A 53,550-nucleotide genomic window follows, 5' to 3' on the forward strand; every position below is an offset into this window, starting at 1 on the left:
CCGGCACGAAACCCAGCGCGCCGAGCAGCAGCAGGAGCACGGCCAACCCCGAGGCGACCCGGCGTACCGGCGCCCGCCCGTCGGCCGGGTTGCGCCGCGCCCGGGAGTGCGCCATCGAATTCGTCACGCCGGCCTCCTCGCCACCGCGGAAGCGCCGGTTTCCCGCGGCCGGCGGGGGCAAACGCCGGCCCGGCCGCGCGGGACGGCCGGGCCGGTGGACGTGCTCGCGGGGGATCAGGCGGGCTGCAGCGGCTTCGTCGCGCCCGCCCGGACCCGGTCGTACAGCTCCACGTACCGCTGTGCCATCCGGGCCGGGGTGAACCGCCGGGCCGCCTCCCGCCGGCACTCGGCCGGCTCCAGCCCGTCGGAGGCGAGCACCAGATCACCCAGCTCCCGCTCGTCGCCGGTGAGCAGGCCGGTGCGGCCGTGCTCGATCAGCTCCGGCAGGCAGCCGCGGGAGGTGGCCACCACCGGCGTACCGAGTGACAGCGACTCGACCACCGCCGTGCCACCCGGCTCCTCCCAGCGCAGCGGGAACAGCGACGCCCGCGCCGAGGCGACCAGGTCGTCGCGCTCCCGGCCGGCGACCGTGCCGACCCAGCGCACCCGGTCGCCGTCCACGTGCGGCGCGACGTGGTCGTAGAAGAAACGCACGTCCGGGTTCTGCCGGGCCTCGTCGCCGGCCGCGGCCAGATCCTCCGGGCGGTGGTACGGGCCGACCGGCCCGGCCAGGACCAGCCGGAAGCCGGTCTCCTGCGCCAGCCGGGCGCCCAGGTCCTGCCCCTTGCCCGGGTTGATCCGGCCGAGGATCACCACATGGTCGCCCTTCGCCACCGGCGCGTGCCGGTCCGCGTCCACGGCGAGCGGGGTGGACAGGTGCACGTGTCCCACCGAGTGCGCGCGCAGCGCCTCCGGCGCGCGGGCCAGCTGCGAGGCGGACACGCCGTTGACCCGTACCCGTTCGCCGCCGTCGAGGTTGCCGTACAGCTCCGGGTGCTTGGCGAGGTCCCAGTGCAGCGTGTGCAGCACCGGCGGGGCGTCCGGGCCCATCGCGGCGAGCGTGGCCAGACCGACCGCCTCCACGTGGTCGTGCACCAGGTCGATGTCGTCGCGGGCGTGCAGCGCCCGCACCACCTCGGACAGGTGCGCCTGGGAGACGCCGCAGACCTGGTTGTACGGCCGCTGCAAGGCGTGGAACTGGCCGTCCGGGAAGACCGCGATCCGCTCGTCCACCGGCAGCGTGCTGCTCTCCACCGAGGCCAGCACCACCCGCATGCCCAGCCGGCGCAGCTCCGGCACCAGCGTGGCGATCACGTTCTCGATCCCGCCGTAGCCGGGCGGCGGCACGGACAGCCACGGCCCGGCGTTCATCAGCACGGTGAGCGTCATGCGCTGTCCTCTCCGGTGTTCTTGCTGTTCATGCGGCCGCCACCCGGCGGCGGGGAAGGCGGTTGCGCATCTGCGCCAGCGGCGGGCGTTCCTGCACCGACACGTCGTTCACGACGATCTCGCGGTCCAGATTGGGCAGCGCCTCGGAGCCGCCCCGGCGGAACTGGGTCAGCAGCGCGGTCGGCGCCACCCCCGGCGCCGCCCACCCGCGCCGTTGCAGCCGCGACCAGGCGGTCAGCATGATCTGCGCGGACATCCGGCCCAGCGCGGCGGTGTCCTGGTGCCGGTGCTTGCGCTCACCCAGGTCCACCTGGGCCAGCGCGTCCAGCCCGACCAGCTCCAGCAGGTCGATCAGCATGGCCGTCTCGACGCCGTACCCGGTGACGAACGGCACCCGCTCCAGCACCTCGCGGCGGCCGGCGTACTCGCCCGCGAGCGGCTGCACGAAACCGGCCAGCTCCGGCCAGAACAGGTTCAGCAGCGGCCGGGCCATCAGCTCCGTCACCCGCCCGCCGCCGTCGGGCTCCACACTTGTCGCACCGACAAGCGGCCGGTGGTAGAACCCCTTCACGAACTCCACGCTCGGGTCCGTCAGCAGCGGCCCGAGCAGCCCGGTCACGAAGTGCGGCCGGAACTCGCGCAGGTCGGCGTCGACGAACGCGACCACGTCCCCCTCGGCGGCGGCCAGCCCGGCCCAGAGCGCGTCGCCCTTGCCGGCCAGCCGGGGCAGCCCGCGCGTCATCGCGTCCTGGCTTACCACCTCGGCGCCGGCCGCGCGCGCCACCTGCGCGGTCCGGTCGGTGGACCGGGAGTCCACCACGATCAGCTCGTCGACGAGCGGCACGCGGTCCATCAGGTGTTCCCGGACGGTCGACACGATCGCGCCGACGGTCGCCTCCTCGTTGCGGGCCGGCAGCACCACGCTGACCCGGCTCGCGCCCTTGGCCCGGACCAGTCGTCGCGCCGGCCAGTCGGCGGCGGTGCTGGTGCGATACGTGGCCCACGCCTCCACCACAGGTGAGACGGTCGAATCTGATTCCCGCACGGGCACCCCCCATTAGTGGTGGAATCGCGAACCATGGTTTTCCCAATCCCGCATCTGCGCTAACCGGATCTTGCCCAACAACCTGATCACCAGGTGCGTACCGGGCGGTTCCGGGCAGATGAACGTTGCGTTGCGCCCCCCGGCGGCGTTTCGCGCGCGGCCGCCGGGGGGAGTGGTGACCGAAGTCTTCCAGTCGTGGCGAGAGGGTTGGTCGGATGCGTACCTGCCGGGTGGGACTAGTCGGAGCCGGTGGGGTGGCGCAACGCCACGCCCGGGTGCTCACGGGCTTCGAGGACGTGGAGCTGCTCGGTGTGACGGACGTCGCGCCGGACGCGGCGGGGGCGCTCGCCGGCACGTACGGCGGGCGGGTGTTCCGCGACGTGGACGAGCTGCTCGCGGCCGGCCCGGACGCGGTGTACGTGTGCGTGCCGCCGTTCGCGCATGGCCCGGTCGAGGAGGCGGTGGTCGCCGCCGGCGTGCCGATGTTCGTGGAGAAGCCGGTGGCGATCGACCTGGAGACCGCCGAGCGGGTCGCCGCGCTCGTGGAGCAGCGCGGGCTGCTCACCGGCGTCGGCCACCACTGGCGCTACCTGCACGTGGTGGAGGAGGCCCGGCGGCTGCTCGCCGGCCGTCCGGTGCGGATGGTCAACGGCGCCTGGCTGGACAAGGTGCCGCCGGTGGCGTGGTGGGCGCGGCGGGACCGCTCCGGCGGCCCGGTCGTCGAGCAGGCCGCGCACGTGCTGGACCTGGTCCGGCTGCTGGCCGGTGAGGCGGTCGAGGTGACCGCGTACGGCGACGGCACCCCGCCGCCGGTCGACGGCGCCGACATCGACTCGGTGACCGCGGCCACGCTGCGGTTCGGCTCCGGCGCGGTCGGCACGCTCGCCGCGTCCTGCGTGCTGGGCTGGAAGCACCGGGCCGGCGTGGAGATCCTCGCCGACGGGCTGGCGATGTGGCTGGCCGAGGACGGCCTGACCGTGCGTGACGCCGACGGCGAGCGGCACGTGTCCGCCGACCCGGACGCCGCGCGGGTCGCCGTCGACCGGGCGTTCGTCGATGCCGTGTGCGGCCTCGGCGACGACGTGCGGGTGCCGTACGCCGAGGCGCTGCGCACCCACCGGCTGGCCCTCGCGGTGGCCGAGTCGGCGCGTGCCGGGCGGCCGGTGGCGCTGCCGACCGGCCCGGCGGCCCGGCTCACCGCGGCGGTCGCGGACGCGGGGGTGAGCGTCGATGCGTGACCGGGTGGTGGTGGTCGGCGGTCCCGGCCGGGTGGAGCTGGCCGAACTGGACGCGCCGGAGCTGCGCGAGGGCACGTTCCGGGTGGAGACGCTCTACAGCGGTGTCTCCGCCGGCACCGAACTGAGCTTCGTCAAGGGCACCAACCCGTACCTGCACGTCACCTGGGACGCCGCGCTCGGGCTGTTCCGCCCCGGGGAGGCGAGCACGCCGTACCCGGTGACCCGGCTCGGCTACATGCAGGTCGGACGCGTGGTGGCCAGCCGTACCCCGGCCGTCGCGGTGGGCGAGGTCGGCGCCATGACGTACGGGCACCGCAGCGGCTGGGTGGCCGACCCGCTCACCGAACGGTTCGTGCCGCTGCCCGACGACCTGGATCCGCTGCTCGGCGTGTACGTCGCGCACATGGGCCCGATCTGCGCCAACGGGCTGCTGCACGCCGCCGCCGACCTGTGCGGCACCGACGTGCGCACGCTCGGTGACGGCGTACGCGGACGCCGGGTGGCGGTGGTCGGCGGCGGCGTGGTGGCGCTGCTGACCGCGCTGTTCGCCCGCCGGCACGGCGCCGCCTCGGTGGTGGTGGTCGACCCGACACCGGCCCGGCGGCAGGTCGCCGAGGCGCTCGGTCTGGACACGCTCGACCCGGACGCGGACGACCCGGCGGTGGTGCTCAAGACGCGGTGGAACCACGCGGCCGGGGACCGGGGTGCCGACGTGGTCTTCCAGTGCCGGGGGCAGGACTGGGCGTTGCAGCTCGCGCTGCGCCTGCTGCGCCCGCAGGGCACGGTGATCGACCTGGCGTTCTACCAGGCCGGTGCGGACGCGGTCCGGCTCGGCGAGGAGTTCCACCACAACGGGCTGTCGCTGCGCTGCGCGCAGATCGGCCGGGTGCCGCGCGGGCTGGCCCCCACCTGGGACCGGGAGCGGCTGTCGGCGGAGACGGTGGAGCTGCTGCGCCAGTACGGCGACGTGATCCGCAAGCACCTGATCTCGGCGGTGGTCCCCCTGGACGAGGCCCCCACCCTGCTGACCGACCTCGCCGACCGCCGCCGCACCGAACTCCAGGTGGTCCTCACCCCCTGACCCCCTCCCAGGGCGTCGATCATGAGGTTGACGGCGACAAAACGGACACGACATGCTGTCAACCTCATGATCGACGGAAGCGGGCGGACGGTGGGCGGGAGACGCGCGGTGGGCGGGGGTCACAATCGGCTCCGGTTCGCGTACCGTTGCCGCTCATGGGTGTGTCGCAACGGTTGAAGACCAGGTTCCGCCGGTTCCTCCAGCGCCCGGGGACGACAGTCGACCTGGCGCCGCTGGAGAAGCTGCTGCCGGCGATCGAGGCGCGCGAGGCGGACCTGGAGCAGCTCTCCGACGCCGAGCTGACCGAGGCCGCCGGCCGGGCCACGGGGTACGAGGAGATCTGCGCGATCGGCCGCGAGGCGGCCCGGCGCGGGCTCGACCAGCGCCCCTACGACGTACAGCTGCTCGGCGCGATGGCGCTGCTGTCCGGCAAGGTCGCCGAGATGGCCACCGGTGAGGGCAAGACGCTCACCGCCACGGTCGCCGCGTACGGCCACGTGCGGCTGGGCAACGGCCCGGTGCACGTGCTCACCGTCAACGACTACCTGGCCCGCCGCGACGCCGAGTGGATGACGCCCGTCTACGACCTGCTCGGCCTGACCGTCGGCTGGGTCAACGAGGCGTCCACGCCCGACGAGCGGCGTGCCGCGTACGGCTGCGACGTCACCTACGTTTCGGTCAGCGAGGCCGGCTTCGACTTCCTGCGCGACCAGCTCGTCACCGACCTGGCCGACCGGGTGCAGCCGGCGCTGAAGACCGCGATCGTGGACGAGGCCGACTCGATCCTGATCGACGAGGCCCGGGTGCCGATGGTGCTGGCCGGCGCGGTTGGCGGCGAGCAGGATCCGGTGCACGCGGCCGCCGCGCTGGTGCGCGGCCTGCGCAAGGGCAAGCACTACACGATCGCCGAGGACGGCCGCAGCGTCGCCTTCACCTCGGTCGGCCTGGCCACCGTCGAGGCCAAGCTCGGTGGCATCGACCTGTACGACGAGGAGCACGTCGGGCAGCTCTCCGCGGTGAACGTGGCGCTGCACGCGCACGCCCTGCTGCACCGCGACGTGGACTACATCGTCCGGGACGACTCGGTCGAGCTGATCGACGAGATGCGCGGCCGGGTCGCGCAGCGCCGCCGCTGGCCGGACGGGCTGCAGGCCGCGGTCGAGGCGAAGGAGGGCCTGGACGCCACCGCCGAGGGCGAGGTGCTGGGCACGATCACCGTGCAGGCGTACATCGCGCTCTACCCGACGGTCTGCGGCATGACCGCGACCGCGGTGCTCGTCGGCGACCAGCTCCGCGAGTTCTTCGGCCTCGAGGTCGCGGTGATCCCGCCGAACACCCCCTGCGTCCGCGAGGACGAGCCGGACCGGATCTACGCCACCCGCGCCGAGAAGGAGGAGGCGCTGGTCGACGAGATCACGCGCTGCCACGAGGCGGGGCGGCCGGTGCTGGTCGGCACGCTCGACGTCAAGGAGTCCGAGGGGCTGGCCGCCGCGCTCAACGCCGCCGGCGTGTCGTGCGTGGTGCTCAACGCCAAGAACGACGACGAGGAGGCCGGCATCATCGCGGAGGCCGGCGCGTACGGCGCGGTGACGGTCTCCACCCAGATGGCCGGCCGGGGCGTCGACATCCGGCTGGGCGGCAGCGACCAGGCCGACCGGGACCGGGTGGCGGAGCTGGGCGGCCTGTACGTGATCGGCAGCGGCCGGCACGACAGCCGCCGGGTCGACGACCAGCTCCGCGGCCGGGCCGGCCGGCAGGGCGACCCGGGCGGGTCGGTGTTCTTCGTCAGCCTGGAGGACGACCTGGTGGTCCGGCACGCCGGCGACACCGTGCCGGCCTCGCCCCGGATGAACGCCGACGGTCTGGTCACCGACCCGCAGGTCGACTACGCGGTGGAGCACGCCCAGCGGGTCGCCGAGGGCGTCAACCACGAGATCCACCGCAACACGTGGCGCTACAGCCAGGTGATCGAGCAGCAGCGCAAGGCGCTGGCCGAGCGCCGGGAGCGGCTGCTGACCAGCGACATCGCCGCGCTGATGCTGCTGGAGCGGGTGCCGGAGAAGGCCGGCGACATGGACGAGGACCTGCTCGCCGACGTGGCCCGCAAGATCGCCCTCTACCACCTGGACCGGCTCTGGGCCGACCACCTGGCCGAGCTGTCCGAGGTACGCGAGGGCGTGCACCTGCGGGCGCTGGGCCGGCTCGACCCGCTCGACGAGTTCCACCGCAGCGCGGTGCCGGCGTTCAACGCGCTGGTGCCCGAGATCGAGACGCGGACCGTGGCCACGTTCGAGGAGACCGAGTTCGACGAGGGCTGGGAGCCGGACTCGTCGAAGCTGGTGCGCCCGACCGCCACCTGGACCTACCTCGTGCACGACAACCCGTTCGGCTCGGAGCTGGACCGGCTGATCGCCTCGGTGGGTCGGCGGCTCATCTCCGGGTCGCGCTGACCCGCGCCGAAGGCCCCTTCCGGTGCGACCGGGAGGGGCCTTTTTGCGCGGTTTCGCCTGCGGTCTGCGAGGGTAGTAGGCCGGGGCCCGGCCACAGGAGGGACGGACATGGGACAGGCAACGGTGCCGGACGGGGAGACCGCGCGGACGCACGCGGGGACGGTGGAGGCCCCGGCCCGGTGAACCTCGACACGCGCCAACCCATGATCGACAACCTCGGTGTGCTGGAGACGGCCGCGCTGCTGCGCGAGCTGACCGCCGGCCTGATCGGTGCGGCCGGGTTCGACGAGGCGCTTGACCGCCTGGTCCGGATCGCCCGCGACGCCGTGCCGGGCGTGGACTGCTGCGGCTTCACCGCGCTGCGCGCCGGTGAGCCCGCCGGGGTGGCCGCCTCCGACCCGGACCGGGCCGAGCTGGACGACCTGCGGCACGGCCCGGACACACCGGCGATGACGGCGATCCGCCGCCGGGAGATGATCATCGCGGGCGGGTTGCCCGACGAGACGCGCTGGCCGGCCTGGAGCGAGCGGGCCCGCGCGCTGGGCGTGCACGGGGTGATCTCCGCCCCGGTCGACGTGGACGAGCAGGTGATCGGCGCGATCAACCTGTACGCGGAGGCGCCCGACGCGCTCACCCCCCGGCACCAGCTCACCGCGATGCTGCTCGCCGAGCACGCCGGTCTGCTGCTGGCCGCCGCGCGTGACCGCGAGCGGGCCGCCTCCCGGGCCGGTGAGATCGACGACTCGCTGCTGGCCGAGGGCGTGGTCGGGCAGGCCGTCGGCGTGATCATGACGCAGCGTGGCTGTCCCGCCCCGGAGGCCCTGCGGGTGCTGCGCAGCGCCGCGTCCTCGCTGGACATCCCGCTGCGCGAGGTGGCCGAGAGGCTCGTGCTGACCGTCTCCCGGCCCCGGGACAACTGAGCGACAGTCGTTTCACCCCGCGGCACCTCGGGTAGCACTCTGGACTGGTGAGCTGCGCCGACCTGGGGAGGAAGCGATGCAGAGCCGACTGCGGGTGCAGGGGCATCCCATTCAACCGATGCTTGTCACGTTCCCGTTCGGCCTGTTCGTCTGCGCCGCGGTCTTCGACCTGGCCGACGTGGCCGGCGGCCCGGCGTTCCTCGGCGAGGTGGGCTACTGGACCGCCGTGGCCGCGCTCGTCGCCGCCGGGCTCACCACAGTCGCCGGCCTGGTCGACCTGTGGGACGTCCGCGCCGGGCGCACCAGCCGGACCGTGCTGACGTTCAACCTGGTCAACGCCGTCATGGCGGCGCTCTTCCTGCTGTCCTGCCTGATCCGGGCGAACGCGCCGCAGCGGGGCGCGAACGGCGCCCTGCTCGCCGCCGAACTCGTTGCGCTCGCCGTCGGCGCGGTCGGGGTGGCCCTGGGCGCGCGGCTGATGCAGCAGTTCGACCGGGCCGCCGAGCCGAGCGGCTTCGAGACGTTCGGCGACGTGCCCGCCGGGTCCACAGTCGAGATCGCCCGCCCGCGCCCGTTCTGACCCCTGCGGAAATGCGTTGCCGCAGCCACCGCCGGGCGGCAGGCTCACGGGCATGGTCGGCACGTTCGAGGAACTGGTAGCCGAAGCCGAGGCGGCGCCGGTCGAGGGCTGGGGCTTCGACTGGCTGCGCGGCCGCGCCACCGAGGAGCGCCCGCCCTGGGGGTACGCGCGCCTGGTCGGCGAACGGATGGCCGCCGTGAACGCGGCGCTGGACATCGACACCGGCGGGGGAGAGGTGCTGGCCGAGGTGCCCGCGCCGCCGCCGCTGCTGGTCGCCACCGAGGCGTGGCCGCCGAACGTGCCGGTGGCCCGGCGCCACCTGCGCCCGCTCGGCGCGTCCGTGGTGCGGGTGGGCGACCGCCCGCCGCTGCCGTTCCGGGACGCCGCCTTCGATCTGGTCGTGAGCCGTCATCCGGTGCACACCTGGTGGGGCGAGGTGGCCCGGGTGCTGCGACCCGGCGGCGCCTACCTGTCCCAGCAGATCGGCCCCGGCACGATGCGGGAGCTCAGCGAGGCCGTCCTCGGGCCGCTGCCGCCGCCGGAGCACCGCCATCCGGAGGCGGCGGTCGCCGAAGCGCGGGCCGCCGGGCTGACGGTGGTCGACCTGCGTGAGGCCACGCTGCGTGCCGTCTTCCATGACATCGGCGCGGTGGTCTGGTTCCTGCGCAAGGTGGTCTGGACGGTGCCCGGCTTCACCGTCGGCCGCTACACCGACGAGCTGCGCCGCCTGGACGAGCGGATCCGCGCCGAGGGACCGTTCGTCGCGTACGCCCGCCGTTTCCTCATCGAGGCGCGCCGGGACTGAGCGGGCCGGGCCGGTGGGCGGCGGCGTGGTGCGCGGCCAGCACGTCGGCGCCGAAGTCACCGGCCGGGCGGCGCAGCACGGTGTGCGCGTGGTTGCCGTCGTCGGTGGTGTTGTCGTACTCGATCAGCAGGTCGTCGCCCTGCACCCGGTAGTAGTGCCGCCGGCCCGGCTCGACCGGGCCGGCCCAGGCGAAGTGCAGCTCGCCGCCGTCGAGCCGGTCGGCCTCCCGGGCCGCCAGCTCCGGCGGGAGCCGGTCCAGGTAGAGCGCGACCAGCCGGTCGAGCAGCGCCCGGCCGGTGGGCCGCAGCCGCCCCCGGGGTACGCCGAGCGGGTCGAGCCGTCCCGGCGCGGTGGCCCGGGTGGCGCTGATGATGTCGGCGGGCGCCTCGTCGGCGATGATCGCGGCGGAGCGGCCGGCCGGTCCGAGCGCGTCGAGCAGCTCGCGGGCCAGGTCCTCCTCGGGGCCCAGGGGCCGGGAGACCGGGCGGCCGGCGTGCCGGACGGTGGCCGGGTTGGCGCCGAGGAAGACCGGCGCGGGTGAGACCCGGTCGTCGGCGACCGTCATGCTCACCGACAGGTGGTGTCCCTCGAACCGCCAGGCCCAGTCGTCGTCGCGGGCCGGGTCGCCGAAGACGGCCACCCAGTAGTCGCCGCTGTGCCGGCCGCGCCGCCAGTCCTCGGCCCGGTCCAGCACCTCCTCCAGCGCCATCACGGTCATGGCCTGGGCGTACGCGGCCGGGCTGAGCGCGGTGGCGAGCAGCCGGTGGGCGGCCTTGTGGGCGTCGACGTCCAGGCCGGCGAGCGCGACGCCGGGCCGGGGCCGCGGCCGGTACTCCAGCCACCGCCGGGCCGGCTCGTCATCGAAGGCGTGCCGGGCGGCGCCGCGGGCCGGCTCGTCCAGCGCGGCCAGGAACGCCGCGGCGGCCGTGCGCATCTGCTCGGGTACGGGATCCTCCACCGTCCCTGTATACCGCCCGCCGGTCACGCGCGGCCGAGCAGCGTCAGCATGTCGGGCAGCTCGAAGAACCGGGCGGTCTCCACCGCGGACGGTCCGCCGTGGTCCGGGTCGGCGCCGGCGTCGAGCAGCGCGCGGACGGCGGCCTCCTGGCGCCGGAACACCGCTGCGGCGAGCGCGGTCTGCCCCCTGTCGTTCACCCGGGCCGGGTCGGCGCCCCGCGCCAGCAGCGCGGCCACCGTCTCCGGGTGGGCGTGGTACGCGGCGAGGATCAGCAGCGTGTCGCCCTTGGCGTTGGTGAGGTTGACCGGCAGCCCGGCGTCCACGTTGGCGGCAAGTTCCTCGGTGGCGCCGGCCCGCGCCAGGTCGAACATCCGGTGGGCGAAGGCGATGGTCTCGTCGTCGAGTTCGTCGGGCATCCGCCCAGGCTATGGCGTCGCGGCCGGACGCGCCTGGTACCTTGCGCAGCCGGGCACGGGAGGCGCGCACATGGACGATCGGGTGTACGTGGGCAACGCGGCGGTGGACGGCGCGACCGACGCGGGCTGGCTGCTGGGCCACTTCAAGCCGGCCGGGGACGTGCGGCACAGCACCGACGTGGAGGTGAAGTGGGGCGTGCACCCGGCGGGGGAGACCCGGTCCCGGTGGGCCACCGGTGAGCGGCGTACCGCCCTGCTGGTGCTGATCAGCGGCGCGTTCCGGATCGAGCTGCCGGACCGGACGGTGGTGCTGCGCGCGCCCGGTGACTACGTGGTGTGGGGCCGGGGTGTGGACCACTCCTGGTACGCCGAGCGAGAGTCCACGGTGCTCACCGTCCGCTGGCCGTCGGTGCCGGGTTACCAGGTGGGCCCGCCGGTCCTCCGCTGAGCCGCGCCCGGCGTCCCAGTATTCGGTATTACCTACTAAACCGATAGGCTTTACCGTCTAAGCTGTGGGAGCACATCCGCTCCGCACCGTGAGGACGCACCGCCGATGACCAGCACCGTTCCCGCCGACCTGCTCGCCGTCGCCGCCCGCTGGGCCGACCCGGACGGCTGGCCGGTGCCGCTGCGATTCGAGGCGCCCGAGCGCTGGTACGCCCGGCTGGACGCCGGCGACGCACACGAGGTGTGGGCGCTGAGCTGGCTGCCCGGACAGGGCACCGGCCTGCACGACCACGGCGGCTCGGCCGGTGCGTTCCTGGTCGTGGCCGGCGTGCTCACCGAGGAGACGGTGAGCGGCGGGCGGCTGCGCCCGCACCGGCTCGCCGCCGGAGCCGGTCGGCGCTTCGGCGCCCGGCACGTGCACCAGGTCACCAACCACGGCGACGAGCCCGCCGTCAGCGTGCACGTGTACCGGCCGGCGCTGACCCGGATGACCCGCTACCACCTCGTCGCCGGCCGGCTCCGGGTCGCCGAGGTGGCCCGAGCCGGTGTGGCCTGGTGAGCCGCCCTCGCAACCCCGACGAACGGAAGGACGCCACGATGGCGCAGACCCCCACCCGCACCGAGCGCTGTCCGGTCCCGCCGCCCGGCTCGCGGGGCATCGACGAGATCCTCGCGGCCGCCCGCGCCCGCCTGCGCCGGCTCGACCCGGAGCAGGCCCACCTGGCGTGCCGGGGCGGCGCGCTGCTGGTGGACATCCGCCCGGCCGCCCAGCGTGCCGCGCAGGGCACAGTGCCCGGCTCCCTCGTGGTCGAACGCAACGTGCTGGAGTGGCGCTTCGACCCGCGCTGCGCGGCCCGGCTGCCGCAGGCGACCGGCTACGACGTCCCGGTGATCGTGCTCTGCCAGGAGGGCTACACCTCGTCGCTGGCCGCCGCCGCGCTCCAGGACCTCGGCCTGCACCGGGCCACCGACGTCGTCGGCGGCTTCGCCGCCTGGCAGATCGCCGGCCTGCCCACCCTCGGTCCCACCCCGCCGACCCGACCCTCGTCCGCCGCGCCCCCGGTCACCGCCGGCGGGGCGCTCCGCTGACCGTCCCGCCGCACCCGGCTGGGCGGGGCGACCGCCCGCACAGGAGGCTCCCATGTCCGTCGTCGCCCTCACCACCCGTCCGGCCCGCCCGGGCCGCCCCGACCGGGCCGTGCCGCCCCGGCCGCGTACCGCACCGACGCTCACCATCACGCTCGACCTGGGCGCAGGGCCGCTGACGCCGGGCCTCGCACGCCTGGTCGACCTGCTCGACGAACTGGCCGCGTCCGGCGAGGGACTGGCCGCCTCCGGCGAGGGGCCACCCGCCCGTACCGTGCTCGACCTGCGCCGCGGCGACGCCGCCGCCCCGGCGGCGCCCGTCCCCGGCGGCGTGCGCATCCTCACCGGCACCCGGCGGGTCCGGCACGGCGGCGCCGAGATCCCGCTGACCCGCATCGAGTACGACCTGCTGCTGTTCCTCGCCGAACATCCCCGCCGCGTGTTCACCCGCCTGCAACTTCTCGCGAACGTCTGGGGCTACGAGCACGCCGTGGCGCGCACCGTCGACGTGCACGTGCGCCGGCTGCGGGCCAAGTTCGGGCCGGACACGCCGCTGGTGACCACCGTGTACGGCGTGGGCTACCGCCTCGCCGACGACGCCGCGATCCTCGTGGACCGCGACGCCTGACGCCGGCCCGGCCGGCACGCGGCGCACCCCGGGATCGGGTGCGCCGCGTTCACGTTCGCCGCTGATCCGCCATTGTGAACGCCCGGGGAGACCCCCCGTACCACCGCGAATCGGTGCTCTGCTGTAATCAACGGGCCTCGCACGCAGAGCGAGCGCACGGCTGCGATGTGTTCGTCAAATGTCACATTCATGCAACGCGGCCGCCCCTTGACCCTCGCAGAGACGCCGGGAAGCATCGATGAAGCGGCGTCCCGGGCCGTGGGGAGATACCCGGACCAGCCCAAGGAGGACCATGTCGGTCAGCCCCGCCTCGTCGCGCGCCGGATGGCATACGTCCCAACCCGCGGTCCCCGGTCGCCCCCCGGGCGGCCAGCGTCGTCCCGCGAACACGGCCGCCGCGCCCATGCTCACCGTCACCCTCACCATTCCCCTGGCCTGCGAGGAGTCGCTGACCCCGGCCGCCCGCCGGCTGCTCGACGCCGCCCGCGAGATGCTCGAACGCGGCGACGCGGTGGTCAGCGCGGGCACGGTCCCGGCCGAGCGCCGGCCCGACGCCGTGCCGGGCGGCCGCGCTCCGGCCCGCCCGCTCGCTCCGACCATCCCCACCCTGCACATCCTCGCGTCGTCCCGGTCGGTGCTGCGCGACGGCGAGCCGCTGCCGCTGACCCGCCTGGAGTTCGACCTGCTGCTGCACCTGGTCGCCCACCCGCGCCGGGTGTTCACCCGGCTGCAACTGCTCAACGCGGTCTGGGGGTACGAGCACGCCGGCGTCCGCACCGTCGACGTGCACGTACGCCGGCTGCGCGGCAAGGTCGGCGTGGACGTCCCGCTCGTCACCACCGTCTACGGCGTCGGCTACCGGCTCGCCGACGACGCCCGCGTCACCATCGACCGCACCGGCTGACCGTCCGGGACCACCACCCGCCGATCGGCGCCGGACGGAGCCCCGACCGCCCGAACCGATCATGTGGTGACCCGCCCGCCCGCGCGGCACGATGGTCCGATGCGCGTGCGCCCGATCAGCCCCGACCGGCTCGTCACCGAGCTGGCCGAGCGTCTCGCCCGCACCGGGACGCCCGGCCGGCTGCGGGTCGCCGTGGACGGCCCACCCGCCGCCGGGCCGGACACGCTCGCCGGGGCGCTCGTCGACCCGCTGCGCGCCGCCGGCCGGCCGGTGCTGCACGTCCGCGCCGGCGACTTCCTCCGCCCCGCCTCGGTACGCCTGGAGCACGGCCGGACCGACCCCGACGCGTACTACGAGGGCTGGCTCGACGAACCCGGGCTGCGCCGCGAGGTGCTCGACCCGGCCGGCCCGGACGGCTCCGGCCGGCTGCTGCCGTCACTGTGGGACGCCGCCGCCGACCGGGCCAGCCGCGCCGCGTACGTCGATCTGCCGCCCGGCGGCGTGGTCCTGGTCAGCGGCGCGCTGCTGCTCGGCGGCACGCTGCCGTTCGACGTCACCGTCCACCTCGTGCTCTCCCCGGCGGCGCTTGCGCGGCGCACCGACCCGGCGCTGCGCTGGACCCTGCCCGCGTTCGCCCGCTACGCCGGCGAGGTCGACCCGGCGTCCTTCGCCGACGTGGTGGTCCGGGCCGACGATCCGCGTCGTCCGGCGCTCGTCGAGGCCGCCTGACCAGCGGCTGCGGACTCACCGGAAACACTCAGGAAACAGCCGGTTTGACCCGCCGAGGGCGGGGGTAATCGCCCGGCTCACAGAGCACGGGTGATCTCGTCGCCCGCGCATCCACAGTCGGACCGGGTCCGGGGCGCTGGCCGCCCCGGTCCGGTATGAGGGTGTAGGAAAGGCAGGCAGCGATGCTCGTCCACGACACGACAGCCACCGGCCGCTCCCAGGCGGAGGTCGACCAGATCCGGCAGTCCCTGCGGTCGCGGTACGACGAGCTGACCGCCGAGTACGAGAACACCGTGGCGCAGAGCCAGGTGCTGCGGCTGGTGGAGGTCGGCGACACCGCCGGCGACGACCAGGCCGACAGCGGCACCAAGACCGCCGAGCGGGACACCGCGCAGTCGCTGCTGCGCACCATCCTGGACCGGCGGGCCCAGTTCGAGCACGCGCTGACCCGCCTGGACGAGGGCACCTACGGCTTCTGCGAGGGCTGCACCGCCCCGATCCCGGTGGAGCGGCTGGAGATCTTCCCGTCCGCGACCTCCTGTGTGGCCTGCAAGCAGACCAGGGAGCGGCGGGCGGCCTGAACGCCGTTCCGGTTGCCGGTCGGTCCTGCAGCGCGGTGAACTCCCATCATGGGTGAGATCAAGGTGGGCACCGCCTCGTGGACCGACCGGACGCTGCTCGACTCCGGCTGGTACCCGGCGAGCGCCGACACCCCGGAGAAGCGGCTGTCCTACTACGCCCGGCAGTTCCCGCTGGTCGAGGTGGACGCCACCTACTACTCGCCGCCGGCCGAGCGGACCGCCAGGCTGTGGGCCGAACGCACCCCGCCCGGGTTCACGTTCAACGTCAAGGCGTTCAGCCTGCTGACCGGCCACCCCACCCGCGTCTCCGCGCTCTACAAGGACCTGCGCCCGGACACCGACAAGCGCAACGTCTACCCGGACGACCTGCCCGCGCAGGCGTACGAGGAGGTGTGGACCCGGTTCCTGTCCGCCCTCGACCCGCTCGTCGAGGCCGGCAAGCTGGGCGCGCTGCTGTTCCAGTTCCCGCCCTGGTTCACCATCAAGCGCGCAAACAAGCAGTACCTGCTGGAGGTGGCCCGCCGGTGCGCGCCGCTGCGTCCGGTGGTCGAGTTCCGGCACGCCTCCTGGTTCGACGGCGACAACGCCGAGGAGACGCTCGGCTTCCTGCGCGAGCACGACCTGCCTTTCGTCTGCGTGGACATGCCGCAGGGACACAAGTCGTCAGTACCGCCGGTGCTGGCGGCCACCGCGGACCTCGCGGTGGTCCGGTTCCACGGGCACAGCGACAAGTGGACCAGCAAGGACATCCACGAGAAGTTCGGCTACGACTACTCCGAGCGGGAACTGCGCGACTGGGCGCCGAAGCTGCGCGAGCTGGCCGGCGAGGCCGGGCAGACACACATCCTGATGAACAACTGTTATCGGGACTACGCGCAGCGCAACGCCACCACACTCGCCGGCCTGCTGGACGCCTGAGCGACTCACCCGGTCCGGGTGAGGTCCACTCACCCACCCCCGCCGCAGCATGAACGGTGGGCGCCGGCTCGGGCGCCGCGACGAGGAGGTGGGTCATGACGGTACGGGTGGTGGCGGACCGGCGCCGCGGTGGCGTACTGCACGTGGTCGGCAGCTCCGAGGCGCCACGGCGGGCCGAACGGCCCGGCCGGTTCAGTCCGACCCGGTTGTGGCGGGGCCCCAGCGGTCCGCCGCGCCGCGCCGACGACCGACGCTGGGAGACCGAAGTACGGGGGTGAGCCCGATGGCCGAACAGCTGTTGTCCGCGTTCGAGTCCTCGCTGGACAAGACGAACGTGATCCTCAAGGAGATCGAGTCCGCGTACGGCTGGCCGAAGGAACAGCGCAACCAGTCCTACGCCGCGCTGCGTACCGTGCTGCACCTGTTGCGGGACCGGCTGCCGGTGCAGGAGAGCGCCGAGTTCGCCCAGCAGTTGCCGGTGCTGGTGCGAGGGATCTACTTCGACGGCTGGCAACCGGAGAACGTGCCGATCAAGCTCAACCGCGACGACTTCCTGTACGAGGTGCGCCAGGGCTTCCCGTACGACGTCGAGGGCGGCGCGCAGCGGGTGGTGCAGGTCGTGCTGGACACGCTGCGGCGGCACGTCACCCAGGGCGAGTGGGAGGACGTGAAGGCCACCATGCCGGGTGACCTGCGTCAGATGATTCCCTGATCCGGCACCGGACCGGCCCGTCCCGCCCCCTCGGCGGGGCGGGCCGCCGGCGTCCGGGACACCGGCAGCCCGGCCCGCCGGGCCAGCCCGGCGAACGCGACCGCGTCGACGATCGCCGCGCCGCCCGGGTCGTTGTTGAAGTAGACGTACGCCGGGTCGCCGTCACCGAACTCCCCGGCCAGCCGGTGCACCCAGCTAGCCAGCGCGGCCCGCCCGTAGCGCGGCCACGGCCGGGCCCGCCCCTCGTGCAGCCGCAGGTACCCGAAGTCGGTGGTGCGCCACAGCGGGGTGATCGGCCGGCTGAGGCAGTCCGCCCAGACCAGCGCCGCCCGGTGCCGTTCCAGGACCCGCCGGGTGTCGTCGGTCCACCACGACGGGTGTCGCGGCTCGACGGCCACCCGCACGTGGGCGGGGAACCGGCGCAGCACGCCGGCCAGCGTGTCCGGGTCGGCGCGCAGCGTCGGCGGGAGCTGCACCAGCACCGGGCCGAGCCGGTCGCCGAGCCCGGACGCGCGGTCCAGGAACCGGGCCACCGGCTCGGCCGGGTCGCGCAGCCGCTTGATATGCGTCAGGTAGCGGCTCATCTTCACCGCCACGCAGAAGTCGCCGGGCGTACGCTCCCGCCACGCGACGAACGTGTCTCGCTCCGGCAGCCGGTAGAACGCGTTGTTCACCTCGACCGTGGCGAACCGCGCGGCGAAGTGCTCCAGCCAGCGCCGCTGTGGCAGCCCGGCCGGGTAGAACCGTTCCCGCCAGTCCCGGTACTGCCAGCCCGACGTGCCGACCAGGAACATCGCCGTGCCCTACTGAAGGTTGATCTGGAAGACCTCGAACGTGGCGCCGAACCGTGCGCCGAGCCGGCTGCCGGCCGGGCGGGCCATGCCCTCCAGGAACTCCTCGGCGTCGAAACCGCCGTCGCCGAGCCCGCTCAGGTACGCCCCGTGCGCCCGCAGCGACGCCACACCCCTGTCGAACGTGTCGGTCACGTCCACCCCGTGCCGGGCCATCGGCGAACCGGCCGCCCACACCTCGCGGACCCGCGACCACGGCTGTGTGCCGTCGGTGAGCTGCTCCGGGAAGATCCACCGGTTGCCGGCGTCGCGGACCGCGTCCAGCGTGGCCCGGCCGCAGGCGATGTGGTCGGCCTGGTTCAGCGCGTACGCCCCGTCCCACGTCTCCCGGAAGTTGTTCGTCAGCACCACGTCCGGCCGGTGCCGGCGCACCACGGCGGCGATGGCCCGGCGCAGCGGCACGCCGTACTCCAGCAGCCCGTCGGGCAGGCCGAGGAACTCGACCTCCGACACCCCGACCACGGCGGCGGAGGCCCGTTGCTCCTCCTCGCGCACCACCCGGGCGCGTTCCGGCGTCATCCCGTCGATGCCCGCCTCGCCGCTGGTGAGCAGGCAGTACACGACCTCCTTGCCCTGCCCGGTCCAGCGCGCCACCGCGGCGGCGGCGCCGAACTCCAGGTCGTCGGGGTGGGCCACCACTGCCAGCGCCCGCTGCCAGTCCTCGGTCAGCGGGGTGAGTGGCTCCGGCTGCGTCACGTGCGTCTCCTCGCGTCGTCCTCCCGCCATCCTGGCACTCGCCCGCTCCCACCGCTTGCCCCGCGAACCGTCCGTACGGCGGCGTCCGGGCGTCTACGGTGTGGTTAGAGAAGATCGGGCGTGGGGTACCACCCGCTGCACACGGACCCCGGCACCACGCGGGGCGGCACACCGAGGGAGCACCCATGGCATTGAACGACGACGACATCCAGAGCAGCGGCGGCAGCGGCCTGGAAGGCCCGGCCGACGGCGGTGCCACCCCGGGTCAGCACGACGGTGGCGCGGACGGCGGCGCGGAGGGTCCGGCCGACGGTGGCGCGACTCCGGGTCAGCACGACGGTGGCGCGGACGGCGGCGCGGAGGGCCCCGCTGACGGCGGCGCGACTCCGGGTCAGCACGACGGTGGCGCGGACGGCAGCGCCGAAGGTCCGGCCGACGGCGGCGCGACCCCGGGTCAGCACGACGGCGGCGCCGACGGCAGCGCCTGACACATGAGCACCACGCACGTCGACCCGCCGGGTGGCCACGGCCGCCCGGCGGTTCCGTTCTCCGCGACCGAGGCGCTGGCCCGGTGCGTGGCGGTGGAGCCGGCCAAGTTCGCCGCCGACCACTGGGGGCGCAGCCCGCTGCTGTCCCGCGCCGCCGAGCTGCCGAACGCCGACGGCTTCACCGACCTGCTCAGCACCGCCGACGCCGACGAGCTGCTCAGCCGCCGCGGCCTGCGTACCCCGTTCCTGCGGGTGGCGAAGGACGGCCAGTTGGTGCCGGCGGCGCGGTTCACCGGCGGCGGTGGCGCGGGCGCCGAGATCGGCGACCAGGTCCTGGACGAGAAGGTGCTGGCGCTGTACGCCAACGGCGCGACGCTGGTGCTGCAGGGCCTGCACCGCACCTGGCCGGCGATCGTCGACTTCGCCCGCGACCTGGGCACCGCGCTGGCCCAGCCGTTGCAGGTGAACGCCTACCTGACCCCGGCCGGCAGCCAGGGTTTCGCCACCCACTACGACACCCACGACGTGTTCGTGCTCCAGGTGGACGGACGCAAGCACTGGCGGATCCACCCGCCGGTGCTGGCCGACCCGCTGGAACGCCAGCCGTGGGGCGGCCGGGCCGACGAGGTCTCCGCGACCGCCGAGGGCCGCCCCGAACTGGACGTGGTGCTGGAACCGGGCGACGCGCTCTACCTGCCGCGCGGCTGGCTGCACAGCGCCCAGGCGCAGGAGTCCAGCTCGCTGCACCTGACCGTGGGCATCCGGGCGCTGACCCGGTACGCGGTGGTCGAGGAGCTGCTCGCGCTCGCCGCCGAGGACGCGCGGCTGCGCGCGAGCCTGCCGTTCGGGCTCGACCTGGCCGACCCGGACGCGATCGAGCCGGAGCTGACCGAGACCGTCGAGGCGCTGCGCGACTGGCTGCTGCGGGCCGACCCGGCGGCGGTGGCCGGCCGGCTGCGTGCCCGGGTGTGGCCGGCCGCCCGTCCGGCGCCGATCCGGCCGCTGGCCCAGGCGCAGGCGCTGGCCCGGCTGAGCGCGGACAGCGAGGTCGCGGTACGCGGCGGCCTGCGGTGGCAGCTCACCCCGGCCGCCGACGGACGGGTCACGCTGCGGGTGCCCGACCGCACGCTCACCCTGCCCGGCACCTGCGAGGCCGCGCTGCGCGCGCTGCTCACCGGCGAGGTGACCCGAGTCGGTGACCTGCCCGGCCTCGACGACGACGCCGATCGTCTGACGCTGGCCCGCCGCCTCCTCAAGGAGGCCGTCCTGACCCCCGCCTGATCCCGGCGATCATGAGGTTGACCGGCGGCGCGACGGCGTGTCGCGCCGCCAACCTCATGATCGACGGCGGGAGAGCCGGCGCGCGGGGCGGCGGTCAGCGGGTGTAGGTCACCGTCAGCAGGAGCAGCGTCGTGACCAGGCCGGAAGCGGCCACCAGGATCATCGGGCGGGGGGTCAGCACCGCGTGGCGGCGGTCGGCCAGCAGCCGCGCCGGCGCCAGCCCGATCACCGGGCCGAGCAGCGTCACCACCAGCGCCAGCACCGGCAGGCCCACCGCCAGATCGCCGCTGGAACCGGCCGCGAGGGCCCGCGCGCCCACCCCAAGCGCGTACGCCACCAGCGCCCCGCCGATCCCGCACGCGACGAGCAGCGGGTTCACCGAACCGGGCAGCTCGCCCGGCGAGCCGGTGCGGTCCAGCAGCTCCCGGACCGCCCGCAGCAGCGGCACCGGGTCACCGGCCGCGCCGCGTACCGGGCCGGGCGGGTCGCCCAGCCGCCGCGCGCTCCCGCCGAGCCGGGCCCGCAACTGCGTCCACAGGTGCGTGACCTCGCCGTCGACGCGTTCCACGAGCAGGGACGCCTCGGCCACCTCCGCTTCGGCCTGCCGCACCTGCTCGGCGGCCTCCGCGACCGCCCGGTCGGCCGCGGCCACCTGCTGGTCGTACCAGGTGTGCGCCTCGGCCCGCTGGGCGGCCACCCGGGCGGTCAGCTCGGCGAGCCGGCGGATCTGCGCGCTGTACGTCTCACTGGCAACCGGTTCGTTCATCGGGAGGGACCATAAGGGATGATCACCTGTCCGGTGCGGTGCACCGCCCGGTCGAAGTAGAGACCGCGCCACGGCCGGGGATACCAGTCCGGCCCGCCGCTGCCCGGATACAGCGAGGAGCCCAGCTCACCGCCCTGCACGTCCAGCGCCACCCAGGCGCCGATCTGATCCGTGCGCGCGCCCGCGCCGCCCAGGTCCACCCGCATCCGGGCCACGCCACGCCACCACGCCAGCACGTGCGTACGCCGTTCCGGCCCGTCGTGCAGGATCCGGCGCAACTGCTCCAGCCCGGTGCGCGTACCGGCCTTGCCGGCCAGCGCCGCGGCGGCCGCGTCCACCGCGTACAGCAGCAGGAAGTGCGGGGTACGCGCCGCACCCGGCGCGCCGAGTCCGTCACCCACCTCGGCCATCAGCTCCGGCACCGTCTCCTCGTCGTACCAGGAGGCGTCGCCTTCCAGGTCCTCGTACAGGGCGCGGGCGGCCGGGTCGGCGTCCGGATCCAGGCAGGCGATGGAGAACCGGGCGGTGCCGGGCCGGTACTGCCGCGCCAGCGACCGGGCGGCGGCGTCGAGCACCGCGCACGCCTCGTCCACCCGGGTGCCCAGCACCGCCAGGTTGCGGCCCGGCGCGCGGGGCAGCCGCAGCGCCGCCGAGCGGGACTGCACGTCGATGATCTCGCCGAGCAGCGCCACCGGGCTGCGCGGCACGCCCTGCTCCGGCGCGGTGAGCGCCCGGAAGTCCGGCGCGTCGGCCAGCCTCGGGATCGCGTCGCCGTCGAACAGCCGGGCCGGCGCGGCGTCCTGCGGGCGCATCCGCCACAGCCGGTGCTGAAGCTCGCTCCACGTCTCCCAGTCGCTCGCCGACGGGATCCGGGCCACCTCGTTCCCCTCGGCCAGGCCCGACTCGGCGTTGACGACCGCGTGGTGACGGGGCAGCGACTGCGCCGCGTCGTTGCGTTCGGCCAGGATGCGCAGCGCCTTCGGTAGCGCGATCCGCAGCGTGAACTGGGCGACCAGCGCCGGCCGTCCCCACAGCGCCTCGATGCCGCGGACGTCCTGCGAGGCGAGCACCAGATGGATGCCCTGCGACCGGCCCCGCCGGGCCAGGTCCTCCAGCAGGTCGGCGGCCTCCCGGGCGACCACGTCCCGCCCGGCGAGCAGCGCCTGGAACTCGTCGACCACCGCCACGATGCGCGGCCAGTGCCCGTCCGGGTCCACCGCGCGCAGCTCGGCCAGCTTGGTGACCTCGTGCTTCTTCGCCGCGTCGGCGCGACGGCGCAGCTCCTCGGCGAGGAAGCGCAGCAGCGCCAGACCGAACTCCCGGTCGGTGTTGACGTTGATACCGACCAGCCGCATGTGCGGCAGCCAGCTCGGGTCGCGCCGGCCCTGCGCGAACCGGGCGAAGGACACGCCCTCCTTGAAGTCCAGCAGGTAGAACTCCAGCTCGGCGGGGGAGTACCGGGCGGCGAGGGCGCCGATCCAGGCGAAGATCAGGTTCGTCTTGCCGGTGCCGGACGGGCCGCCGATCAGCGCGTGCGGCGGGTAGTCGCCGAGCGTGAGCAGCACCTGCCGCCCGTGCGGGCCCTCGCCGATCGGCGCGCTGAGGCCGTGCGCGGAGTCCTCCCGCCAGTACTCGTCCGGCGGCGGGAGCAGGTCGGTGAAGGGCGTCGGCGGCGGGCCGGCGGCCACCCGGGAGGCGACGGTACGGCACGTCTCGGTGACCAGGGCGGGCGGCGGCGGCGCGTCGAGCACCACCGGCAGCCCGGCCACCCGGGCGTCGTCCGGCTCCACGGTGATCCGGGTGACTGTCGGGTCGTCTGGTAGCTCGATGCCGCGGACCACGAGGTGCACGCCGCAGGCCGCGCCGGTCCGCACCACCCGGTCGAGCTGGCCGCGTTCGTGCCGGGACAGCTCGTCGCCGCCGAGCAGCACCGCCACCCGCCACGGCTCCGGGCGGCGTCCGGTGGCGGCGGCCAGCTCGCGCAGCGAGCCGTACTCACCGGCGAGCACGGTGGCGTTGATCCGGCGGATCTGTTCCACCAGGTCGTCCAGCAGCCGGCCCAACCCGCCCGGCCCGACGAACGTGAGCAGCCCGGCCGTGCCCAGCGGCGCGAACCCGGCCAGCCCGCCGCCCAGGTGCTCCGGGTCGTACCCGTAGAGCCGCACCGCGCCCGGGTCGGCCCGCCCGACCGAGCGCAGCAGCAGTGCCGGTACCACGGTGGCCAGCCCGGCACGGTCGCCGCCGGCCAGGTGCGCGTGCCCGGCATCGAGCAGCGGGACGAGCGCCGGCACCGGCTCGGCGCCGTCGAGGCGTACCGTGCCGACGCGCAGGGCACCCGGCGGCTCGGACCGGCCGGCGGGCGTGGCCTGCCAGCGGTCCCACGGCGCGGACGCCGCGCCGGGCGCCTCCCGCTGCGCCGCGGCGGCGGCCCGCCGGGCCAGCTCGGCGAGGCGGGCGGTGTGCCGGGCGTCGATCTCGGCCAGGCGCCGGTCGCGGGCGGCACCCACTCGGGCGGGCACCGCCGCGGCGGCCCGGCGGGTACGGGCCAGCCGGTCCCGCCCGGCGGCCAGGTCGGCCTCGGCGGTGGCGAGCCGGGTACGGGTGGCGCCGAGGGCCTCGGAGAGCATCCCCCGGACCCGCGTCACCAGTCGAGCGCGGACGTCAGCCACGGGACGGCTCCCGTTCGTCGGTGTCCTCGGGCAGGTCCCGGCCGAGCCGGTCGAGCAGTACGCCGGTGAGCACACCGGCGGTGACCGCAGGGTCGGCCGCGTGCGGCTGTTCCGCGTCGTCGTCGCGGCGCGGCGGGGGCATCCGGCACACCCGGGTCAGCAGCGTGTCGAGCACCGGCCGCGGCAGCCCGGGCAGCAGGTCGCGGACCCGGGAGTCCAGCGCGCCGCGCAGCCGGGGCAGGTCGTCCGCGCGGGGCGGATGGCCGAGCAGCTCACCGGCCAGTTCGCGCAGCAGCGGCGGGGTGATCGCGGCCAGCCCCAGCCCCACGTCGGCGTGCGCCCGGCGCAGCTCGCGGTGCAGCCGGTCCCGGTCGCCGGAGCGGACCCCGGCGGCCACCCGGCGCAGCAACTCGTGTGAGTCCACGACGCGCTCGTCCGGCTCGTCCGGCGCACCCTCCCGGCCGCCGGTCAGCTCCGCCACCCGCACCGCCCACCAGCGCCGCACCGCCGGCTGCTCGCCCGGCTCGGCGGCCGGGCCGGGCACGGGCGGCTCCTCGCCGCGCGGCGTGTCGTGCTTCGGCGGCCGCTCGCCCGGCAAGGTCGGGCGAGCGCCGTCGGGGGCCAGCCCGATCGCGGCCAGGTACGCGGTGAGCTGCTCCTGCGCCACGCGCAGCGCGTAGCCGGCCGTCTCGGCGTGCTCGGTGGCCGAGGACAGCTCCGGCACCCCCATCGGGTCGGACGACTCCTGGCGTACCCAGCGCAGCCGCTCCTGCGCCTGGCCGAGCTTCTCCAACGCGGCGGCGAGCTGCGCCAGCGGCAGTTCCTCGGCGGCGGCGCGCACCTGCGCGCCGATGTCCTCGACGATGGACACGGCCGGGCCTCAGAGCGTCGCGACGTAGAGCTGTGCCTGCTCCACCGCGACCAGTGTCGCGGCCAGACACTCCTCCAGCTCCTGGCCGGCCTGTGTCAGCGAGGCCTGCGCCGCCTCGACCGTCTCGTGGCCGCTGCCCTCCAGCGCGCCGGCCAGGGTCTGCTGCGCCTCGGCCAGCTTCTCGCCGGCGGCCTGCACCGCTGTCTGGCCGTCACCGATCTGCTGGAGAGCGACATCGATGGCGGCCTTCAGCTCGGCGACGCTCGCCACGGGGACCTCCTGGGGGCGGAAGAGATCTCCATTACAACCCATCGGAACGGGTGGACGAACATCCACCCTCGCGTGGTTGCGGCCCTCGTGTCCGGTTCCCGCGCTGACGTGCGCGAAGACCCCGGCCGGCGGTCCTGCCGGCGGACACCGCGGTCCCGCGAGCGGGACCGGCGTCCTAGCGGCCGAGCCAGCGCGGGCCGCGTACCTCCGCGCCGAGCGCGGTGACCCGCTCGCGCAGCTCGCGGTCGGCGGTGACCACCACCCGCCGCCGATCCGGCGCGGCGGCCACCAGCTCGACCATCGTGTCGTCGCCGGAGCCGGGCGCGGAGACCACGTCCACGCCGGGCGCGGGCGGCACGTGCCGGGCCGCGCCCTCCACCACCAGCACCACCTGCACCGGCGGCGGCAGCTCCGGCGGCACGCCCGCGTCCCCGACGGACGCCAGCGCGTCGCGCAGCCGGACCGCCGCGCCGGCCCGGTCCCGCCACCAGCCGTCCGGGCGCGAGCCCACCACGTTCGCGCCGTCCACGATCAGCAGCGGTCTGCTCTCCATGCCCCCAGCCTGCCATCCGGTCGCGTTTGTCGCGCCGACCGCCGGGTAGCCACCGCCGACCGTGCCGCGCGTGCCGGGTGCCGGTCGTGCCGACTGACTGCGGAGGACGAGATGATGGGACCGGGTGACTTCGGCAACGACCCCTGGGACGAGTTCTTGGCCCGATACTTCGGCCGGGGCGAGGGGGGACGCCGGCCGGCGCACCGGGTCGACATCACGCGCCTGATGACCGCCGACGCGCGGGAGATGCTCGCCGACGCGGCCCGCCGCGCCGCTCAGAAGCACAGCAACGACCTGGACACCGACCACCTGCTCTGGGCGGCCTTGCAGCGCGAGCCGCTGCGCGACCTGGTACGCCGGGCCGGCGCCGACCCGGAGTCGCTGCTGGGCGCGCTGGGCGGGCCCGGCGAGGGTGCGCCGCGGGGCGAGGTGCCGCCGAACCTGTCGCTGACGCCGGCGGCGAAGCGGGCGTTGCTCGACGCCCACCAGCTCTCCCGTGCGATGGGCGCCAACTACATCGGTCCCGAGCACATCCTGATGGCGTTGCCGCTGAACCCCGAGTCGCCGGCCGGCCGGATGCTCGCCGCCGGCCGGATCCAGCCCGAGTCGTTGCAGGCGGCCAGCGCCGAGCGCGGCGCGACGAACGTCCCGCGCCCGGACCGGGGCACCCCGACGCTCGACCAGTACGGCCAGGACCTCACCGAGCTGGCCCGGATGGACCAGATCGACCCGGTGATCGGCCGGGCCGACGAGATCGAGCAGGCGGTGGAGATCCTGTCCCGGCGGACCAAGAACAACCCGGTGCTGATCGGCGAGGCCGGTGTCGGCAAGACCGCGATCGTCGAGGGCCTGGCCGAGCGGATCTGCGACGGCGACGTGCCGCAGACGCTGATCGGCAAGCGGGTGATCCAGCTGGACCTGTCCGGCCTGGTCGCCGGCACCCGCTACCGGGGTGACTTCGAGGAGCGCCTGAAGAAGGTGATCGACGAGATCCGCGCCCACCGCGAGGAGCTGATCATCTTCCTGGACGAGATCCACACGCTGGTCGGCGCGGGCGGCGCCGGCAGCGAGGGCGGAATGGACGCGTCCAACATGCTGAAGCCGGCCCTGGCGCGCGGCGAGCTGCGGGTGATCGGCGCGACCACGCTCGACGAGTACCGGCGCAGCATCGAGAAGGACGCCGCGCTGGCCCGCCGGTTCCAGCCGGTGCTGGTGCCCGAGCCGACCGTCGACGACACCATCGCCATCCTGCGGGGTCTGCGCGACAGGTACGAGGCGCACCACCAGGTCCGGTTCACCGACGAGGCGCTGATCGCCGCCGGTGAGCTGTCCGACCGGTACGTCACCGACCGGTTCCTGCCGGACAAGGCGATCGACCTGATCGATCAGGCCGGCGCCCGGGTGCGGCTGCGCACCCGTACCCCCGCCGAGGACGTGCGCGAGCTGGAGCAGCAGCTCGACGAGACACGCCGGGACAAGGAGCAGGCGGTCTCCGACGAGCAGTACGAGCGGGCCTCCGCGCTGCGCGACCGGCTCGCCGAACTGGAGGACCAGGTCCGCCGTGCCCGCGGCGACGAGGGCCCCAACCACGTGCCCGAGGTGGGGCCGACGGAGATCGCGGAGGTGGTCTCCCGGGCCACCGGTATCCCGGTCACCCAGCTCACCGAGGAGGAACGCGACCGGCTGCTGCGCCTGGAGGGGCACCTGCACGAGAAGATCATCGGCCAGGACGACGCGGTCAGCGCCGTCTCCGAGGCGGTACGCCGCTCCCGTACCGGCCTGGCCGACCCGGACCGGCCGATGGGCAGCTTCCTGTTCCTCGGCCCGACCGGCGTCGGCAAGACCGAGCTGGCCCGCGCCCTGGCCGAGGCGCTGTTCGGCGAGGCGGACCGGATGGTCCGGGTGGACATGAGCGAGTTCCAGGAACGGCACACGGTCAGCCGGCTGGTCGGCGCCCCGCCCGGGTACGTCGGCTACGAGGAGGCCGGCCAGCTCACCGAGGCGGTGCGGCGCCGCCCGTACGCGGTGGTGCTGCTGGACGAGATCGAGAAGGCGCACCCGGACGTGTTCAACATCCTGCTCCAGGTGCTCGACGACGGACGGCTCACCGACAGCCAGGGCCGCACCGTGAACTTCAAGAACACCGTCCTGATCATGACCAGCAACCTCGGCTCGGAGCTGATCACCGGCACCCAGCGCACCGTCGGCTTCGCCACCGGCGCGCCCGGCGAGCAGGAGAGCGACGAGCTGCGGGAACGGCTGATGCGCCGGCTCCAGGAGAACTTCCGCCCGGAGTTCCTCAACCGCATCGACGAGGTGATCATCTTCCAGCGGCTGGAGGCCGAGCAGCTGCGCCAGATCACCGGGCTGCTGCTGGAGGAGACCCGCCGCCGCATGCACGCCCAGGACATCCAGGTCGACTTCAGCACCGCCGGCGTCGACTGGCTCGCCGAGCACGGCTACCAGCCCGAGTTCGGAGCCCGCCCGCTGCGCCGGGTGATCCAGCGCGAGGTCGACAACCGGCTGTCCCGGATGCTGCTGGAGAACGAGATCTCGCCCGGGCAGAAGGTCACCGTCGACACCCGCGACGACCAGCTCGTCTTCGACGTCACCGCCGGTGAGCGGGGCTACACGCCGGCCACCACGTCCCATCCCCGATGACCGGCCGGGGCCCGTCCCGGCCGGGCCGGGACGGGCCGTCACCGAAGGACCGGAGGGCGGACATGACCGAACCCGAGGAGATCCCCGACGACGACGTCGGGGCCGGTGACCCGATCGAGGCGACCCCGACGGCGAACCCGTCCCGGGTGCGGGTGCCGCCGGAGGGCCTGAAGCAGCACACACCCAACGAGGGCGAGCCGGCATCCGGGCCGCCGCCGGGAGAGGAGGCGTGATGGTACGCGAGGCGCGACTCGACCCCGAGGTCGAGGTGATCTGGGACGACTTCCACGCCGAGGTGAACGTGTCCTCCGAGACGCTGCGGCAGTGGCTGCTGACCCGTGGCTCGGGGGAGGAGGCGTTCGGTCCGGGCCCGGACCTGGACCTGCCGGAGCCCGGCCGGCAGATCCTCGCCGTGCTGCGCAAGCGCAAGGTGGACCTCACGCCGGAGGACATCGAGGTGATGCGCGAGGCGATCAGCCGGATCCGGGAGCTGACCGCGCAGCGGCCACGCCGGGGCAACGCCGACGACGAGTGGCGCCACGCCCTGCTCGACCTCGGTCACGACGTACTCGTCGAACGCTGAGCCGAAAGGCGGCGCCCGGGTGGACCACCCGCCCGGGCGCCGGCTGCTACTCCGACTCCAGGCTGGGCAGGCGCAGCCCGGCCGCGTCCGCAGCGGCCTGCCGGTCGGCGCGGGCGCGTTCCTCACGGCTGAGCAGGTTGGCGTACTCGGTCACGTCGGCCGGCCCCGGCACCTCCGGCAACCGGCGCAGGAACGCCTCCACCTCGGCGGCGGCGGTGGTGTGCGCGGTGGCCGCCTGGCGCAGCAGTTCCCGCTGGTCGGCGGCCGGATACAGATCAGTCATGTCGCCGGTGTTACCCGGGTTCAGGCGATTCGCACCCCACCCGAGCCGTTGGGCTGCACGCCGAACTCCGGATGCGCCAGCAGCCACCCCAGGTACTCCGGATGGTTCGCCAGCGCGTCGGTGTACGCCGCGACGGCCGCCGCCAGTACCGGCTCCGCCACCGCCGCGGCCGGCACATCCGGATGCCAGCCCAGCAGCAGCCGCCAGCGCAGCGGCGTACCGGCGAGCCGGCGGGTCACCAGACCGGCCACCGGACGGAACGTGGCCTGGCACAACGCCACCGCCTCGCCCGCGTCCACCAGGTCCAGCGCGGCCCGCACGTCCGCCTCGTACACCTTCTTCGGGGTGAAGCCGGAGCGGGCGCAGGCGGCGGCGAAGCAGTCGCCGAAGCAGCCGTCGCCCGGCGCGGCCACCCACCGCTCACGCCGCAGGTCGACCAGGTCGACGTCGGCGCGGCCGGCCAGCGGGTGGGTCTGCGGCAGCAGTACGCAGATCGGCTCCACCGCCACCTCCCGCCAGCTCAGCCCGAACCCGGCCGACGGCGTCGAGTCGCCGCACACGCCGGTCAGCGCGAAGTCGAGCCGGCCACCCGCGACCATCTGCGCCAGTTCGTCCACCGACCAGGAGCCGTACGTGGTGATCTGCGCGTCCGGCCGCTCGGCGGCGAGCCGGTGCACCAGCCGCCCGAGGATCGGGCTGTTCACCCCGCCGAAGCGGTACCGGCGCAGCGGATCGCCCGCGCCGGCCATCCGGGCCGCCTCGTCGCGCAGGCCCTTCATCGCCGGCAGCAGCACCCGCGCCCGGTCCAGCACCAGTTCACCCAGCGCGGTGGGACGGGCGCCGCGGCGGTCCCGTTCGAACAACGGCCCGCCCAGCGCCCGTTCGATCCGCTGAAGCTGGGCGGTCAGCGCCGGCTGGGCCAGGCCGAGCGCCGAGGCGGCCTTGGTGACGCTCCCCGTCTCCGCGATCGCGCAGACCACACGCAGGTGTCGCAGCTCCAGATCCATACCGTGACGGTAGGACCACGAACCGATACACGGAAGGGGCGATCGGCTCACCCCTGGCGATGGTGCTCCAGGTCGCTCAGCCGGGTACGCCGTCCGGTGACCGCGTCGCGCACCTTGTCCAGCACCCCGACGGCCGGTTCGACGATCTTGTTCCAGGGCGGGGTGGCGGGCGTGCCGGGGTGCGGCCGGGTCGGCGCCGCCTCCTCCGCGATCTCCCACCGGTTGCCCAGCCGGATCAGCTCGGCGTCGCTGGCCACCTCACGCAGCGGCGTGACCAGCGCCGCGACGCGGCTGACGTGCCGGCGTACCCGCTCGGCCACGTCAGCGACCGCCGGGTCGTCGGCACCGGACAGCTCCTTGAGCGCGGTCAGCAGCCCGGCGTCCGCCTCGATCTCCCGCTCGACCAGCTCGGCGGCCTCCGGCATCGCGGCGCGGGCCGCCGGAAACAGGTACTGCTCCTCGGCGGACAGGTGGCGGGACACCGCAGCGGTCAGCACGTCGAGCACCTCGCGCCGTCCGGCCGCGTCCAGCGCCGGGTCGGTGACCCGGTCGGCCAGCCCCAGCAGCGCCCGGTGCTCGGTGTCCACGAGGTCGGCGACGCTGCGCCCACCCGGCCGGTACGCGTCGTCGGCGGCCGGCGGCAACGGCGGCAGGGGGACGGTCATGGTGCCCTCCTCGTGACGGCCGGAGTCGATGTCCGGGCGGTCCGGCGGTACCCGGCCCGGCGATCCGCGAAACCGCCGCCGGGCCACCGGCGGCCCGCGACCACCTCACCTGCTGGTATAAGGAAGCGATGACGAGCGACGCCGCCCCCGCCCGACCGGACGCCACCGACGAGGTCGTCGACCTCTGCCGCGACCTGCTGCGCATCGACACCACGAACACCGGCGACAACGACACCAGCGCGGGGGAGCGGCGCGCCGCCGAGTACGTCGCGGAGAAACTCGCCGAGGCCGGCGTCGACGCCGAGATCCACGAATCCGCGCCCGGCCGGGCCAACCTGGTCGCCCGCATCCCCGGCACCGAGCCCGGCCGCGACGCGCTGCTCGTGCACGGCCACCTCGACGTGGTGCCCGCCGACCCGGACGAGTGGTCGGTGCACCCGTTCTCCGGCGAGATCCGCGACGGCTACCTGTGGGGCCGCGGCGCGATCGACATGAAGGACTTCGACGCGATGGTGCTCGCCGTGGTCCGCGACTGGCAGCGCACCGGCGTCCGCCCCCGGCGCGACATCGTGCTCGCGTTCACCGCCGACGAGGAAGCCGGCAGCGACTACGGCGCGCACTTCCTCACCCAGCGGCACCGTGACCTGTTCGACGGCTGCACCGAGGCGATCGGCGAGGTCGGCGGCTTCTCCTACTCGGTCGACGAGCAGCGCCGCCTCTACCTGATCGAGACCGCCGAGAAGGGCATCGACTGGCTGCGCCTGCACGCCAAGGGCCGGCCCGGCCACGGCTCGATGGTGCACGACGACAACGCGGTCACCGCGCTCGCCGAGGCGGTCGCCCGGATCGGCCGGCACCGCTTCCCGGTGGTGATGACCGACACCGTACGGGCGTTCCTCGCCGAGGTCTCCGACGTGCTCGGCATCGAGATCGACCCGGACGACCCGGAGACCGCGATCGCCAAGCTCGGCCCGATCGCCAACATCATCGGCGCGACCGTCCGCAACACCGCCAACCCGACCCGCCTGGCCGCCGGCTACAAGGACAACGTCATCCCCGGCCGGGCCACCGCCACCATCGACTGCCGCAGCCTGCCCGGGCAGAGCGAGGAACTGGAACGGCAGCTGCGCGAGCTGGTCGGGCCGGACATCGCCATCGAGTACGTCCAGCGCCAGCCGGCCCTGGAGACCACGTTCGACGGTGACCTGGTGGCGCACATGTCGGAGGCGCTGCGCGCCGAGGACCCGGGCGCGCACCCGGTGCCGTACATGCTCTCCGGCGGCACCGACGCCAAGGCGTTCTCCCAGCTCGGCATCCGCTGCTTCGGCTTCGCGCCGCTGCGGCTGCCCGCCGACCTCAATTTCTCCGGCCTGTTCCACGGCATCGACGAGCGGGTTCCGCTGGACGGACTACAGTTCGGCGTGCGGGTTCTGGACCGCTTCCTCCGTACCTGCTGACCGCGCCCGCCGCGGCGCCGCCGGCGCGGAACCTCCCCCCATCGCGAAGGGACTGCCACACATGACCGACCAGCACGGTGAGCTGGACGCCGCCCTCGAGCGGGTGATCGACGCGGCCCGCGCCCACCTGGCCGCCGTCCGGGCCGCCCAGGGCCGGATCGACGACGACGCCGTCTGGCAGGCGTACGTCGCGTTGAACAACGCCTCGTTCGCCTACGACGAGCAGCTGCTCGACGCGTTCGGCGAGGTGACGCCCTGGGACGTGGAGTCGATCGACCCGGACGAGGCCGACGAGCGCTTCGGCGCCGTCGAGGGCGGCGAGCCCACCGATCCGCACCCGCGGGTCATCTCGGTGCGGCAGCGGCGCGACTACCGGGTGCCGAGCGTCGCCGCGCTGCTGCGCGCGGCCGAGGCGGCCCGCCGGGAGGGCACCCCGGAGGAGGACGAGCCGGCACCGGTGGAGGGGGTCGGCGAGGCGGTGCTGGAACTGCTGCAGAGCGGTGACGGCTCGCTGTCCGCGCTCGACGTGCCGGAGCTGGAGCCGCTGGACGGTGTGGTGATGGTCAGCGAGGTCGGCACCCCGGTCGACCTGGAGTCGTTCGACGACGACGACCCGGTCGGGCCGTTCCAGCCGGCCGCCGACGACCGGCTGGTCGGCCGGCTCGACGAGCACCCGTTCATGGAGCTCGACGAGGAGCACGACCACGCCCACTAGGCCGTGCGCGTCCCCGGGGCGGCGCCGCGTCGCGCGGCCCCGGGGACGGGCCCGTCAGTACGACAGGCCCGGCTGCGACTGGTTGACCAGGCGGCGCCGCAGCACCACCTGCCGCGTGCCGTCCCGGTAGAGCCGCACCCGGGCCAGCTCCCAGCCGGAGAACTCGGCCTGGATCGCCAGCTGCGCCGCGGCGGTCAGCCGATCGACGTTCGAGGGCAACCGCAGCGGCGCGTATTCGTAGTCCATGCCCCTATGCTGCCCAGGTCGCGGGCCCTCCGCCACCCCCTGCGGGTGACCCGGATCGCCCTCGTACGGCTCAGCCGTCGCGCTCCGGGTAACCCACCGGCACCGCCGACACGTCGTCCAGCGCCGTGACGATCTCCTCCGGCAGCGTCATCCGCTCCACCTGCAACGCGCCGAGCAGCTGCCCGACGGTCCGGGCGCCCAGGATCGGCGCGGTCACGCCCGGCCGGTCCCGCACCCAGGCCAGCGCCACCTCAAGCGGCGACACGCCGAGCCCGCCGGCCGCGATGGCGACCGCCTCCACGATGCTGGAGCAGCGCGGCTCCAGGTACGTCGCGACGAACCGCTCGAAGTGCGGCGACACCGCCCGCGAGTCGGCCGGGCGGCCGTTGCGGTACTTGCCGGTCAGCACGCCCCGGCCCAGCGGCGACCAGGGCAGCACACCCAGTCCCATCCCGGCGCAGGCGGGCAGCACCTCCCGCTCCACACCGCGCTCCAGCAGCGAGTACTCCACCTGTGCGGCGACCACCGGCGCGCGCCCCGGCCAGGCGGCCTGCCAGGCGGCGGCCCGGGCGGTCTGCCAGCCGGAGAAGTTCGACACCCCCACGTAGCGGGCCTTCCCGCTGGACACCGCGTGGTCCAGGGCCGAGAGCGTCTCCTCCAGCGGGGTGTCCGGGTCGTACCCGTGCACCTGCCACAGGTCGACGTGGTCGGTGCCGAGCCGGCGCAGCGAGGCGTCGAGCGTGCGCAGCAGGTGCCCCCGCGAGCCGTCCCGGCGCCGGCTGCCCGGCCGCAGGCCCGCCTTGGTGGCGATCAGCAGCTCGTCGCGGTCCACCAGGGTGCCCAGCAGGGAGCCGATCACCGACTCGGCGTCACCGTCGGCGTACACGTCGGCGGTGTCGACGAGGTTGCCGCCCGCGTCGAGGTAACTCTTCAGCTGGGCGGCCGCGTCGTCGGCGTCGGTGTCCCGTCCCCAGGTCATGGTGCCGAGCGCGAGCCGCGATACCGCCAGCCCGCTTCGGCCGAGCGGTCGCTGTTGCATGCGTGAACCTTATTTCGAACCCGGCGTCACGGATATCCTCGCCGCAGTCAACTTCCCGCGCGACCTCCACCCGGTGTGACATGTTCGGGGCGAGCCGGACGTCGAGGGCGCCACGCTCATTGCGTAACCTGATGCGACCTGTGGTGCGGACGGTGGGAGGATCAGTGCGACTCGGGCTCAACCTCGGATACCAGACGGCGTGGAGCACGCCCTTCGACCACCTGGCGCTGGCCCAGGAGGCGGACCGGCTCGGCTACTCGGTGGTCTGGGCCGCGGAGGCGTACGGCTCGGACTCGCCGAGCATGCTGGCCTGGATCGCCGGTCAGACGGAGCGCATCGACGTGGGCTCCGCGGTCATGCAGATCCCGGCCCGTACCCCCGCCATGACCGCGATGACCGCCGCGACAATCGACACGCTCTCCGGCGGCCGGTTCCGGCTCGGCCTGGGCGTGTCCGGCCCGCAGGTCTCCGAGGGCTGGCACGGTGTGCGGTTCGCCAAGCCGCTGGCCCGCACCCGCGAGTACGTCGACATCGTCAAGCTGGCGGTGGCCCGCAAGGAGGTCGCGTACGACGGCGAGCACTACACGCTGCCGCTGCCCGACGGCCCCGGCAAGGCGCTGCGGCTGGGCTTCCACCCGCCGCGCGAGCACATCCCGATCTACCTGGCCGCCGTCGGTCCGAAGAACCTGGAGCTGGCCGGCGAGATCGCCGACGGCTGGCTGGCCGTCTTCTACTCCCCGGAGTTCGCCGAGGAGCACCTCGCCTCGGTGCGCGCCGGGCGGGCGGCGGCGGGCAAGGAACTGGCCGGCTTCGACGTGGTGCCGTCCGTGCCGGTCGTGGTCGGCGACGACATCGCCACCTGCGCCGAGCTGGTGCGCTGGTACGCCGCGCTGTACGTCGGCGGCATGGGCAGCCGCAAGCAGAACTTCTACAACCAGCTCGCCACCCGGATGGGCTACGGCGACGCGGCCCGCGAGGTCCAGGACCTCTACCTGGCCAAGCGGCAGCGCGACGCGGCCGCCGCCGTACCGATGGAGTTCATCGACCGCACCTCGCTGCTCGGCCCGAAGGAGCGCATCGCCGAGCGGATGCGGGAGTACGCCGCCGCGGGCGTGACCACGCTGTCGGTGTCGCTGTTCGTGGCCGACCGGGACAGCGGGGTGCAGACCCTGCGTACCGTCGCCGAGGCCCTGGAGCTGTCCGGAGTCGGGGAGTGACCTGGATCGAGGCCATCGTCCTGGGCCTGGTCCAGGGGCTGACCGAGTTCCTTCCGGTGTCCTCGTCCGGGCACCTGCGGATCACCTCGGAGCTGTTCTTCGGCCGGGACGCGGGCGCGTCGTTCACCGCGGTGACCCAGCTCGGCACCGAGGCCGCCGTCCTGATCTACTTCGCCAAGGACATCTGGCGGATCGTCCGCACCTGGTTCGTCGGCCTTGTCGACCGCTCGGTGCGGTCCAGCCTCGACTACCGGATGGGCTGGTACGTCATCGTCGGCACCATCCCGATCGGCATCTTCGGGCTGATCTTCAAGGACCAGATCCGCACCGCCGGCCGCAACCTCTGGCTGATCTCCTGCACGCTGATCATCGGCGCGATGCTGCTGGCCTTCGCCGAGTACTGGGGCCGGCAGACCCGTACGCTGGAGAACTTCCGGATGCGCGACGGTGTGGTGATGGGTTTCGCCCAGGCCGCGGCGCTGGTCCCCGGCGTCTCCCGCTCGGGCGGCACCCTGACCGCGGGCCTGCTGCTCAACCTGACCCGGGAGACCGCGGCCCGCTACTCGTTCCTGCTGGCCATCCCGGCCGTGGTGATCTCCGGCGTGTTCAGCCTCCCGGACGTGTTCGAGCCGTCCGCGCCCGGCACCGCCGCGCCGAGCGTGGCGCAGATGGTCATCGCGACGCTCATCGCGTTCGCCGTCGGGTACGCGGCCATCGCGTGGCTGCTGCGCTACGTCGCCCACCACACGCTGTACGTCTTCGTGCTGTACCGGGTGGCGCTGGGCAGCCTGGTGATCTGCCTGCTGGCGACCGGCACGATCAGCGCCACCTGACGTCGTCGTGCGAGAGGCCGGCCACCCCGATGTCCGAGGTGGCCGGCCTTCGGCTTCGTCGCCCACCCAGCCACGTCGGGCCGCGCGGCGTGTGCGACTGCGCGGCCCGGTGGCCGGGGGTGGCTACTCTCACCCGCATGTCGCGTTTTCGCCTCAGACCGCTGTACGGCGTTCCCGTGATGATCGGCATTCTGGCGGCCTTTGTGTGGAACCTGGCAGAGCCTTTCGACAAGCCGGAGCTGCCGGCGGAGATGTTCGTGGTGACGGGCACAGTCGACTCGGTACAGGAGACCTGGGAAAAGACGACGGGAGGAAGCAGAAACCTCGGCGTCGTGGTCCATCGGGTGCTGCTCCGCGAGCACCCCCGGGTCGAGTTCAGCGTACGAGAGCTGCCTCGCGAGGAACTGATGCCCGGCACGCCGGTCCGATTCGAGATGAGCAGGGATCCCCGGCCGGATCTGGAGCGCGCACGGTTGTACGACTACGCGACCTACCTGGTCATAGCCGAGACCTTCGTCGTCGACGGCACCGTGATCTACGACGCGTTCCAGGTCAGGGCGGAGGCCGAGGCACGGACCGACGCGGCGGTCAGGCGGTACCGCAGCATCTCTCTGGTGCTGTGGGCGGTGGTGGTCGTCTGGGTCGCGCTCCTGGTCCGGCGGCACCGGGCATCGCTGCGGTCCCTGCGATCCCTGGCGGAGCCCGACGGCGCGTCGGACGCGGCCGACAGGTTCCGGAGATGGGTGTACCGGGAGTAGGGCCGCACCATCGGAACGCGGCCTGTCGTGGCGGGACGATCATCCGAGGGGCGTACCGCCTAGGGTGGTCACCGTGGCGACCCTTCTGCTTCTGCGACACGGCCGGACCACCGCGAACGCCGACGGCGGCCTGGCCGGGCGGCAGCCGGTCGAGCTGGACGACACCGGCCGCGCGCAGGCCACAGCGGTCGGTGCCCGCCTCGCCGGGCTGCCACTGGCGGCGGTGGTGACCAGCCCGCTCATCCGCTGCCGGCAGACTCTCGACCTGGCGCTGCCCGGCGCCGAGCCGGTCGTCGAGGACGGGCTGATCGAGTGCGGGTACGGCGACTGGGAGGGGCAGTCGCTGAAGAAGCTGGCGAAGGAGCCGCTCTGGCCGGTGGTCCAGCAGCACCCGAGCGCCGCCGCGTTCCCGCAGGGCGAGTCGATGGCGGCGATGTCCGCGCGCGCCGTGGCCGCGGTACGGGCGTGGGACGCGCGGGTCACCGCCGAGCACGGGCCGGAGGCGGTCTGGCTGGCGTGCAGCCACGGCGACGTGATCAAGGCGATCGTGGCGGACGCGCTCGGCGTACACCTTGATCTTTTCCAGCGGATCGTGGCCGACCCGGCGTCGGTGACAGCGATCCGCTACACCCCGCTGCGGCCGTTCCTGGTCCGGCTCAACGACACCGGCGGCGACCTGTCGGCGCTGGTCCCGCCGCCGCGCAAGCGGCGCCGGCGCCCGGCGCGGGCGGCCGAGTCCGACGCGGCGGTCGGCGGAGGCGCGGGCGCGGCCGGGTGAGACCGGCGTACGCGGCGCGTTCGCTCTGGGCGGATTCGGCGTCGGTGGGCTGCGCGGTGCTTCCGGACGCCGGATAGGGTCGTGGGTATGACGCACCAGGTGCACGCCTTCGAGCCGCCGGAGCGGTTCGTCGCCGGTACGGTCGGCCCGCCGGGGGAGCGCACGTTCTTCCTCCAGGCGCGCGGCGGCGGCCGGCTGGTCAGCGTGTCGCTGGAGAAGGTCCAGGTGTCGTTGCTCGCCGAGAAGCTGGAAGAGCTGCTCGCCGAGGCGCAGCGCCGCTTCGGCGTGAAGCTGCCGGAGCCGGTCACGACCGTGACCGGCGACAACGAGCCGCTCGATACGCCCGTGGACGAGGAGTTCCGGGTCGGCACGCTGGGCCTGGCCTTCGACGTGGACACCGCCACCGTGGTGATCGAGGCGATCGCCGTCGGCGAGGCGGAGGTCGAGGTCGAGCTGGGCGACGCGGACGACGACGCCGACGAGGACCCGGACGAGCCGGACGACGACCTCGACCGCCTGCGGGTGCGGCTGACCCCGGAGGCGACCCGCGAGTTCATCGAGCGCGCCAAGCGCGTGGTGAACGCCGGCCGGCCCCCCTGCCCGCTGTGCGGCCAGCCGCTCGACCCGGCCGGTCACCTCTGCCCCCGGCACAACGGCTATCACCGGTGACCTCGTCGGAACTGCAGCCCCGACAGGACGGCGCCGAGGCGCTGCGGCTGCTCGCCGACGGTGAGCTGACCCTCCAGGGGCGGCTCGTCGACGCCTCCAACGCGACACTGCGCGGCGTCATCGCGCTCGGCGAGGTGACCGCGCACTGCGTCTACAAGCCGGTACGCGGCGAGCGCCCGCTCTGGGACTTCCCGGACGGCACACTCGCCGGCCGGGAGGTGTCCGCCTACCTGGTGTCCCGGGCCACCGGCTGGGACCTGGTGCCCCCGACGGTGCTGCGCGACGGCCCGTTCGGTCCCGGCTCGTGCCAGCTCTGGATCGACGAGCCGGACGACGCCGAGCCGCTCGTCGGGTTCGTGCCGGCGCGGGAGATCCCGCCGCGCTGGTTCCCGGTCGCCGCGGCGCGCGACGACGACGGGGCGGCGTACGCGCTGGCGCACGCCGACGACCCCCGCCTGGCCCGGCTCGTCGTGCTCGACGCGATCATCAACAACGCCGACCGCAAGGGCGGGCACGTGCTCGTCGGCCCGGACGACCGGATCTACGGCGTCGACCACGGCGTGAGCTTCCACGTCGAGGAGAAGCTGCGTACGGTGCTGTGGGGCTGGGCCGGCCGGGAGCTGCCGCCGGACGCGGTGGAGATGCTCGACGGCCTGGCCGGGCAGCTGCGCGGGCCGCTCGGCGAGGAACTGGCCGAGCACCTGACCATCGGTGAGCTGGCCGCGCTGGCGGAACGGGTCGAGCGGCTGGGCGAGAGCGGCCGGTTCCCGCTGCCGCCGCAGGAGTGGCCGGCGATGCCCTGGCCGCCGATGTGAGCCGCTGTCGCGTTGATCACCCGTAGGGCGGCACCCGAGCGTCTGACGGATCGTTAGGCTGGCGGTCATGGAGTCTTGGGCGGGACATGACGTGCCACGGCTGCCCGGCGAGGGCGTGTCGCTGAGGTTGTACGACTCGGCGCGGCAGGGCGCCCATCCCAGCCGGCCCGAGGGCGCGGCCTCGATGTACGTCTGCGGCATCACCCCGTACGACGCGACGCACCTCGGGCACGCCGCCACCATGATCACGTTCGACCTGGTGCAGCGGATGTGGCGTGACGCCGGCCTCGACGTGCGGTACGTGCAGAACGTCACCGACATCGACGACCCGCTGCTGGAGCGCGCCGAGCGCGACGGCGAGGACTGGAAGGTCCTGGCCATGCGGGAGACCGCGCTGTTCCGCGAGGACATGGAGGCGCTGCGGATGATCCCGCCGGCGCACTACGTCGGCGCCGTCGAGTCGATCCCGGACATCGCCGAGAAGGTGCTGGTGCTGCTCAAGGACGGCGCGGCGTACCGGCTCGACGACGGCACCGGGGACGTCTACTTCGACATCTCCGCCGCGCCCCGGTTCGGCTACGAGTCCAACCTGTCCCGCGAGCAGATGATCGAGCTGTTCGCCGAGCGCGGCGGCGACCCGGAGCGCGCCGGCAAGCGCGACCCGCTCGACCCGCTGCTGTGGCGCGGCGCCCGCGAGGGCGAGCCGTCCTGGCCCGGCGGCGAACTGGGCGCGGGCCGTCCCGGCTGGCACATCGAGTGCACGGTCATCGCGCTGAACCTGCTCGGCGACCGGATCGACGTGCAGGGCGGCGGCAACGACCTGATCTTCCCGCACCACGAGTGCTCCGCCGCGCACGCCGAGCGGCTGACCGGCGAGGCGCCGTTCGCCGACCACTACGTGCACGCCGGCATGATCGGCCTGGACGGCGAGAAGATGTCGAAGTCCCAGGGCAACCTGGTCTTCGTGTCCCGGCTGCGGGCCGACAAGGTCGACCCGATGGCGGTCCGGCTGGCGCTGATGAGCGGGCACTACCGTAGCGACCGCTCCTGGACCGACGAGCTGCTCACGGAGGCGCAGGAGCGGCTGGGCCGCTGGCGGCGGGCCGCCGCCGCGCCGGCCGGGCCGTCGGGGGCGGCGTTGCTGGCCGAGGTACGCGAGCGCCTGGCCGACGACCTGGACACGCCCGGTGCCCTCGCGGCAGCCGACCGCTGGGCCGAAGGAGCCCTGAACGTTGCGGCCGACGACCCGGACGCCCCGGCCCTCTTCCGAGACACGGTGGACGCCCTCCTCGGCATCGCCCTCTAGCCCCGCCCTTTCGTCGCGCCCTCCCGCCCCCTCACGCCGTCCGATCTCAGTCGCTCTCGGCGATCATGCAGTTGTGGCCCCGATGGTGTCGTTAATGTTCCCTTTGTCGGGGCGGAAAGTGCAAGATCGCGGGGAACCCGGCGGGTCAGCCCAGGACCAGGCCGGGGTCGGGGTCCTGGTCGGGAGCGGGGGCGGGGATCTTGTACTCCTCGGTCAGCGTGGTCATCGGGCCCGGCCAGGTGGCCTGCGCGACCTCGATCGGCTTGTGCCGCTCGTCGTACGCGACGTGCAACAGGTGCAGCACCGGCGTGTCCGGGCGGATCTGGAGGATCTCCGCCTCCTCCCGGCTGGGCTGGCGGGCGCTGATCGTGTCGGTGGCGGTGACGTACCGCCGGCCGGTGACCTCCTCGGCCTCCTGGTAGAGCGGGCGCCCGAACGCCTCGGCCCGCTCCAGTGACGTGCCGGCGGTGTCGGCGGGCAGGAACCACGACGCGCCGACCTCGACCGGGGAGTCGTCGGTGCGTACCAGGTGCCGGCGGCAGAGCAGCTCGGTGCCGTCGGTGACGCCGAACGCGTCGGCCACCTCCGCCGGGGCGGGGGAGCGGCCGACCGAGACGAGCTGCTGGCGGTACCGGGCGGCCAGGTCGGTGTGGTAGCCGCGGAAGCCGCCGTACCGGCCCCGGGACAGGCGGTTGAGGCGGCGCCGGGTGCCCCGGACGTACGTACCGGAGCCGGGTTTGGTGATCAGGATGCCCTCGACCCGCAGCTGGTCGACGGCGCGCTGCACGGTCTGCTTCGCGACGCCGAACATCTCGGCGATGGCCGGGATGGACGGCAGCCGCTCGCCCGGACCCCAGTCGCCGCGGCGCACCTGGGCCTTGAGCTGCGCGGCGATCTGCCGGTGCGGGAACTCGGCCGCGCCCGGGTTGATCTGCATGCCGGACCTCCTCAGAACAGCTAGGTTCCTAGGATGCCCTAGAGGGTGTGACGGCGCCACCCCGGACACGAAGAAGCCGGGCCCCGATCCGAGGCCCGGCTTCAGCGAAGCGGGAGAACTACCAGGAACCCGCTGTCGGTCCGGCGGAACCGCCGCGGCGACGCAGGTACTTCTCGAACTCCTGGGCGATCTCGTCCCCGGTCAACGGGGTGATGCCGGCGTCGCCGACCCGTTCCTCCAGTTCACGGACGTACTCACCGAGTTCGGCGTCCTGCTCGGCGGCGCTGCGCACCCGCTGCTCCCACTCGGCTGCCTCCTCGGCCAGGTCGGCCATCGGCACCGGCAGGTCGAGCACCTCCTCGACCCGGTGCAGCAGCGCGAGGGTGGCCTTCGGACAGGGCGGGTTGTTGGCGTAGTGCGGCACGTGCACCCAGAACGACACCGCGTCGACCTCGGCCCGGGTGCACGCGTCGTGCAGCACACCGACGATGCCGGTCGGCCCGTCGTACCGGGTGGGGGTGAGCTGGTAGCGCTTGGCCGCGTCGGCGTCCGACGCGCTGCCGCTGATCGGCAGCGGCCGGGTGTACGGCACGTCGGCCAGCAACGCGCCGAGCAGCACCACCCGCTCGACCTCCAGGCTGTGGCAGATCTCCAGCACCTGCTCGCAGAACGTCCGCCAGCGCATGCTCGGCTCGATGCCGCGGATCAGCACCACGTCCCGCTCGGTGCCCTCCGGACTGGCCACCATGAACCGCGTGGTGGGCCACTCGACGCGCCGGGTCTCTCCGTCGGCCATGGTGATCGTCGGCCGGCTCACCTGGAAGTCGTAGAAGTCCTCCGGGTCCAGCTCGGTCACCTGCCGGGCCTGCCAGACCTGCTCCAGGTGTTCCACGGCGGCGGTGGAGGCGTCGGCGGCGTCGTTCCAGCCCTCGAAGGCCGCGATGGCGACCGGCGAGCGCAGCACCGGCAGCCCGTCGAACTCGGTCACGCCGTCACCTCACCCTGCTCGTCGGGCGCGGCGCCGCCCCGTCGCACTGTCGCACCCCTGTTGTCCTTCACGTCCGTCAGCCTACGTGCCCCCGCGAGGGCCGGCCCGTCGGCCGCGCCGGTCGCCGGGCCGGACCACCCGGGCGAACCGGCGGAAAGGGGTACGACGGCCCGGTGGGCAGAATGTGGGATGGCCCGGTTCGGGTGACTCTGCCGTACTCGGGCGCACTACCCTGGAGCATGTGTCTATCTCGTTGCGTGACCTGCTGGCGGATCGGATCCTGATCGCGGACGGCGCGATGGGGACGATGCTCCAGGCGGCCGATCTCACCCTCGACGACTTCGACGGCCTCGAAGGCTGCAACGAGATCCTCAACGTGACCCGGCCGGACGTGGTCCGCGGCGTGCACGACGCCTACCTGGCCGCCGGCGCGGACTGCGTGGAGACCAACACGTTCGGCGCGAACCTGCCCAACCTCGCCGAGTACGGCATCCCCGGCCGCATCCGGGAGCTGTCCGAGGCGGGCGCGCGGATCGCGCGGGAGGCAGCCGACGCGTACGCGACGCCGGAGCACCCCCGGTTCGTGCTCGGCTCGATGGGCCCGGGCACCAAGCTGCCCACACTCGGGCACGCGAGCTACGCCTCGCTGCGCGACGCGTACCAGGAGAACGCCGCCGGCCTGATCGCCGGCGGGGCGGACGCGCTGATCATCGAGACCTGCCAGGACCTGCTCCAGGTCAAGGCGGCGGTGGTCGGGTCGAAGCGGGCGCGAGCCGAGGCCGGCCGGGACGTGCCGATCATCTGCCAGGTCGCCGTGGAGACCACCGGCACCATGCTGCTTGGGAGTGAGATCGGCGCCGCGCTGACCGCGATCGAGCCGCTCGGCGTCGACCTGATCGGGCTGAACTGCTCCACCGGCCCGGCGGAGATGGGCGAGCACCTGCGCTACCTGGCGCAGCACTCGCGTATCCCGATCTCGGTGATGCCGAACGCGGGCCTGCCGGTGCTGACCGCCGACGGGGCGTACTTCCCGCTCAGCCCGGACGAGCTGGCCGACGCGCTGGAGCAGTTCGTCACCGACTACGGCGTGGCCCTGATCGGCGGCTGCTGCGGCACCACCCCGGAGCACATCCGGGTGCTGGTGGAGCGGCTGGGCGGGCGGGCGCCGGTGGCGCGGGAGCCGAAGCCGGAGGCCGGGGTCTCCTCGATCTACCACCACGTGCCGTTCGCCCAGGACGCCAGCATCCTGATGGTGGGGGAGCGGACCAACGCCAACGGTTCGAAGGCGTTCCGCGAGTCGATGCTCGCCGGTGACTGGCAGGCCTGCGTGGAGGTCGCCCGCAGCCAGGCCCGCGACGGCTCGCACCTGCTCGACCTCTGCGTCGACTACGTCGGCCGCGACGGTACGCAGGACATGCGGGAGCTGGCCGGCCGGTTCGCCACCGCCTCGACGCTGCCGATCGTGCTGGACTCCACCGAACCGGCGGTGATCGAGGCCGGGCTGGAGATGCTCGGCGGCCGGTGCGTGGTCAACTCGGTGAACTTCGAGGACGGCGACGGCCCCGAGTCCCGCTACGCGCGCATCATGCCGGTGGTCCGGGAGCACGGCGCCGCCGTGGTGGCGCTGCTCATCGACGAGGAGGGCCAGGCCCGCACCCGCGAGTGGAAGGTACGGGTGGCCTGCCGGCTGATCGACGACCTGACCGGCCGGTGGGGCATGCGCCGGGAGGACATCCTCATCGACGCGCTGACGTTCCCGATCGCCACCGGGCAGGAGGAGACCCGCCGCGACGGCATCGAGACGATCGAGGCGATCCGGGAGATCGCCGCGCGCTACCCGGGCGTCAACTTCACCGCGGGCATCTCCAACGTGTCGTTCGGCCTCAACCCGGCGGCCCGGCAGGTGCTCAACTCGGTGTTCCTGCACGAGTGCGCCCAGGCCGGGCTGACCTCGGCGATCGTGCACGCCAGCAAGATCCTGCCGATGTCGCGGATCCCGGACGAGCAGCGTGAGGTGGCGCTCGACCTGGTCTACGACCGGCGTCGTGAGGGATACGACCCGGTGCAGCGGTTCATCGAGGCGTTCGAGGGCGTGGACGCCGCGTCGGCGCGCGCCACCCGGGCCGAGGAACTGGCCGCGCTGCCGCTGGACGAGCGGCTCAAGCGACGGATCATCGACGGCGAGCGCAACGGCCTGGAGGCCGACCTGGACACCGCGATGGCGCAGGGGCGTACGCCGCTGTCCATCATCAACGACCTGCTGCTGGACGGCATGAAGGTGGTCGGCGAGCTGTTCGGCTCCGGCCAGATGCAGCTGCCGTTCGTGCTCCAGTCCGCCGAGGTGATGAAGACCGCGGTGGCCTACCTGGAGCCGCACATGGAGAAGACCGATTCCGAAGACGCTGCCGGCAAGGGCAAGATTGTCCTCGCCACGGTGAAGGGCGACGTGCACGACATCGGCAAGAACCTGGTCGACATCATCCTGTCCAACAACGGCTACGACGTGGTGAACATCGGCATCAAGCAGCCGATCAACGCGATCCTCGACGCGGCCGAGGAGCACCGGGCCGACGCGATCGGCATGTCCGGCCTGCTGGTCAAGAGCACAGTCATCATGAAGGAGAACCTGGCCGAGATGGCCTCCCGGGGCGTGGCGGAGCGCTGGCCGGTGCTGCTCGGCGGCGCGGCGCTGACCCGCGCGTACGTGGAGGACGACCTGCGGTCGATTTACCCGGGCCAGGTGCACTACGCCCGCGACGCGTTCGAGGGGCTGTCCCTGATGGATCGCGTGATGGCGGCCAAGCGCGGCGGCGCGCCCGTGATCGACCCGGAGCGGGAGGCGGCACTGGCGGCCCGCCGGGAGCGCCGCGAGCGGCAGCGCACGCAGGTCCGCGAGGCGCTGCCCGGACTGGACGACGCGTCGGTCCGCTCCGATGTGGCGGTGGACGTGTCCGTGCCGATGCCGCCGTTCTTCGGTACCCGCGTCGTCAAGGGCGTACCGCTGGCCGACTACGCGGCGCTGCTGGACGAGCGTGCCACGTTCCTGGGCCAGTGGGGGCTGCGCGGCGCACGCGGCGGCAAGGGCCCGTCCTACGAGGAACTGGTCGAGACCGAGGGCCGGCCCCGGCTGCGGTACTGGCTGGACCGCCTGATCTCCGACCAGGTGCTGGAGGCAGCCGTGGTGTACGGCTACTTCCCGGCGTACTCCGAGGGCAACGACCTGGTGGTGCTGGACGAGAACGGGCACAGCGAGCGGGCCCGCTTCTCGTTCCCGCGGCAGCGGCAGGAGCGGCGGCTGTGCCTGGCCGACTTCTTCCGGCCCAAGGGCGACCAGCTCGACGTGGTGGCGTTGCAGCTGGTCACCGTCGGGCAGCCGATCAGCGAGTACACGGCGAAGATGTTCGCCGGCAACGAGTACCGCGACTACCTGGAGGTCCACGGCCTGTCCGTGCAGCTCACCGAGGCCCTCGCGGAGTACTGGCACCGGCGGATCCGGGCCGAGCTGGTGCTGCCCGGCGGCGGCACCGTGGCCGACGACGACCCGGCCGACCTGGCGGGTCTGCTGCGCACCGACTACCGGGGCTGCCGGTACGCGTTCGGCTATCCGGCCTGCCCGGACCTCGAGGACCGGGCGAAGATCGTGGAGCTGCTGGGCGCCGAGCGGATCGGGGTGCAGTTGTCCGAGGAGTTCCAGTTGGTGCCGGAGCAGGCCACCGACGCGATCGTGGTGCACCACCCGGAGGCGAACTACTTCAACGCCAAGTGACGCCGTTGTGTGGGCGGCTACGTGCTCTCTGCGGCTTGTGATGATGCCTCACAATCCAGGCCATGACGTGGTGGCGGCGGGTGGAGTGCCCGGTACGGCCGATCGAACAGGACTGGATCGAACGGTCGATGGACTGGTTCGTGGCGCAGTTCGGCACGGATCGGCTGCACGGCGAGGTTGTGCTGCCGACCGACGACTATTTCCCCGGCGTCTACCGGGGCACCCGCGACGACGTCCGATCAGTGCTGAACCGGCTCTGCACTCACATGGGCATCGACCCCGCCCGAGTGGAACTCGAGCACGACGCGGCCGACGACAACCCGGAGTTGTCCGCGCACGTCCCGATCCACGCGCAGTCGAGGAACGCGGCCGGGCATCACCGCATCCGCGATGGTCGTTCCGTCATCGGGATCCGCGACGATCAGGCGGCTCGTCCGATGGCGCTGGTGGCGACCGTCGCTCACGAGTTGGGCCATGTCCTGCTGCTGGGCGACGGCCGGATCTCGGCGCAGCAACAGGATCAGGAAGCACTCACGGACCTGTTGACCGTGTTCTTCGGCCTTGGCATCTTCAGCGCCAACGCCGCGTTCGAGTACTCGCGAGAAGCCCGGGGTGACTACGTCTACGCCCGTACCAACCAGCTCGGCTATCTGACCGAGCCCATGTACGGCTACGCGTTGGCCCGGTACGGGTGGCTGCGCGGCGAGGCGGACCCGGGATGGGCGAGGTACGTCGACACCAATCCGCGCAGCTTCCTCAAACGCGGCCTGCGCTACCTCGCCCACATGGACCGAACCGGGTAACGGCGGCGTCCTCATTCGCCGCTGACCGCGCGTCGTCCGGCCCTGAACGGCCGTACGCGTCGAGCGGCCACGTTCGCGGCACCTGCTGGTCCGCCACCGGCCGCATCGTCGGAGACACCAATTCCGGCTGTGAGGACCACAACGCCGGCCGTCACGTGTCGTAGAGCCCATCCCACGGCTCGTGGAATCCGAGGCGATCCGGATACAGCTCGACCCAGTCGACGTGGCTGCCGTCGCCCGCCCGGTCGCCGGACTCGTCGACCAGACCGAAGACGACGCCGTCCTGACGGGTCTGGAACAGTCGTACGGCGATGTCGCCGTACGACTTGCCGGGCAGGCTCGCGAGCAGCACGTCGAGTGCCTCACTGAGCGCGGCTCGATGCGGAACCCGCGTGATGGTCGAGTCCCGGTACGTCCCGTCGTGGTCGAAGCGGTGCACGTACGCGTGGTGGTCCCACGCCGAGGCGAGGAACAACCCGTCGTCGTAGCGGCCGATCGTGTCCGTCCGGTGGCCGGGCTCGTGCGCGATGGGAATCAGCCGGGGTACGGGCACTCGATCAAGCTACCGTGCGAGCGCGGGGCGCCCGCCGCGACGGCGGACGCCCCGAAGCGTCGATGTGCCGGCCAGCCGATCAGGGCCTCTTCAAGGTTCTTACGATCTGGCATTTGTCGGTGCAGAGGGAGATCACGACCCACGTGATCCCGCCTACCGGCCCCTCCTGCGTGAAATTGAAGTCCGTGCGATTCTCGCCGTAGCCCGATGCGGTCCGGGTCTGCGTGGAGAGGAGAACTGCACTGTCGAGCTTCTCTCCCTGGCGGAATTCGAACACGGCTGTCGTGCTGCCGGGGGTGTGGTCCGAGACATAGCCTTGCAAGCCGACCGAGCGGTTGTACCAGGTAACGCCGCCTTCCGTCAGGCCCCCGGAAAGGCTGGCGCTGAAGGGTGTCACGGGATAGGCGTATGCAGGCGAGGGTGCCCAGCCGACGGCTGACACGAGGGCGGCGATGATGAGTGGGAGAACGAGCCGTCGGCTTCTCATGATGTCCTCCTTGGACCTGGGGGTGCCGCCGGTGTGCACAGCGGGCGCAGTGCGCAGACGCATTCAACCAGAGCAATAGATGCCGGTGTGGCCCCTCCGCACCGATCGGACGACTCGTTGATCTGCGGCACCCGCCTGTCGGTCGGGTAGCCACTGACGAGCGCGGGGCGCCCGCCGGAATGGCGGACGCCCCGAGGCGTGAACGTGTCGGTCAGCCGATCAGCGTGACCGAGTAGTCGTACGTCGTCCCGGTCACCGAGTACGTCGCGGTCTGCCCGTTCTCGCAGTACGACACGAAGCTGCTCGGCGTCCGCTGCGCTCCGGCCACCGCGTCGACCACCGGCCGGACATCGGACCCGACGGGCAGCGCGGTGGTGGTGAGATCGATCGTCCGCGACTGGTTGATCGGGTAGGTGTCGGTGTTCGCCGTCTCCAGACCGTTGCTCGCCTGAACACTGAAGGACATCACGAAGGCGGCGTTGTTCACCACGGCGATGCGCTGCACGCAGGGTTCGGCCTGCGCGCTGGCCGTGGAGGCCGTGGCCAGTGCCGATCCACCGGCGGCGAGCGTCCCTACGAGTGCGGCTCCGACGAGCCTGGCGCGGAAGGTCATGGTGTCACCTCTCGGTCGTACGTGGCGCCGGGCGCCGACTGGCGGCGCCCGGCGTATGGTCCGTATCGAAGTGCCCGAGTGTCTTGGATCGAACCCTGCAGATCGCACGAAATTCTCCGGGACGGGCCCACAGCTTCCGATCCGTCAGAATGAGGGATCGATCCCGACGGCGTGCGAGCGTCCCGGCGCGAGGAGTCCGAAGTGGTGAACTCCGCCCTCTCCGTAGTCGTCCACACGGTCGGAGCCGGCCCGCCACCGATGGCGGACTCGGATCTCGACCCTGGTGCGACGTACTACACCTTCGTCGTCCTGTCCGGCATGTACTTCGCCCCGGTTGTCATGTCGGGGCTCGGTTTTCTCTGCGCCGCGGGCATCGGGCTCAGCCGCCGGATCGGTACGGCTGCCGCGATCGTGATCGTCCTGTTCTACGTGTTGTCGTTGCTCGGCAGTGCCTTCACCTGGCCGGAACTGGAGCACCAGGGAAAACCGAGTGAGACGCTGTGGCTGATCGTGATCGGCTGCGGCGGCTTCCTGGTGTTGCCCTGGCTCGTCGCGTTCGGCGGCACCAGGGTGGCCCTGCGCCGTCGCGGAGCCACGGCCGAGTAGCCGGATGGTCCGCCCGACCACGGGTACACGTCAAGGGTGCAGCTACCCGCGGTCGCCCTTCCTGGGCCATGTGGCCAGCGCCGCCAGGACGGCGCACGGGAGCAGACAGCCCAACACGCCGCACAGCGCGACGACGGGCATCCAGAACAGACCCTCCACGGGTGGGGATGGTAGGCGTTCGATCGGAGCCGTCGCGTGGTGGGAGGCTCGCGGACCACCGTGCCTCCGGCCGGAGGCAGCAGGTGCCCCGTAGCCGCGATTCGCCGCCGGAGGCGGAGCGTCAGCCGATCCTCGCGCGCAGGCCCCACGTCAGGGCGGGGATCATCACCGCCGCCGCGACCAGGTGCAGCCCGACCAGCCCGATCGTCGTGGCGGCGTCGCCTCCGGCGATAAGCGGCGGGACCATCGACAGCGCGGTCAGCGCCACCGCCGTCCACACGAACCGCCGCGCGGGGTAGGCGCTGAACCGCAGCAGGACGGCGGCGATGACGACGCCCATGAGCGAGAAGAATCCGGTCACCACGGCGAACCCGCCCAACGGGATCGTCTCGCCGCCGCCGTCGGGGATCTCGAAGTCCACACCGGCGGCCCGGGCGAGCGCCGCCGCGAGCGTGGTGACCACCGCCGCCGCGAGCGTGGCGACCAGACCGGTGACGGCGAGCCGCCGGAAGCCGTGCGCACGGCGAGAGACGACGCCGGTGTCGGTGCTGCTGATCATGTCGTTCCTCCGAACGTCTTCATGAGGGGTGAGGATCCGTACCGTCGCGGTGCGACGGCCGGGATTGCGCAGCGCGCGTACCCCGGTGCCGCGCAGCCAGAAGCCGGCGTCGCGGCCGAGGACCGGCCCGGGGCTGCCGTCGCGCAGCTCCAGCTGCACCCGGCCGCGCGTCACCACGCCGTACGCGTGACGCCACTGGGCCGCGACCACCGGAACGCGCGCGCCGCCGGGCAGCGCGAGCGTCCGCGCGGGCACTACGGCGTACGGTCGGCGGGCAGGCGCTCGGGCAGCCCGAGCCGCGGGAACCGGTCGGCGTGGAACGTGACGATCTCGGTGATCGCCCCGCCGGTGACGCGCAGGGCGTCGACGGTGAGCGGCAGGTACGCGCCGACGCCGTCCTGCCAGAGGTAGAACGCGACGGCGGGCTGCCGGTTCACGGCGGTGGGCACTGCTCGCAGGCTGCCCAGGCTCTCGAAGCCGTCCGCGATCCAGTCGCTCACCACCGCGTCGCGGCCGATCTGCAGCCCCGGGGTGGGCGGCATCGAGCAGCGCACGTCGTCGCGCAGCATGGCGGCGAGCGCGCCGACGTCCTTGGCGACGGCGGCGTCGGTGAAGCGGCGTACCAGCTCGCGGGTCCGGGTGTCCGTGTCGTCGCCGGTCCAGTCCTGCCGCTGGGCGGGCAGGTGTTCCCGCATGCCCGCGCGGGCGCGCTGCAACGCGCTGTTCACCGAGTTGACCGAGTCGCCGAGCAGCTCCGCGACGTCCTTGGCGGGCCAGCCGAGCACGTCCCGCAGGATCAGCACGGCGCGCGGGCGCGGCGCCAGGTGCTGCACCGCGACCAGGTACGCCAGCTCGATCGTCTCCCGCGCGACAGCGACCGTCTCCGGCTCGTCCGCGCCGGCGGCGGGCAGCTCATCGAGCAGCCGGTCCGGGTACGGCTGGAGCCACCGCACCTCACCGCCGGTCGCCGGCTCGGGCCGGCACTTGGCGAGCAGGTCCAGGCAGGCGTTCGTGGCGATCCGGTACAGCCAGGCCCGGAACGTCGACCGGCCCGCGAACGTCTCCCGCCGCCGCCAGGCGCGCAGGAACGTCTCCTGGACGGTGTCCTCGGCGTCCTCGAACGACCCGAGCATCCGGTAGCAGTGCACGTGCAGCTCCCGCCGATGCCGCTGTGCCAGCCCGGTGAACGCCGGTTCGTCGAACCCGGCCAGATCGCGTACGCCCGGCTCTGCCGGCCGCGTGTCCGCACCCATCACGTCATCCTTCCGCTTGTCGTGTCCCGTCGTACGTGTGACGGGCACGGGCGCGGAAACTCATCACCGTGACGGCTCAGAGCACCGCCGTCGGCACGAGGAGCACGTCCTCGACCCCGTCCATGCGTGCGATCTCGGGCGGGTTGATCCCGCCCTGGTGCGCGAGGGGCAGCTTCAGCCGCAGCGATGGGCGGGTCATGTCCGTCTCCAGCCGGCCGGCGAGGTCACCCTTGCCCCGGCACTGCTCGCGCAGGCGGTCGTAGGCGGCGTCGCGGTCCTCGAACCGGACCGACTCGGCCTTGGGCAGCGCCCGGACCGTCTCCTCCACTGTGGCCCGCTGCTTCTCGGTGATCGACGGTTCCAGCCGTACGATCATGCCGATCGCGGAGGGCAGCGGATCGGCGGCCGCAGCGGTGAGGACGGACGACGCGACACCGTCGACGGCGACCATCGTCAACTCGGCCGCCTCGGCGACCGACGGGTCGGTGAGGGTGGTGCGCAACGACTCCGGCATGGTCGTCGGGTCGACCTGCGCCGCCAGGTCCGGTGAGTCCTTCCGGAGCTGGTCGTAAGCCTGCTCGCGGGTCCGGCGGGTCACGTCCCCGGCGCTCGGTGTCCCGCGCAGGATCTGCTCCGCCGTCGCCTTCTGCTCCGCCGTCGCCTTCTGCTCCGCCGTCGCCTTCTGCTCCGCCGTCGCGTCGTGGTCCAGCAGGACGGTCAGGGTGGTGGCGCCGCCTCCTCGGGCTCGGACGCGCAGGCGGGCAGGGCGACCAGAAGCACTGGTGCGAGAAGCAGGGCGAAACGACGCATGAGGGGGAATCGTAGGCCGCCGGCGATCCTCGCGCCGCCCCGAAAACGCGCCGGTACGCCCGCACGGCCGTCCCGCACCGAGGCGTGCGGCGTCAGCCCGTGCGCGGGGCGTACATGATGACCGCGACGCCGACCAGGCAGATGGCCGCGCCGACGAGGTCGTAGCGGTCGGGCCGGAACTTGTCGACGACCATGGCCCAGGCGAGCGACCCGGCGACGAAGACGCCGCCGTAGGCGGCGAGGATGCGGCCGAAGTTCGCGTCCGGCTGGAACGTGGCCACGAACCCGTAGGCGCCGAGCGCGATCACCCCGGCGGCGATCCAGAGCAGCCCGCGGTTCTCCCGCCAGCCCTGCCACACCAGCCAGGCGCCGCCGATCTCGGCGAGCGCGGCGAGCAGGAACAGCAGGATGGACCGCACGACCGTCATGCGTCAGACCGTAGCGACACCGGGCCGGGGACCGGCCGGGCGGCCCGGTCGGCGGGCCCGGCGAACGGCAGGGGGCAGCAGGCGTTGCGCGGCCTTCACCACCCGCAGCAGGGTGACCGTCTCGGCCGGGTAGAGGCGATGCCCGCCCGGCGACCGCCGGGGCGCGGGCAGCAGCCCGCGCCGTTCGTAGCAGCGCAGCGTCTGCACGTTGACCCCGGCTGCGTCGGCGAGCCGGCCGCTGCGCAGCTCCGGCTCGCCCATCACCGGCCCCGCGCGGCCGTGGCCCGCAGGGCCAGGGCATCGAGTACGGCGACACGGGTCGCCGGAACGCGGATGTCGAGCGTCAGCGTGTCGCCGTCCGGGCGGACGAGATCGAAGGTGAAGAAGGAGCAGCATGCCGACTCGCGGGCGATCAGGTCCCGGGCGAGCGCTTCGGCACTGCCGTCGAGGTGCAGCCGCAGATGCCCGGCGGCCGGCCGGTCGGCGCCGCGCAGCGCGTCGTGGAACAGCCCGTCGAACTCGGCCAGCCGCAGCGGCCGTTCGGTGGTCGGCAGCGTGCAGGTGTCGGGCACCCAGGAATCGTCGGTCACCTCTCGACGGTAAGCCCGTACCGGGGTACCGGATGCAAGCCCGTCACCCGGAAGAAGCACGCGTTGTATGGTCGCGGCACGCGTACGCCGGATGCCTGCTGATGAGCCGCCCTGGTGATCGCCGTGGTCGCGGTCCGCGAGGGCCGCGACGCCTGGCGCGGCGACACCTGCGGCCCGGGCGGCCCGCAGGCGTGATCACCGGCCGCGACCTGCGGCGACGTCGGGAATACGGCTGTGCGCGGCGGCCCGGCGGGCTACCGTCACCGGAGTACGGGCCGGCGTGGGTCAGGCGCTCCGCGTCCACGCCCCCGCCGTCGGCGTTGACGTGGCGGAAACGCCCGCAGACGAGCATGGGTACGACGAAAGGGGCGGACATGACCGACGAGGTGACGTCGCAGGTCCCGCCGGCACCGGCTCCCGTGCTGCCCCGACCCGCCGGCGCGGGACCGGTCGGACCGCCGAGCAGCCTGGACCTGTGGGCGCGTGCCCAGGTGCTGCACCGCTGCTTCGGCGACGACGACGGCGAGCCGCACATCATGCGCGGCCTGGACTGACCGCCGCCCGGTCAGCGCACCGTCACGCCGGCCCGCGTCGGCACCTCCCACCAGGACGCGAGGTCGGGGACCGGCTCGGC

At 73.6% G+C, this 53,550-nt stretch carries 63 protein-coding genes (2 of these 63 running past the window's edge); 34 read left to right on the top strand and 29 right to left on the bottom strand.

Annotated elements, in window-relative coordinates:
- The 3 genes from O7611_RS12350 to O7611_RS12360 all read right to left on the bottom strand — a co-directional run.
- A protein-coding gene (locus O7611_RS12350) for a DUF4383 domain-containing protein (protein ID WP_269698085.1) crosses the window boundary here: on the bottom strand, positions 1–115 show its 5' end (the start). The gene continues 338 nt to the left of window position 1, outside the view; 115 of the gene's 453 nt are visible here — the first part of the coding sequence; it begins with the start codon at positions 113–115; its stop codon lies off the left edge, out of view.
- Between the two features lie 119 nt (positions 116–234).
- Complete coding sequence (locus tag O7611_RS12355) at positions 235–1,389, bottom strand: glycosyltransferase (protein ID WP_269696866.1); 1,155 nt, start codon at positions 1,387–1,389, stop codon at positions 235–237.
- Between the two features lie 28 nt (positions 1,390–1,417).
- Entirely contained in the window at positions 1,418–2,401 is a 984-nt protein-coding gene (locus O7611_RS12360; protein ID WP_269698087.1) for a glucosyl-3-phosphoglycerate synthase, read from the bottom strand.
- Positions 2,402–2,649: 248 nt separating this feature from the next.
- On the opposite strand from O7611_RS12360, the gene O7611_RS12365 reads away from it, so the two are divergent.
- The 6 genes from O7611_RS12365 to O7611_RS12390 all read left to right on the top strand — a co-directional run bounded on the left by O7611_RS12365 (position 2,650) and on the right by O7611_RS12390 (position 9,508).
- Complete coding sequence (locus O7611_RS12365; protein ID WP_194801642.1) at positions 2,650–3,672, top strand: Gfo/Idh/MocA family protein; 1,023 nt, start codon at positions 2,650–2,652, stop codon at positions 3,670–3,672.
- Entirely contained in the window at positions 3,665–4,753 is a 1,089-nt protein-coding gene (locus O7611_RS12370) for a zinc-dependent alcohol dehydrogenase (protein WP_194801641.1), read from the top strand. Before O7611_RS12365 ends, O7611_RS12370 begins: the two co-directional genes overlap by 8 nt.
- 155 nt (positions 4,754–4,908) lie before the next feature.
- On the top strand, positions 4,909–7,203 hold the full coding sequence (secA2, locus tag O7611_RS12375; RefSeq protein ID WP_194801640.1) for an accessory Sec system translocase SecA2: 2,295 nt from the start codon (positions 4,909–4,911) through the stop codon (positions 7,201–7,203).
- A gap of 203 nt (positions 7,204–7,406) precedes the next feature.
- Positions 7,407–8,123: a GAF and ANTAR domain-containing protein gene (locus O7611_RS12380; RefSeq protein ID WP_228532436.1), complete on the top strand. Its 717-nt coding sequence runs from the start codon at positions 7,407–7,409 to the stop codon at positions 8,121–8,123.
- A 76-nt stretch (positions 8,124–8,199) separates the two neighbouring features.
- The gene (locus O7611_RS12385) at positions 8,200–8,703 is read left to right on the top strand and encodes a DUF2231 domain-containing protein (RefSeq protein WP_194801638.1); all 504 of its coding nucleotides are present in this window, start codon (positions 8,200–8,202) and stop codon (positions 8,701–8,703) included.
- Positions 8,704–8,755: 52 nt separating this feature from the next.
- Positions 8,756–9,508 carry a class I SAM-dependent methyltransferase gene (locus tag O7611_RS12390; protein WP_194801637.1) on the top strand — a complete coding sequence of 251 codons (753 nt, stop codon included), beginning with the start codon at positions 8,756–8,758 and terminating at the stop codon, positions 9,506–9,508.
- Here the strand turns inward: O7611_RS12390 and O7611_RS12395 are convergent.
- Positions 9,486–10,466, bottom strand: coding sequence for a DUF3500 domain-containing protein (locus tag O7611_RS12395; protein WP_194801636.1), 981 nt, complete (start codon positions 10,464–10,466; stop codon positions 9,486–9,488). The genes O7611_RS12390 and O7611_RS12395 overlap by 23 nt on opposite strands.
- A gap of 23 nt (positions 10,467–10,489) precedes the next feature.
- Positions 10,490–10,882: an ankyrin repeat domain-containing protein gene (locus O7611_RS12400; RefSeq protein WP_194801635.1), complete on the bottom strand. Its 393-nt coding sequence runs from the start codon at positions 10,880–10,882 to the stop codon at positions 10,490–10,492.
- 70 nt (positions 10,883–10,952) lie between these two features.
- Here O7611_RS12400 and O7611_RS12405 point away from each other — a divergent pair, with 70 nt between their 5' ends.
- The 10 genes from O7611_RS12405 (at position 10,953) to O7611_RS12450 (ending at position 16,887) form a co-directional block, all read left to right on the top strand.
- On the top strand, positions 10,953–11,330 hold the full coding sequence (locus tag O7611_RS12405; RefSeq protein WP_194801634.1) for a signal peptidase I: 378 nt from the start codon (positions 10,953–10,955) through the stop codon (positions 11,328–11,330).
- A 105-nt stretch (positions 11,331–11,435) separates the two neighbouring features.
- Complete coding sequence (locus O7611_RS12410; protein WP_194801633.1) at positions 11,436–11,888, top strand: cysteine dioxygenase; 453 nt, start codon at positions 11,436–11,438, stop codon at positions 11,886–11,888.
- A 38-nt stretch (positions 11,889–11,926) separates the two neighbouring features.
- The gene (locus O7611_RS12415) at positions 11,927–12,418 is read left to right on the top strand and encodes a rhodanese-like domain-containing protein (RefSeq protein ID WP_269696867.1); all 492 of its coding nucleotides are present in this window, start codon (positions 11,927–11,929) and stop codon (positions 12,416–12,418) included.
- A gap of 52 nt (positions 12,419–12,470) precedes the next feature.
- Positions 12,471–13,043: a winged helix-turn-helix domain-containing protein gene (locus tag O7611_RS12420; protein ID WP_194801631.1), complete on the top strand. Its 573-nt coding sequence runs from the start codon at positions 12,471–12,473 to the stop codon at positions 13,041–13,043.
- A gap of 292 nt (positions 13,044–13,335) precedes the next feature.
- Positions 13,336–13,947, top strand: a complete 612-nt coding sequence (locus O7611_RS12425) for a winged helix-turn-helix domain-containing protein (RefSeq protein WP_269696868.1) — start codon at positions 13,336–13,338, stop codon at positions 13,945–13,947.
- A 99-nt stretch (positions 13,948–14,046) separates the two neighbouring features.
- On the top strand, positions 14,047–14,676 hold the full coding sequence (locus O7611_RS12430; protein WP_194801629.1) for a uridine kinase: 630 nt from the start codon (positions 14,047–14,049) through the stop codon (positions 14,674–14,676).
- Between the two features lie 182 nt (positions 14,677–14,858).
- Positions 14,859–15,257, top strand: a complete 399-nt coding sequence (locus O7611_RS12435) for a TraR/DksA family transcriptional regulator (RefSeq protein ID WP_194801628.1) — start codon at positions 14,859–14,861, stop codon at positions 15,255–15,257.
- A 48-nt stretch (positions 15,258–15,305) separates the two neighbouring features.
- Positions 15,306–16,175, top strand: a complete 870-nt coding sequence (locus O7611_RS12440; protein ID WP_194801627.1) for a DUF72 domain-containing protein — start codon at positions 15,306–15,308, stop codon at positions 16,173–16,175.
- Positions 16,176–16,270: 95 nt separating this feature from the next.
- The gene (locus O7611_RS12445; RefSeq protein ID WP_262015572.1) at positions 16,271–16,453 is read left to right on the top strand and encodes a hypothetical protein; all 183 of its coding nucleotides are present in this window, start codon (positions 16,271–16,273) and stop codon (positions 16,451–16,453) included.
- 5 nt (positions 16,454–16,458) lie between these two features.
- Positions 16,459–16,887, top strand: a complete 429-nt coding sequence (locus O7611_RS12450) for a DUF2267 domain-containing protein (RefSeq protein ID WP_194801626.1) — start codon at positions 16,459–16,461, stop codon at positions 16,885–16,887.
- On the opposite strand, the gene O7611_RS12455 is transcribed toward O7611_RS12450, so the two are convergent.
- Both O7611_RS12455 and O7611_RS12460 read right to left on the bottom strand, forming a co-directional pair.
- On the bottom strand, positions 16,872–17,681 hold the full coding sequence (locus O7611_RS12455; protein ID WP_269696869.1) for a DUF72 domain-containing protein: 810 nt from the start codon (positions 17,679–17,681) through the stop codon (positions 16,872–16,874). The two genes, O7611_RS12450 and O7611_RS12455, sit on opposite strands and share 16 nt — an antisense overlap.
- A 9-nt stretch (positions 17,682–17,690) precedes the next feature.
- Positions 17,691–18,434 carry a PIG-L deacetylase family protein gene (locus O7611_RS12460; RefSeq protein WP_194801624.1) on the bottom strand — a complete coding sequence of 248 codons (744 nt, stop codon included), beginning with the start codon at positions 18,432–18,434 and terminating at the stop codon, positions 17,691–17,693.
- Positions 18,435–18,619: 185 nt separating this feature from the next.
- On the opposite strand from O7611_RS12460, the gene O7611_RS12465 reads away from it, so the two are divergent.
- Together O7611_RS12465 and O7611_RS12470 are read left to right on the top strand one after the other, a co-directional pair.
- Positions 18,620–18,922: a hypothetical protein gene (locus O7611_RS12465; RefSeq protein WP_026268594.1), complete on the top strand. Its 303-nt coding sequence runs from the start codon at positions 18,620–18,622 to the stop codon at positions 18,920–18,922.
- Positions 18,923–18,925: 3 nt separating this feature from the next.
- Positions 18,926–20,203: a cupin domain-containing protein gene (locus tag O7611_RS12470; RefSeq protein WP_194801623.1), complete on the top strand. Its 1,278-nt coding sequence runs from the start codon at positions 18,926–18,928 to the stop codon at positions 20,201–20,203.
- A gap of 94 nt (positions 20,204–20,297) precedes the next feature.
- Here the strand turns inward: O7611_RS12470 and O7611_RS12475 are convergent, their stop codons facing one another.
- The 5 genes from O7611_RS12475 to O7611_RS12495 form a co-directional block, all read right to left on the bottom strand.
- A complete protein-coding gene (locus O7611_RS12475; RefSeq protein ID WP_194801622.1) occupies positions 20,298–20,969 on the bottom strand; it encodes a hypothetical protein in 672 nt (223 codons plus the stop codon).
- Complete coding sequence (locus O7611_RS12480) at positions 20,966–23,638, bottom strand: FtsK/SpoIIIE domain-containing protein (protein WP_269696870.1); 2,673 nt, start codon at positions 23,636–23,638, stop codon at positions 20,966–20,968. The genes O7611_RS12475 and O7611_RS12480 overlap by 4 nt, the downstream gene beginning before the upstream one ends.
- Positions 23,631–24,509, bottom strand: coding sequence for a hypothetical protein (locus O7611_RS12485; RefSeq protein ID WP_194801620.1), 879 nt, complete (start codon positions 24,507–24,509; stop codon positions 23,631–23,633). Before O7611_RS12485 ends, O7611_RS12480 begins: the two co-directional genes overlap by 8 nt.
- A gap of 9 nt (positions 24,510–24,518) precedes the next feature.
- Entirely contained in the window at positions 24,519–24,779 is a 261-nt protein-coding gene (locus O7611_RS12490) for a hypothetical protein (RefSeq protein ID WP_013286060.1), read from the bottom strand.
- Positions 24,780–24,954: 175 nt separating this feature from the next.
- A complete protein-coding gene (locus O7611_RS12495; protein ID WP_194801619.1) occupies positions 24,955–25,332 on the bottom strand; it encodes a hypothetical protein in 378 nt (125 codons plus the stop codon).
- Between the two features lie 111 nt (positions 25,333–25,443).
- Between O7611_RS12495 and O7611_RS12500 the strand changes: the two genes are divergently transcribed.
- The 3 genes from O7611_RS12500 to O7611_RS12510 all read left to right on the top strand — a co-directional run bounded on the left by O7611_RS12500 (position 25,444) and on the right by O7611_RS12510 (position 28,576).
- Positions 25,444–27,993 carry an ATP-dependent Clp protease ATP-binding subunit gene (locus O7611_RS12500; protein ID WP_194801618.1) on the top strand — a complete coding sequence of 850 codons (2,550 nt, stop codon included), beginning with the start codon at positions 25,444–25,446 and terminating at the stop codon, positions 27,991–27,993.
- A 62-nt stretch (positions 27,994–28,055) separates the two neighbouring features.
- Positions 28,056–28,226 carry a hypothetical protein gene (locus O7611_RS12505; RefSeq protein ID WP_194801617.1) on the top strand — a complete coding sequence of 57 codons (171 nt, stop codon included), beginning with the start codon at positions 28,056–28,058 and terminating at the stop codon, positions 28,224–28,226.
- On the top strand, positions 28,226–28,576 hold the full coding sequence (locus tag O7611_RS12510) for a DUF3140 domain-containing protein (protein ID WP_013286064.1): 351 nt from the start codon (positions 28,226–28,228) through the stop codon (positions 28,574–28,576). Before O7611_RS12505 ends, O7611_RS12510 begins: the two co-directional genes overlap by 1 nt.
- A 46-nt stretch (positions 28,577–28,622) precedes the next feature.
- On the opposite strand, the gene O7611_RS12515 is transcribed toward O7611_RS12510, so the two are convergent.
- The 3 genes from O7611_RS12515 to O7611_RS12525 are packed head-to-tail and all read right to left on the bottom strand — an operon-like array spanning position 28,623 to position 30,531.
- Positions 28,623–28,859, bottom strand: a complete 237-nt coding sequence (locus O7611_RS12515; protein ID WP_013286065.1) for a hypothetical protein — start codon at positions 28,857–28,859, stop codon at positions 28,623–28,625.
- A gap of 20 nt (positions 28,860–28,879) precedes the next feature.
- Positions 28,880–29,866 carry a LysR family transcriptional regulator gene (locus O7611_RS12520; protein WP_013286066.1) on the bottom strand — a complete coding sequence of 329 codons (987 nt, stop codon included), beginning with the start codon at positions 29,864–29,866 and terminating at the stop codon, positions 28,880–28,882.
- A gap of 47 nt (positions 29,867–29,913) precedes the next feature.
- Positions 29,914–30,531, bottom strand: a complete 618-nt coding sequence (locus O7611_RS12525) for a hemerythrin domain-containing protein (protein ID WP_194801616.1) — start codon at positions 30,529–30,531, stop codon at positions 29,914–29,916.
- Between the two features lie 128 nt (positions 30,532–30,659).
- Here O7611_RS12525 and O7611_RS12530 point away from each other — a divergent pair, with 128 nt between their 5' ends.
- Positions 30,660–31,988 carry a M20/M25/M40 family metallo-hydrolase gene (locus O7611_RS12530; protein WP_194801615.1) on the top strand — a complete coding sequence of 443 codons (1,329 nt, stop codon included), beginning with the start codon at positions 30,660–30,662 and terminating at the stop codon, positions 31,986–31,988.
- A gap of 61 nt (positions 31,989–32,049) precedes the next feature.
- The gene (locus O7611_RS12535) at positions 32,050–32,703 is read left to right on the top strand and encodes a hypothetical protein (protein ID WP_013286069.1); all 654 of its coding nucleotides are present in this window, start codon (positions 32,050–32,052) and stop codon (positions 32,701–32,703) included.
- A gap of 54 nt (positions 32,704–32,757) precedes the next feature.
- Here O7611_RS12535 and O7611_RS12540 read toward each other — a convergent pair whose 3' ends face one another.
- Positions 32,758–32,949 (bottom strand): DUF5703 family protein, encoded by a 192-nt coding sequence (locus tag O7611_RS12540; protein WP_030274256.1) that lies wholly within the window; start codon positions 32,947–32,949, stop codon positions 32,758–32,760.
- A 70-nt stretch (positions 32,950–33,019) separates the two neighbouring features.
- A complete protein-coding gene (locus O7611_RS12545; RefSeq protein WP_194801614.1) occupies positions 33,020–33,988 on the bottom strand; it encodes an aldo/keto reductase in 969 nt (322 codons plus the stop codon).
- Between the two features lie 164 nt (positions 33,989–34,152).
- Between O7611_RS12545 and O7611_RS12550 the strand changes: the two genes are divergently transcribed.
- From O7611_RS12550 to mshC, 7 genes are all read left to right on the top strand, one after another.
- Positions 34,153–35,205, top strand: coding sequence for an LLM class F420-dependent oxidoreductase (locus O7611_RS12550; protein WP_194801613.1), 1,053 nt, complete (start codon positions 34,153–34,155; stop codon positions 35,203–35,205).
- Positions 35,202–36,038, top strand: coding sequence for an undecaprenyl-diphosphate phosphatase (locus O7611_RS12555; RefSeq protein ID WP_194801612.1), 837 nt, complete (start codon positions 35,202–35,204; stop codon positions 36,036–36,038). The genes O7611_RS12550 and O7611_RS12555 overlap by 4 nt, the downstream gene beginning before the upstream one ends.
- Positions 36,039–36,157: 119 nt before the next feature.
- Positions 36,158–36,796, top strand: a complete 639-nt coding sequence (locus O7611_RS12560; RefSeq protein WP_194801611.1) for a hypothetical protein — start codon at positions 36,158–36,160, stop codon at positions 36,794–36,796.
- A 64-nt stretch (positions 36,797–36,860) separates the two neighbouring features.
- Complete coding sequence (locus O7611_RS12565; protein WP_194801610.1) at positions 36,861–37,574, top strand: histidine phosphatase family protein; 714 nt, start codon at positions 36,861–36,863, stop codon at positions 37,572–37,574.
- 87 nt (positions 37,575–37,661) lie between these two features.
- Positions 37,662–38,243, top strand: a complete 582-nt coding sequence (locus O7611_RS12570) for a DUF3090 domain-containing protein (RefSeq protein ID WP_013286077.1) — start codon at positions 37,662–37,664, stop codon at positions 38,241–38,243.
- A complete protein-coding gene (locus tag O7611_RS12575) occupies positions 38,240–39,058 on the top strand; it encodes an SCO1664 family protein (RefSeq protein ID WP_194801608.1) in 819 nt (272 codons plus the stop codon). The genes O7611_RS12570 and O7611_RS12575 overlap by 4 nt, the downstream gene beginning before the upstream one ends.
- A gap of 67 nt (positions 39,059–39,125) precedes the next feature.
- Positions 39,126–40,364: a cysteine--1-D-myo-inosityl 2-amino-2-deoxy-alpha-D-glucopyranoside ligase gene (gene mshC / locus O7611_RS12580; RefSeq protein WP_194801607.1), complete on the top strand. Its 1,239-nt coding sequence runs from the start codon at positions 39,126–39,128 to the stop codon at positions 40,362–40,364.
- A gap of 145 nt (positions 40,365–40,509) precedes the next feature.
- Here mshC and O7611_RS12585 read toward each other — a convergent pair whose 3' ends face one another.
- Both O7611_RS12585 and O7611_RS12590 read right to left on the bottom strand, forming a co-directional pair.
- Entirely contained in the window at positions 40,510–41,301 is a 792-nt protein-coding gene (locus O7611_RS12585) for a GntR family transcriptional regulator (protein ID WP_194801606.1), read from the bottom strand.
- A 118-nt stretch (positions 41,302–41,419) separates the two neighbouring features.
- On the bottom strand, positions 41,420–42,289 hold the full coding sequence (locus O7611_RS12590; protein ID WP_030504102.1) for a PAC2 family protein: 870 nt from the start codon (positions 42,287–42,289) through the stop codon (positions 41,420–41,422).
- Positions 42,290–42,530: 241 nt separating this feature from the next.
- On the opposite strand from O7611_RS12590, the gene metH reads away from it, so the two are divergent.
- The gene (metH, locus tag O7611_RS12595) at positions 42,531–46,055 is read left to right on the top strand and encodes a methionine synthase (protein ID WP_269696871.1); all 3,525 of its coding nucleotides are present in this window, start codon (positions 42,531–42,533) and stop codon (positions 46,053–46,055) included.
- A 62-nt stretch (positions 46,056–46,117) separates the two neighbouring features.
- A complete protein-coding gene (locus O7611_RS12600) occupies positions 46,118–46,858 on the top strand; it encodes a hypothetical protein (RefSeq protein WP_269696872.1) in 741 nt (246 codons plus the stop codon).
- 151 nt (positions 46,859–47,009) lie between these two features.
- Here O7611_RS12600 and O7611_RS12605 read toward each other — a convergent pair whose 3' ends face one another.
- From O7611_RS12605 to O7611_RS12615, 3 genes are all read right to left on the bottom strand, one after another.
- Positions 47,010–47,411: a hypothetical protein gene (locus tag O7611_RS12605; RefSeq protein WP_194801603.1), complete on the bottom strand. Its 402-nt coding sequence runs from the start codon at positions 47,409–47,411 to the stop codon at positions 47,010–47,012.
- A gap of 79 nt (positions 47,412–47,490) precedes the next feature.
- Complete coding sequence (locus tag O7611_RS12610; protein ID WP_194801602.1) at positions 47,491–47,898, bottom strand: hypothetical protein; 408 nt, start codon at positions 47,896–47,898, stop codon at positions 47,491–47,493.
- Between the two features lie 211 nt (positions 47,899–48,109).
- Positions 48,110–48,511, bottom strand: coding sequence for a hypothetical protein (locus tag O7611_RS12615; RefSeq protein WP_194801601.1), 402 nt, complete (start codon positions 48,509–48,511; stop codon positions 48,110–48,112).
- Between the two features lie 201 nt (positions 48,512–48,712).
- Here O7611_RS12615 and O7611_RS12620 point away from each other — a divergent pair, with 201 nt between their 5' ends.
- Positions 48,713–49,117, top strand: a complete 405-nt coding sequence (locus O7611_RS12620; RefSeq protein WP_194801600.1) for a hypothetical protein — start codon at positions 48,713–48,715, stop codon at positions 49,115–49,117.
- A 280-nt stretch (positions 49,118–49,397) separates the two neighbouring features.
- On the opposite strand, the gene O7611_RS12625 is transcribed toward O7611_RS12620, so the two are convergent.
- The 6 genes from O7611_RS12625 to O7611_RS12650 all read right to left on the bottom strand — a co-directional run bounded on the left by O7611_RS12625 (position 49,398) and on the right by O7611_RS12650 (position 52,916).
- Positions 49,398–50,090: a DUF6069 family protein gene (locus O7611_RS12625; RefSeq protein ID WP_194801599.1), complete on the bottom strand. Its 693-nt coding sequence runs from the start codon at positions 50,088–50,090 to the stop codon at positions 49,398–49,400.
- Complete coding sequence (locus tag O7611_RS12630) at positions 50,090–51,088, bottom strand: RNA polymerase subunit sigma-70 (protein WP_194801598.1); 999 nt, start codon at positions 51,086–51,088, stop codon at positions 50,090–50,092. The genes O7611_RS12625 and O7611_RS12630 overlap by 1 nt, the downstream gene beginning before the upstream one ends.
- 76 nt (positions 51,089–51,164) lie before the next feature.
- Positions 51,165–51,845, bottom strand: a complete 681-nt coding sequence (locus tag O7611_RS12635; RefSeq protein WP_332367431.1) for a permease-like cell division protein FtsX — start codon at positions 51,843–51,845, stop codon at positions 51,165–51,167.
- Between the two features lie 145 nt (positions 51,846–51,990).
- Positions 51,991–52,326 (bottom strand): YnfA family protein, encoded by a 336-nt coding sequence (locus tag O7611_RS12640; protein ID WP_269696873.1) that lies wholly within the window; start codon positions 52,324–52,326, stop codon positions 51,991–51,993.
- Between the two features lie 3 nt (positions 52,327–52,329).
- Positions 52,330–52,587 carry a MerR family DNA-binding transcriptional regulator gene (locus O7611_RS12645; protein WP_228532396.1) on the bottom strand — a complete coding sequence of 86 codons (258 nt, stop codon included), beginning with the start codon at positions 52,585–52,587 and terminating at the stop codon, positions 52,330–52,332.
- Positions 52,587–52,916, bottom strand: coding sequence for a hypothetical protein (locus tag O7611_RS12650; RefSeq protein WP_194801595.1), 330 nt, complete (start codon positions 52,914–52,916; stop codon positions 52,587–52,589). Before O7611_RS12650 ends, O7611_RS12645 begins: the two co-directional genes overlap by 1 nt.
- A 374-nt stretch (positions 52,917–53,290) precedes the next feature.
- Here O7611_RS12650 and O7611_RS12655 point away from each other — a divergent pair, with 374 nt between their 5' ends.
- Positions 53,291–53,470, top strand: a complete 180-nt coding sequence (locus tag O7611_RS12655) for a hypothetical protein (RefSeq protein ID WP_269696874.1) — start codon at positions 53,291–53,293, stop codon at positions 53,468–53,470.
- Between the two features lie 11 nt (positions 53,471–53,481).
- On the opposite strand, the gene O7611_RS12660 is transcribed toward O7611_RS12655, so the two are convergent.
- Positions 53,482–53,550, bottom strand: the end of a protein-coding gene (locus O7611_RS12660; RefSeq protein ID WP_269696875.1) for a hypothetical protein. The gene runs 69 nt beyond the window's last position; only the last 69 of its 138 coding nucleotides appear in the window; its start codon lies beyond the right edge, outside the window; its stop codon occupies positions 53,482–53,484.

This window comes from Micromonospora sp. WMMC273 (assembly GCF_027460285.1).
Classification (GTDB): domain Bacteria; phylum Actinomycetota; class Actinomycetes; order Mycobacteriales; family Micromonosporaceae; genus Micromonospora; species Micromonospora aurantiaca.

What these genes read in the sequence shown, in the direction of transcription:
- mshC (WP_194801607.1), top strand. Translation starts at nt 39,126, where the DNA reads ATGGAGTCTTGGGCGGGACATGACGTGCCACGGCTGCCCGGCGAGGGC.
- O7611_RS12420 (WP_194801631.1), top strand. Translation starts at nt 12,471, where the DNA reads ATGTCCGTCGTCGCCCTCACCACCCGTCCGGCCCGCCCGGGCCGCCCC.
- O7611_RS12465 (WP_026268594.1), top strand. Translation starts at nt 18,620, where the DNA reads ATGGCATTGAACGACGACGACATCCAGAGCAGCGGCGGCAGCGGCCTG.
- O7611_RS12400 (WP_194801635.1), bottom strand. Translation starts at nt 10,882, where the DNA reads ATGCCCGACGAACTCGACGACGAGACCATCGCCTTCGCCCACCGGATG.
- O7611_RS12520 (WP_013286066.1), bottom strand. Translation starts at nt 29,866, where the DNA reads ATGGATCTGGAGCTGCGACACCTGCGTGTGGTCTGCGCGATCGCGGAG.
- O7611_RS12495 (WP_194801619.1), bottom strand. Translation starts at nt 25,332, where the DNA reads ATGGAGAGCAGACCGCTGCTGATCGTGGACGGCGCGAACGTGGTGGGC.
- O7611_RS12440 (WP_194801627.1), top strand. Translation starts at nt 15,306, where the DNA reads ATGGGTGAGATCAAGGTGGGCACCGCCTCGTGGACCGACCGGACGCTG.
- O7611_RS12615 (WP_194801601.1), bottom strand. Translation starts at nt 48,511, where the DNA reads ATGACCTTCCGCGCCAGGCTCGTCGGAGCCGCACTCGTAGGGACGCTC.
- O7611_RS12475 (WP_194801622.1), bottom strand. Translation starts at nt 20,969, where the DNA reads ATGAACGAACCGGTTGCCAGTGAGACGTACAGCGCGCAGATCCGCCGG.
- O7611_RS12515 (WP_013286065.1), bottom strand. Translation starts at nt 28,859, where the DNA reads ATGACTGATCTGTATCCGGCCGCCGACCAGCGGGAACTGCTGCGCCAG.
- O7611_RS12545 (WP_194801614.1), bottom strand. Translation starts at nt 33,988, where the DNA reads ATGCAACAGCGACCGCTCGGCCGAAGCGGGCTGGCGGTATCGCGGCTC.
- O7611_RS12410 (WP_194801633.1), top strand. Translation starts at nt 11,436, where the DNA reads ATGACCAGCACCGTTCCCGCCGACCTGCTCGCCGTCGCCGCCCGCTGG.
- O7611_RS12365 (WP_194801642.1), top strand. Translation starts at nt 2,650, where the DNA reads ATGCGTACCTGCCGGGTGGGACTAGTCGGAGCCGGTGGGGTGGCGCAA.
- O7611_RS12405 (WP_194801634.1), top strand. Translation starts at nt 10,953, where the DNA reads ATGGACGATCGGGTGTACGTGGGCAACGCGGCGGTGGACGGCGCGACC.
- O7611_RS12380 (WP_228532436.1), top strand. Translation starts at nt 7,407, where the DNA reads ATGATCGACAACCTCGGTGTGCTGGAGACGGCCGCGCTGCTGCGCGAG.
- O7611_RS12535 (WP_013286069.1), top strand. Translation starts at nt 32,050, where the DNA reads ATGACCGACCAGCACGGTGAGCTGGACGCCGCCCTCGAGCGGGTGATC.
- O7611_RS12390 (WP_194801637.1), top strand. Translation starts at nt 8,756, where the DNA reads ATGGTCGGCACGTTCGAGGAACTGGTAGCCGAAGCCGAGGCGGCGCCG.
- secA2 (WP_194801640.1), top strand. Translation starts at nt 4,909, where the DNA reads ATGGGTGTGTCGCAACGGTTGAAGACCAGGTTCCGCCGGTTCCTCCAG.
- O7611_RS12370 (WP_194801641.1), top strand. Translation starts at nt 3,665, where the DNA reads ATGCGTGACCGGGTGGTGGTGGTCGGCGGTCCCGGCCGGGTGGAGCTG.
- O7611_RS12570 (WP_013286077.1), top strand. Translation starts at nt 37,662, where the DNA reads ATGACGCACCAGGTGCACGCCTTCGAGCCGCCGGAGCGGTTCGTCGCC.
- O7611_RS12610 (WP_194801602.1), bottom strand. Translation starts at nt 47,898, where the DNA reads ATGAGAAGCCGACGGCTCGTTCTCCCACTCATCATCGCCGCCCTCGTG.
- O7611_RS12500 (WP_194801618.1), top strand. Translation starts at nt 25,444, where the DNA reads ATGATGGGACCGGGTGACTTCGGCAACGACCCCTGGGACGAGTTCTTG.
- O7611_RS12645 (WP_228532396.1), bottom strand. Translation starts at nt 52,587, where the DNA reads ATGGGCGAGCCGGAGCTGCGCAGCGGCCGGCTCGCCGACGCAGCCGGG.
- O7611_RS12355 (WP_269696866.1), bottom strand. Translation starts at nt 1,389, where the DNA reads ATGACGCTCACCGTGCTGATGAACGCCGGGCCGTGGCTGTCCGTGCCG.
- O7611_RS12455 (WP_269696869.1), bottom strand. Translation starts at nt 17,681, where the DNA reads ATGTTCCTGGTCGGCACGTCGGGCTGGCAGTACCGGGACTGGCGGGAA.
- O7611_RS12505 (WP_194801617.1), top strand. Translation starts at nt 28,056, where the DNA reads ATGACCGAACCCGAGGAGATCCCCGACGACGACGTCGGGGCCGGTGAC.
- O7611_RS12385 (WP_194801638.1), top strand. Translation starts at nt 8,200, where the DNA reads ATGCAGAGCCGACTGCGGGTGCAGGGGCATCCCATTCAACCGATGCTT.
- O7611_RS12470 (WP_194801623.1), top strand. Translation starts at nt 18,926, where the DNA reads ATGAGCACCACGCACGTCGACCCGCCGGGTGGCCACGGCCGCCCGGCG.
- O7611_RS12450 (WP_194801626.1), top strand. Translation starts at nt 16,459, where the DNA reads ATGGCCGAACAGCTGTTGTCCGCGTTCGAGTCCTCGCTGGACAAGACG.
- O7611_RS12445 (WP_262015572.1), top strand. Translation starts at nt 16,271, where the DNA reads ATGACGGTACGGGTGGTGGCGGACCGGCGCCGCGGTGGCGTACTGCAC.
- O7611_RS12530 (WP_194801615.1), top strand. Translation starts at nt 30,660, where the DNA reads ATGACGAGCGACGCCGCCCCCGCCCGACCGGACGCCACCGACGAGGTC.
- O7611_RS12585 (WP_194801606.1), bottom strand. Translation starts at nt 41,301, where the DNA reads ATGCAGATCAACCCGGGCGCGGCCGAGTTCCCGCACCGGCAGATCGCC.
- O7611_RS12525 (WP_194801616.1), bottom strand. Translation starts at nt 30,531, where the DNA reads ATGACCGTCCCCCTGCCGCCGTTGCCGCCGGCCGCCGACGACGCGTAC.
- O7611_RS12415 (WP_269696867.1), top strand. Translation starts at nt 11,927, where the DNA reads ATGGCGCAGACCCCCACCCGCACCGAGCGCTGTCCGGTCCCGCCGCCC.
- O7611_RS12425 (WP_269696868.1), top strand. Translation starts at nt 13,336, where the DNA reads ATGTCGGTCAGCCCCGCCTCGTCGCGCGCCGGATGGCATACGTCCCAA.
- O7611_RS12640 (WP_269696873.1), bottom strand. Translation starts at nt 52,326, where the DNA reads ATGACGGTCGTGCGGTCCATCCTGCTGTTCCTGCTCGCCGCGCTCGCC.
- O7611_RS12655 (WP_269696874.1), top strand. Translation starts at nt 53,291, where the DNA reads ATGACCGACGAGGTGACGTCGCAGGTCCCGCCGGCACCGGCTCCCGTG.
- O7611_RS12435 (WP_194801628.1), top strand. Translation starts at nt 14,859, where the DNA reads ATGCTCGTCCACGACACGACAGCCACCGGCCGCTCCCAGGCGGAGGTC.
- O7611_RS12540 (WP_030274256.1), bottom strand. Translation starts at nt 32,949, where the DNA reads ATGGACTACGAATACGCGCCGCTGCGGTTGCCCTCGAACGTCGATCGG.
- O7611_RS12510 (WP_013286064.1), top strand. Translation starts at nt 28,226, where the DNA reads ATGGTACGCGAGGCGCGACTCGACCCCGAGGTCGAGGTGATCTGGGAC.
- O7611_RS12430 (WP_194801629.1), top strand. Translation starts at nt 14,047, where the DNA reads ATGCGCGTGCGCCCGATCAGCCCCGACCGGCTCGTCACCGAGCTGGCC.
- O7611_RS12600 (WP_269696872.1), top strand. Translation starts at nt 46,118, where the DNA reads ATGACGTGGTGGCGGCGGGTGGAGTGCCCGGTACGGCCGATCGAACAG.
- O7611_RS12630 (WP_194801598.1), bottom strand. Translation starts at nt 51,088, where the DNA reads ATGGGTGCGGACACGCGGCCGGCAGAGCCGGGCGTACGCGATCTGGCC.